The following is a 57,671-nucleotide window of genomic DNA, read 5'->3' on the forward strand; positions in this document are numbered from 1 at the left end:
GTCTTGCCGTGGTCAACGTGGCCAATCGTGCCGATGTTGACGTGCGGCTTATTACGCTCAAACTTTTCCTTTGCCATGATGGCCTCCTTTTTCGGTAATGAAGGGAGCCCCTGAACAGAGCTCCCTCAAATCTTCGCTTATGCGTATTTCGCCTGGATCTCGTCCGAGATGTTCTGCGGAACCGGATCGTAGTGATCGAACTGCATGGTGAACTGGGCACGGCCCGACGACATCGAACGCAGTGTGTTGATGTAGCCGAACATGTTGGCCAGCGGAACGAACGCGTCGATCGCGATGGCGTTGCCACGGTTTTCCTGACCGGAAACCTGTCCCCGACGTGATGTCAGGTCGCCGATGATGCCGCCGGTGTATTCTTCCGGGGTGATCACTTCGACCTTCATGATCGGCTCAAGCAGTTTTGCACCGGCTTTGCGCATGCCTTCACGCATACCCATACGAGCCGCGATTTCAAACGCCAGAACCGAGGAGTCCACGTCGTGGTATTTACCTTCGATCAGGGCAACTTTGAAGTCGATCACGGGGAAGCCAGCCAATGGGCCGCTATCCATGACGGATCTGATGCCTTTTTCGACACCAGGGATGTACTCCTTGGGTACCGAACCACCAACAACGCGGGATTCGAACGAATAGCCTTCGCCCGGCTCTGTCGGCGAGATGATCATCTTCACCTCAGCGAACTGACCCGAACCACCCGACTGTTTCTTGTGGGTGTAAACGATCTCGGCTTCGTGACCGATGGTTTCGCGATAGGCTACCTGCGGCGCACCAATGTTCGCTTCAACCTTGAATTCACGCTTGAGACGGTCAATCAGGATGTCCAGGTGAAGTTCGCCCATGCCCTTCATGATGGTCTGACCAGATTCCAGGTCAGTTTCCACGCGGAAGGACGGGTCTTCTGCAGCCAAACGGCCCAGACCCTGGCTCATCTTTTCCTGGTCAGCCTTGGTTTTCGGCTCAACCGCGATTTCGATCACCGGATCGGGGAAGGTCATCGTTTCCAGAACCACCGGATCGCCGGTCGAACACAGAGTATCGCCCGTGGTGGTGTCTTTCAGACCTGCCAGTGCGATAATGTCACCTGCGAATGCTTCCGTGATTTCCTCACGATCATTCGAGTGCATCATCATCATCCGGCCGATACGCTCTTTCTTACCCTTGGTCGAGTTCAGAAGCGTGTCGCCTTTGGCCAGTGTACCCGAGTAGATGCGGGTAAAGGTCAGCGAGCCAACAAAGGGGTCGTTCATGATTTTGAACGCCAGGCCCGAGAACGCCATGTCATCATCCGCACGGCGGGCAATGTTACGGGTTTCTTCTTCGTCACCGGGTTTGAAGCCCATGTAATCGACAACGTCCAGCGGGCTGGGCAGATAGTCGATCACAGCATTCAACAGCGGCTGAACGCCTTTGTTCTTGAACGCCGAACCACCCAGAACCGGAACAAACGCGATTTCCAGGGTACCTTTGCGCAGCAGGGCGCGCAGGGTCGGAACGTCGGGCTCATTGCCTTCCAGGTATTCCATCATCGCGTCGTCGTCCATTTCGACGGCCGCTTCGACCATTTTACCGCGCCATTCGTCAGCCATGTCTTTCAGGCTGTCACGGATCGGTGCTTTGACCCAGCTTGCGCCCAGGTCTTCGCCCTGCCACAGCCATTCTTCCATGGTGACCAGGTCGATCAGGCCTTCCAGCTCGGTTTCTGCGCCGATCGGAATACCAACCGGAACAGCACGTGCGCCGGTACGGTCTTCGATCATTGCAACGCAGTTGAAGAAGTCCGCGCCGATCTTGTCCATCTTGTTGACGAACACCATACGCGGAACCTTGTAGCGGTCAGCCTGACGCCACACGGTTTCGGTCTGGGGCTCAACACCGGCGTTTGCGTCCAGAACGCAAACGGCACCGTCGAGTACCGCCAGCGAACGCTCAACTTCAATGGTGAAGTCAACGTGGCCGGGGGTGTCGATGATGTTCAGGCGGTGCTTGGGCGAGTCAGCAGTTTCACCGTCTTCGGTGCGTTCCCAAAACGTGGTGGTCGCAGCCGAAGTGATGGTGATACCGCGTTCCTGCTCCTGCTCCATCCAGTCCATGGTGGCTGCACCATCGTGCACCTCACCGATGTTGTGGGATTTGCCGGTGTAATACAGGATGCGTTCCGAACAGGTCGTTTTACCTGCATCGATATGCGCCATAATACCGAAGTTACGGTAATGGTTGAGTGTATATTCGCGTGCCATTTTGATAAGCCTCTGGAATTACCAACGGTAGTGGCTGAAGGCTTTGTTCGCCTCGGCCATCTTGTGGGTGTCTTCGCGCTTTTTCACGGCAGTACCGCGGGACTGTACGGCGTCCAGCAGTTCGCCCGCAAGGCGCTCTTCCATGGTGTTTTCGTTACGGCCACGCGCAGCAGTGATCAGCCAGCGGATGGCCAGTGCTTCGCGGCGCTCGGGGCGCACTTCGACCGGAACCTGATAGGTTGCACCACCAACCCGGCGCGAGCGAACCTCGACCGACGGTTTGATGTTGTCGAGCGCTTCGTGGAACACTTCGACAGGAGCGCGCTTGATCTTGCCTTCAACGCGGTCAAAAGCGTTGTAAACGATGCGCTCTGCGACCGACTTCTTGCCGTCGATCATCAGGTTGTTCATGAATTTGGTCAGTACCTTGTCGCCAAATTTGGCGTCAGGCAGGACTTCGCGTTTTTCGGCGGCGTGACGACGTGACATATCAGCCTCTCCTTCTTACTTGGGACGCTTCGCGCCGTATTTCGAACGACGTTGCTTACGGTCTTTGACGCCCTGGGTATCCAGAACACCACGCAGGATGTGGTAACGGACACCGGGAAGGTCTTTTACACGGCCGCCACGGATCAGAACAACCGAGTGTTCCTGCAGGTTGTGGCTTTCACCGGGGATGTACGAGATGACCTCGAACCCGTTGGTCAGGCGCACTTTGGCAACCTTACGCATAGCCGAGTTCGGCTTTTTCGGTGTGGTCGTATACACACGAGTGCAGACGCCGCGTTTCTGCGGGCACTGCTCCAGGTGCATGGACTTCGAGCGTTTTACTTTGGGCTGACGCGGCTTGCGGATCAGCTGTTGAATAGTTGGCATTCCGGTTTCTTCCCCGTTTTGCAACACACATGACATGCACGCGCATTGCGTGCGGCTAAACTTGCTGCGTTCGTGCGTCCACAAGCGCAAAACCCGCGAGCGTTCCCATTCCGAGGTGAACGTCGCGGTTTGTTATCAGAGGGCGCGAACGATAAAAGTGTCCGGGCCTTGACCAGTTCATTACTGGAATCGGTTGTGGGGCGGCCCCCGGCACCGAGATGACGCGCGTATATGGGGAGTCGGCCCGAGTGTCAACAGCACATACCCGACAAGCCGATTGACGGCGTTTTACCAAGACTTAGCTGCAGCTTCCAGTGCTACTCGCCCGTTGCCGGCAATTGCGGATTTCTGCATAGTGGCCGCGAAACTTTTCGATGGACGAAACATGCAAGTCATTGGCCTGTGCCGCTTTTCCTACCCCGCGATCGGCGGTTTTCAGGTAGAACACGAAACTGTCGAAAAGCGTCGTCAATACCTGTATAACCCAGAGCGGCTGGAAGAACGGTTTCGACTGTTCGAAACCACCACCCTGCCCGGTTTTCGGGAACAGACAGACGAGGACTTTGAGCTGGCGGTGCTAGTCGGTGAATGCCTTCCCAAAAAGTCCATGGACCGGCTGTATGATCTCACCTCGGGCATCAGGCAGATCCGCATCGTCAAGCGCACACCAGCTCGGCATCGCCCTGTCGTCAAAGAGGTTCTGCACAGCGCCCGCACCGCCCCGGATCAGCCATGTCTCCAGTTCCGGCATGATGACGATGATGCCGTCTCGGTCGACTTTGTCGAACGCCTGCGCCTTGCGGCGATTGACGCCAAAGGACTGACCCGGAAAAGCCGGACGGTCGGGCTGGATTTCAACAGCGGGTTTCTGGCGCGGTTTGGACCGGATGGCACGCAAGCCCTCCCAGTGTTCCGATCCCTTTTGGGCGTTGGGTTGGGGATGTATATTGCCGGCGGCTGCAAACACACGATCATGAGTTTCACGCACCATAAGATCGGTCGTTTCATGCCCGTGATCAGCTATCCCGACGCGCCCATGTGGGTGCGTACGCTGAACAACTTCAACGACTCCCCCCATGCCCGCGCCAGCAAGACCGAGCTGTCCCCACTGACACCGGAACAAGAAGGCGAGTTCATTGCGCGATTTGCCATTGAACAGGACAGGGTGCGGCGGGCTCACTCGGCAGGTTGAGACTGACGTTCCCGGAACAGCGTGAAAAGCCCCGCACCCACGACCAGAACAGCGCCCAACATCGTGATCGTATCGGGCCAATCGCCAAAAATGATCCAACCCAGCCCCAAAGCCCAGATCAGGCTGGAATAACGGAACGGCGCGATAAAACCGACGTCGCCTTCGCGCATGACCATGACGCTGCAAAGATATCCGGTCAGAACAAAGACTGCAGCTGAGGCCACCATTATCCCTGCACCCAGTGTAACCGGCTCCCACCCTGTGACTGCAGTTGCGATCCCTGCGGCCACTGTAATGGAAACCGACGTCGCCAATGTGACCGTCAAGGACGGAACATGGGTGGACATACGCCTTGTAATCAGGTCGCGCGCGGTGACGGATGCCACGGCAATCAGAGCGTAGATCGCGTAAATACTGAACCCATCAGGCCCCGGCCGTACGATCAGCAACATTCCAGCAAATCCCATCCCGATCGCTAGAATGCGGCGCCAGCCGATATGTTCACCAAAGAACAAAACAGCCCCCAATGTCACCGTAAGTGGCAACGCCTGAAGAACGGCCGTTACATTTGCAAGCGGCATATGCAAAAGCGCTGTCAGAAAGAAGAATGTGGCCGACAACTCGGCCAGGCAGCGTGCAGCAACAAGCCATTTGTCGTGGCGCGGAAAGTTCAGGTGCAGTGCCCCAAGGTGACGCGCCATCAGAAACACCAATAACGTCGCCAAGAGTCCACGCATCGCAACCATCTGAAACAGCGGCAAGTCTGCCCCCGCAACTTTGATCAAAGCATCATTCACGGTAAAGGCGGCCATGCTGCCCATCATCAGCACCGCGCCCTTCACATTCGGGGTCATAGTGGCGGATTCCAATACTTTAAAGAAACTTGGCCCATTGGCCGTAAGCCCGTGAACGATGTCAATATGCAACGTCAGGCCTGCTGATCAGCCAGGCAATATCACCAACGTGTGGTCCATACCCGCAAGAGCTACGTCAATGAGCGGCGCGATCTCTGCCCAATTGCCACCGGCCAGACCTGCACCTATCATCGGATAGCCGATCCGCGATGCGGGGAATGCGCGTGCAATCTTCGAAAAACAACCCGAGATCGCCTCATATTCCACAAGCGGCCCCGGCCCCTCCCAATGAAACTGGGTATAGGCATTAACCACTACAAATTCGGTCGTGCCCCGCGTGATCTGGACCGAAGAAATCGTTCCGAGTTTTGATCGGGACCCAAGGTCCGTCTGCTTGTCGGCCTCAAGCGCATCAGGGAATTCCGCCACAATCGCCCGTGCTATCCCGGCCCCCATCGCATGGAAGCAATTGCAACCGTGAACGATGACATCAAACTCACCGTTCAGTGCAAGCTGTATCAAATCACCCTTGATTGTAGGCATCATGCATCCCTTGGTCAGTGGGTCGCTGTCTTCGAGACTATTCAGTTGTATCACGATTGGGCGAAAGCGCACCAAGGGCAAAGGAAAAGGCCCCGCGAAATCGCAGGGCCTTTCCTTATTTCTATGATGAGAAAGTTACTCGCGGCTTTCCGGTGTTTCCACCAGAACGTCCAGCTCGTCACCGACCATGTCGTCATCCATGACCGGCGCAGCCAAGGCAGCGGCCGCTTCGGCCTCTTCCCGGCGGGCTTCGATCACGACGTTGTCGCGGCCTTGCGCAACCTGGCGCACGGCCTGAGTGGCCCCACCGGTACCGGCTGGGATCAGACGGCCGACGATGACGTTCTCTTTCAGGCCAACCAGTTTGTCCTTCTTGCCCTGAACCGAAGCTTCGGTCAGCACGCGGGTGGTTTCCTGGAACGACGCCGCCGAGATGAACGAACGTGTCTGCAGCGAGGCTTTGGTGATCCCCAGAAGGATCGGTTCGCCCTGAGCTGGACGCCCGCCGCGGGCCAACGTCTTCTCGTTGGCTGCGTCGAACTCCTGCTTGTCGACATGTTCGCCTTTCAGCAGAGTGGTGTCGCCTGAGTCCAGGATCTCCCACTTCTGCAGCATCTGACGCACGATGACTTCGATGTGCTTGTCGTTGATTTTCACACCTTGCAGGCGATAGACGTCTTGCACCTCGTCGATCATGTAATCCGCCAGCGCTTCGACACCCATGATGGACAGGATGTCATGCGGAGCCGGGTTACCGTCCATCAGGTATTCACCCTTCTGGATGAAGTCCCCTTCGGCGACCGGGATGTGCTTGCCCTTGGGTACCATGTACTCGATGGTCTCCATGGACTCGTCAGCCGGTTCGATGCTGATACGGCGCTTGTTCTTGTAGTCGCGGCCAAAGCGCACGTAACCATCGGCTTCTGCGATGATCGCGTGATCTTTCGGACGACGGGCTTCGAACAGTTCGGCCACACGTGGCAGACCACCGGTGATGTCCTTGGTCTTGGCGCCTTCACGCGGGATACGCGCAACGACTTCACCAGCCTCGATTTTATCACCGTCTTCGATCGACAGGATCGCATCCACCGACATCGGATAGTGAACCGGGTTGCCCGCATCATTGCGGACCGGCTCGCCATCGTCACCAACCAGAATGATCTCGGGCTTCAGGTCGCTACCTTTGGGGGCGGCGCGCCAGTCGATCACGATCTTCTGGGTCATGCCGGTTGCATCGTCGGTCTCATCGCGGACAGCAATGCCCGAAACAAGGTCGACATACTTCGCGGTACCGGCTTTCTCGGCGATGATCGGCAGGGTGTAGGGATCCCACTCGTACAGCTTGTCGCCACGAGCCACCTTGGCGCCATCCTTGACGAACAGCTTAGAGCCATAGCCCAGCTTGTGGCTGGCACGTTCTTCACCGTGTTCGTCCTTGATCACCAGCTTCATGTTCCGGCCCATGACCAGGATTTCGCCTGCGGAATTGGCCAGAACCTGCGGGTTCTCGAACGAAACCACACCGTCTTGGCTGGCTTCTTGGAATGACTGCTGACCACCTTGGGCAACACCGCCGATGTGGAAGGTCCGCATCGTCAGCTGTGTACCAGGTTCACCGATGGACTGGGCGGCGATGATGCCGACAGCCTCACCCGTGTTGACCCGCGTACCACGTGCAAGGTCACGACCATAGCAGGTGGCACATACACCTTCCTCGGACTCACAAGTCAGAGGCGAGCGGATGCGCATCGAAGCAACACCGGCCTCGTCAATGGTGTCGGCCATGCGTTCGTCAATCAGCTGACCCGCAGCGACCAGAACCTCTTCCGTACCCGGACGCAGAACGTCATCGGCAGAAACACGACCCAGCACACGTTCGGCCAGCGATGCAACAACCTCACCATCGTTGACCGCAGCTTCGGCGGTGATCGCACGTTCAGTACCACAGTCGATCTCACGAACGATGCAGTCCTGCGCCACGTCCACCAGACGACGGGTCAGGTAACCCGAGTTCGCCGTCTTCAGAGCGGTATCCGACAGACCCTTACGGGCACCGTGGGTCGAGTTGAAGTACTCGAGAACGGTCAGACCTTCTTTAAAGTTCGAGATAATCGGCGTCTCGATGATGTCACCGTTCGGCTTGGCCATCAGACCACGCATACCGCCCAGCTGTTTCATCTGAGTAACCGAGCCACGCGCACCCGAGTGGGCCATCATGTAGACCGAGTTTGGTTCTTGTTCGGAACCATCCTCTGCCCGATCCGAAGACGAGATCGTGCCCATCATCGCATCGGTGACGCGGTCGTTACACTTCGACCAGGCATCGACAACTTTGTTGTACTTTTCGCCCTGCGTGATCAGACCGTCCATGTACTGTTGTTCAAAGTCTTTTACCTGACTGCGGGTCTCATCAACGATGCCCCATTTGTCATCAGGGATGACCATGTCGTCCTTACCGAACGAGATGCCCGCCTTGAACGCTTCTTTGAAGCCCATCGACATGATCTGGTCACAGAAGATAACCGACTCTTTCTGACCGCAGTAGCGGTAGACGGTGTCGATCACCTGCTGCACTTCTTTCTTCCGCAGCAGACGGTTAACCAGCTCGAACGGGGCCTTGTTGTTCATCGGCAGCAAGGCACCCAGACGCAGACGGCCCGGAGTAGTCTCGAAACGCTTCTGAACTTCGTTGCCTTCGTCGTCGATCTGCGTGATCCGCGCGGTGATCTTGGTGTGCAGGTGCACTTCGCCGGAATCCAGCGCGTGCTGAACTTCGTCGATCGAACCAAACACCTTACCTTCGCCCGGCATGCCTTCGCGTTCCAGGGTCACATAGTACAGACCCAGGATCATATCCTGCGACGGAACGATGATCGGCGCACCGTTTGCAGGCGACAGAACGTTGTTCGTCGACATCATCAGAACACGGGCTTCCAGCTGGGCCTCAAGGCTCAGCGGGACGTGCACAGCCATCTGGTCACCGTCGAAGTCGGCGTTAAACGCCGAACAGACCAGCGGGTGCAGCTGGATGGCTTTACCTTCGATCAGAACCGGCTCAAACGCCTGAATGCCCAAACGGTGCAGCGTCGGCGCACGGTTCAGCATGACAGGGTGTTCGCGGATCACCTCGTCTAGGATATCCCACACTTCGGGACGCTCTTTCTCGACCAGTTTCTTCGCCTGCTTCACGGTCGAAGACAGACCCTTGGCTTCAAGGCGCGAGTAGATGAACGGCTTGAACAGCTCCAGCGCCATCTTCTTGGGCAGACCACACTGGTGCAGCTTGAGTTCCGGACCGGTCACGATGACCGAACGGCCCGAGAAGTCGACGCGCTTACCCAAAAGGTTCTGACGGAAGCGACCCTGCTTACCTTTCAGCATGTCCGACAGCGATTTCAGCGGACGCTTGTTGGCACCGGTAATCACGCGCCCACGACGGCCATTGTCGAACAGAGCGTCCACGGATTCCTGCAACATCCGCTTTTCGTTGCGGACGATGATGTCAGGTGCGCGCAGTTCGATCAGACGCTTCAGACGGTTGTTCCGGTTGATGACGCGGCGATACAGATCGTTCAGATCCGAAGTCGCGAAACGGCCACCATCCAGCGGAACCAGCGGACGCAGTTCCGGCGGAATGACCGGGATCACGGTCATCACCATCCACTCAGGCCGGTTGCCCGACTCGAGGAAAGATTCAACAACCTTCAGACGTTTGATGATCTTCTTGGGCTTCAGTTCACCAGTTGCTTCGGCCAGATCAGCGCGCAGCTGCTCGGCTTCGGCTTCCAGATCGATCTGAGCCAGCATTTCACGGATAGCTTCCGCACCGATGTTCGCCGTGAACGCGTCCATGCCATAGGCATCCTGCGCGTCCATGTACTCTTCTTCGGTCAGCATCTGGCCATAAGACAGGTCGGTCAGACCGGGCTCGATGACGACATAGTTTTCAAAGTACAGAACACGTTCCAGATCGCGCAGCGTCATGTCCAACATCAGACCGATGCGGGACGGCAGCGATTTCAGGAACCAGATGTGCGCAACGGGTGCTGCCAGTTCGATGTGGCCCATACGCTCGCGGCGGACTTTCTGCAGGGTGACTTCCACACCGCATTTCTCGCAGACAACGCCGCGATACTTCATCCGCTTATATTTGCCGCACAGACATTCGTAATCTTTGATCGGGCCAAAGATACGCGCGCAGAACAGACCGTCACGCTCGGGCTTGAACGTCCGGTAGTTGATGGTTTCGGGTTTCTTGATCTCGCCATAGGACCAAGACAGAATCCGCTCGGGCGACGCCAGGGAGACTTTGATCTCGTCAAAGACTTTCGGCGGCGTCAGCGGGTTGAACGGGTTATTGGTGATTTCCTGGTTCATTTTGCGTCCTTACAAATTGGGATGGGATGAGTGTGGGGCGTTGCCGCCCCTACTCTTCCTCCGCATCCAGGAGTTCCATATTCAGGCCGAGGCCACGGACTTCTTTAACCAGAACGTTGAACGATTCCGGTACGCCCGCTTCAAAGTTATCCTCGCCCTTGACGATCGACTCATAGACCTTGGTCCGACCGGCGACGTCATCCGATTTCACGGTGAGCATCTCCTGCAGGGTGTAGGCGGCGCCGTAAGCTTCCAGAGCCCAGACTTCCATCTCACCAAAGCGCTGACCACCGAACTGCGCCTTACCACCCAGCGGCTGCTGGGTTACCAGGCTGTACGGCCCGGTCGAACGCGCGTGGATTTTGTCATCCACAAGGTGGTGCAGTTTCAGCAGGTACTTGATGCCAACGGTGACCGGACGCGCGAATTGCTCACCGGTACGACCGTCGAACAGAACCGACTGACCGCTTTCCGAGAAGCCCGCACGCACCAGCGCGTCGTTGACGTCAGCCTCTTTGGCACCGTCAAAGACCGGGGTCGCGATCGGAACACCACGGGTCACGTTGCCCGCCGCCTCGATCAGGTGACCTTCGTCCATGCCGGCAATGCCTTCTTCATAGACATTCTCGCCATAGGCCAGCTTCATCGCTTCGCGAACCGGGGTCAGGTCGCCGGAACGGCGGTATTCACCCAGTGCCTCGTCGATGTTCAAACCCAAACCGCGTGCGGCCCAACCCATGTGGGTTTCAAGGATCTGACCAACGTTCATACGCGAAGGCACACCCAGTGGGTTCAGACAGAAATCAACCGGCGTACCATCGGCCAAGAACGGCATGTCTTCCATCGGAACAACTTTGGAGATCACACCTTTGTTCCCGTGACGGCCGGCCATCTTGTCGCCCGGCTGCAGCTTACGCTTCACGGCGATGAAGACTTTGACCATCTTCATCACACCCGGCGGCAGATCGTCACCACGACGGACTTTTTCGACCTTGTCTTCGAAACGGGCATCCAGAGCGCGCTTGAGCACTTCGTACTGCTCGTTCAGAGCCTCTACGATCTGCGCGTCCTTCTCGTCTTCCAACGCCAGCTGCCACCACTGACCACGGGTCAGCATGTCCAGCAGTTCCTCGGTGATCACCGATCCTGCCTTGACGCCTTTCGGGCCTTTGACAGCGGTTTTACCCAGGATCAGACCCTGCAGACGCGCATAGATGTTGCGGTCAAGGATCGCCAGCTCGTCATCCCGGTCACGGGCCAGACGTTCGACTTCCTCACGCTCGATCTGCAGCGCACGTTCGTCTTTTTCCACACCGTGACGGTTGAAGACGCGGACTTCCACGACCGTACCGTAATCACCCGGCTTCACGCGCAACGAGGTATCGCGCACGTCAGATGCTTTTTCACCAAAGATGGCGCGCAGCAGCTTTTCTTCCGGGGTCATCGGGCTTTCGCCCTTCGGAGTGATCTTGCCAACCAGAATATCGCCCGGCTCAACATCCGCACCGATGTAAACGATGCCAGCCTCGTCGAGGTTACGCAGCGCTTCTTCACCGACGTTCGGGATGTCGCGGGTGATCTCTTCCGGGCCCAGCTTCGTGTCACGGGCAGCGACTTCGAATTCCTCGATATGGACCGAGGTAAAGACGTCATCACGCGCAATACGTTCGCTGATCAGGATCGAGTCTTCGTAGTTGTAGCCATTCCACGGCATGAACGCGACGACCACGTTCTTACCCAGTGCCAGTTCACCGATATCGGTGGACGGACCATCGGCGACAACCTCGCCTTTCGTGACAGTGTCACCCACTTTCACCAGCGGACGCTGGTTGATGCAGGTGTTCTGGTTCGAACGCTGGAATTTGCGCAGACGGTAGATGTCCACACCCGCGTCGCCCAGTTCCAGATCTTCGGTAGCACGAATAACGATACGCTGGGCATCGACCTGGTCGATGATACCGGCACGTTTCGCCTGAATCGCAGCGCCCGAGTCGATGGCAACCTTTTCCTCGATACCGGTGCCGACCAGCGGCGCCTCGGCCCGCAGCAGCGGAACCGCCTGACGTTGCATGTTCGAGCCCATCAGAGCGCGGTTGGCGTCGTCATTTTCAAGGAACGGGATCAGCGATGCAGCAACCGATACCAACTGTTTCGGGCTGACGTCGATCAGGTCCACATTCTCGCGCGGGGCAAGGGTGTAGTCGCCGGACTGACGGGTCGAAACCAGATCGTTGATGAACTTGCCATCTGCATCCAGTGTCGCGTTCGCCTGCGCCACAGTGTGACGCATTTCTTCGGTCGCGGACATGTAGTGAACCTCATCGGTCACCTCGGCGTCTTTGACGACGCGGTACGGTGTTTCGATGAAGCCATACTTGTTAACGCGGGCAAAGGTGGCCAGCGAGTTGATCAGACCAATGTTCGGACCTTCAGGCGTTTCAATCGGGCACATCCGACCATAGTGGGTCGGGTGCACGTCACGCACCTCAAAGCCCGCACGCTCGCGCGTCAGACCACCGGGGCCAAGCGCCGAAAGGCGGCGTTTGTGGGTCACTTCCGACAGCGGGTTGGTCTGGTCCATGAACTGCGACAGCTGCGACGAGCCGAAGAATTCGCGAACAGCAGCAGCAGCCGGTTTCGCGTTGATCAGGTCCTGCGGCATGACAGTGTCGATCTCGACCGACGACATACGCTCTTTGATCGCGCGCTCCATGCGCAACAGGCCGACGCGGTACTGGTTTTCCATCAGTTCGCCGACCGAACGGACACGACGGTTACCAAGGTGGTCGATATCGTCGATGTCACCTTTGCCGTCGCGCAGTTCGACCAGCGCCTTGATGCAGGCCACGATGTCTTCGCGGCGCAGGGTGCGCAGGGTATCCGGCGCATCTAGAGCTAGACGCATGTTCATCTTCACGCGGCCAACGGCGGACAGGTCATAGCGCTCGCTGTCGAAGAACAACGTGTCGAACAGGGCCGAGGCCGCTTCGACGGTGGGCGGTTCACCCGGACGCATAACACGGTAGATATCCATCAGCGCGGTGTCCCGGCCCATGTTCTTATCTGCCGCCATGGTGTTGCGCATGTACGGACCGACGTTGATGTTGTCGATGTCCAGAACCGGAATCTCGGTGACGCCGGCATCGACCAGCTCTTTGACTGTGCCGCCGATCAGTTCGCCGTCCTTGTCATATTCCAGCGTCAGCTCATCACCGGCTTCGACATAGATCGCACCGGTTTCTTCGTTGATGACGTCTTTGGCGACGAATTTTCCAACGATGTGGTCGAATGGAACCAGCAGGTTGGTGACAGTGCCTTCGTCGATCAGTTTCTTGACAGCGCGCGGTGTGACCTTCTTGCCTGCTTCAGCAATCACTTCACCCGATTTCGCATCAATCAAATCATAAGTCGGACGGGTACCGCGCACACGTTCCGGGAAGAACGGAGCGATCCAACCCTTCTTCTTGTCCAGCTTATAGGACACGGTGTCGTAGTACGCATCCATGATCGCTTCCTGATCCAGACCCAACGCATACAGCAGGGTGGTCACAGGCAATTTGCGGCGACGGTCGATACGGGCGAACACGATGTCCTTGGCGTCGAACTCAAAGTCCAGCCAGCTGCCGCGATACGGGATGATGCGGCAAGCAAAGAGCAGTTTACCCGAAGAGTGGGTCTTGCCCTTGTCGTGGTCAAAGAACACGCCGGGCGAACGGTGCATCTGGGACACGATCACACGCTCGGTGCCGTTCACGATGAACGTACCGTTGGGCGTCATCAGGGGCATGTCGCCCATGAATACGTCCTGTTCTTTGATGTCTTTGACGGATTTGGCGCCGGTGTCCTCGTCGACATCGAACACGATCAGACGCAAAGTGACCTTCAGCGGAGCGCTGTAGGTCATGTCGCGCTGCATGCACTCTTCGACGTCATATTTGGGTTTTTCCAGATCGTATTTCACGAACTCCAGAACGGAGGTTTCGTTGAAATCCTTGATCGGGAAGACCGATTGGAACACGCCTTTGATGCCTTCGCCGTCTGTGGGCACATCTGCATCGCCGGAGCGCAGGAATAGATCATAAGAGGATTTCTGGACCTCAATGAGGTTCGGCATCTCCAGCACTTCGCGGATTTTGCCGTAATATTTACGAAGACGTTTCTGGCCAAGGAACGTTTGAGCCATGTCAGATGTCACCTTTCGATGTTCTCAGCGGACAAAGACACCGTCGGGCCCCGGTGCCTTGCACATTAGAGACGACACGCCCGGATCAATTCGTGGCCACCGTCCCGAATGGCAGCCTCCCGATCCGCGAACCGCGTCTTAGAAAACACCCCAATATTCAGAGGCCCTTTCTAAGACAGGTTCGGCTGGACCCGGATTTCTCCGGATCCAGCCAAATTCTGCGGCACATCAGCGATGCACCTGTCGAATGGCTTAGGCCAGCTCGACTTCGGCGCCAGCTGCTTCCAGCTTGCCTTTGACTTCTTCGGCTTCGTCTTTCGACACGCCTTCTTTGATCTTGCCGCCAGCTTCGACCAGTTCTTTGGCTTCTTTCAGGCCCAGACCGGTGATGCCGCGAACTTCTTTGATCACGTTGATTTTCGAAGCGCCGGCGTTCTTCAGAACGACGTCGAATTCGGTTTTTTCTTCCTCAGCTGCGCCACCGGCGTCGCCACCGGCTGCCATGACAACTGCGCCGCCTGCTGCGGGCTCGATGCCATATTCGTCTTTGAGGATGGTTTTCAGTTCTTGTGCTTCCAGCAGGGTCAGACCCACGATGCTTTCTGCGAGTGCTTTCAGATCAGCCATTTTATCAGCTCTTTCCGTTTACAGTGTGTGTTCCAACGTCAGGGTGGTTACCCTACGCAGATCATTCAGTGCCAACCGCTTACGCAGCTTCCGCCTTCTCTTCGATGGTGGAAAGGATGCTTGCGATGTTGCTTGCAGGTGCGCCAATTGCGCCAGCGATGTTCGAAGCAGGTGCGCCAAGCATGCCCGCGATAGTAGCAATAAGCTCCTCGCGCGAAGGCATTTTCGACACGGCTTCGACGCCGGCACGATCCAGAGCGTTCTCACCCATTGCACCGCCAAGAATTTCGAACTTTTGGTTCTCTTTGGCGTAGTCCTGGGCCACTTTGGCTGCTGCCACAGGGTCCTCGGAATAGGTCAGAACGGTCATACCCGTCAGCAGGTCGGCAATGCTTTCACATGGCTTTCCGTCGAGGGCGATTTTGGCGAGCCTGTTCTTGGCAACACGCACGGAGCCACCCGCGTCACGAGCACGTGCGCGAAGGTCCTGCATCTCGGCAACTGTCAGACCGGCGTAGTGCGAAACCACTACGACGCCAGAGCTTTCGAAGATTTGGCCGAGTTCCTCGACCACTTTCTCTTTCTGGGCTCTATCCACAGTTCTCTCCAAGTTTGGGGCGATATCTCACCCCGGCTCATATTAGCCGCAGCTTTCGCTCCGGCGTTCAGGTCCGTTGTTACGGGATTGGCCAAAATGCGCCCGAGGGTTGGACCCCCCAGAATTCTTTGGTCTTACCCGTCTCAGGCAGGGAATTAAGGGGCCGTATGGCACCACCCACCGTCTTGGACGAAACAAAATAAAGCGCACGACGAATCGCACGCTTTACTTCGTAGCCTTACTTAGGGCAGATGGGGCCGGTTTCCAAGGGGTAAATTGCGGTTTCCGCAGGTTCGCTACAGCATCTGTCGAAAACGATTTCCACCCCGTTTGGGGCTTGGCGTGCACATAGGCGCGGATTTGCGCAGCACAACGCGCAAACGCCAAATCAAGCAGCTCCAAGCATCGACTTTCCGTTGACACGGACATCGCACTGTTATCCTGTCCGGAGACTGGACAATAGCACTCAGGACTTGGCCCGTTGGCTGGAACGCTGCCCCTTTCAGACGAAGAAAATGCCCGCGTCGCCTTGTATATCGACGAGTTTTCAAACCAGTTCCTGAAAGTGCCCATCCGCCGCTATGAATGCATCTACCGATCGCATGCGTTCGACGACACGCGATCCGTCGTGATCCTGCATACCGCAGCGCAGGCCTTCGCCCTTAAGATCGACACGCAATCGCCAGACACCGGGCGATTGCGGAACGAATATGACCTGCTCGTCGAACTGTACCGATTTTTTGAGGGCAATGAGACTTCGCGCGTTGTCCGGCCCGTTTACCTCTCGCCAGGTGGCGCTTTTCTGGTGACCGAATACATCAATCGGCCAACCGCCGTTGATCTGATCTACAACAGCAAAGACGATGATCAGGTCGCCCAGGTGTACCGTCGCGCGGGGTCGTGGCTGAACGATCTCCACAGTCGCAACCCGCCTGTTCGATACGCCTTTCGCCCCAGGTGGATGACAGACAGCTTGAAAGAGCTGATGACGGCCGTACCTAATAAAATCGCGAACCAAAACCGGACGATGGTGAACCTGATGCTGTCCGAAGGGACCCGCCTGAAGGGCACCGAGGACCTGCGCGTGTTTTCACATGGCGACTATCACGGGCAGAACCTGATTGTGGGACAGGGGAAAACGATCGGCCTGGATTTCACCGAAGCCCGAGACAAGCTGGCAGTCTACGATATTGTCGATTTTCTGAAGGCGGATATTTTTCGGAATGGCGGCGCATCCGGTGTCGACCGAAGCGGTATCCTTAAAAGAAACAAAGATATGTTCTTTCGCCTTTACCGACATCCTGTCAATGTTGAAATCTTGGATTATTGTCTCCGCGGACGGCTTTTGAAAGACTGGTTGGCCTTGTGGCGAAACGACCACGAATGCAGCGAATTCGAAAGAGACAAGCGGCAAAGACTGGGCGATCGCCTGCAAGTCGCGTTCCAGCACCGTTGAGCTGGATGGATGGCCAGCGTAAATGACGAGATTGTGAGCGACATCGCGCAAATCTTAGTTGACCGAACCATCCCAAGAAACGTTATCCCAAACCATAACCCACGCGGCGATTGTCAGTTTAGGCCGACAATAACCGCAACACAGAAGGTAAGTCGCTTACATGGTTCTCCGCAGTTTTTTTGCTCAGGACAGCTCCAGCCTGGTCGCTACATTCGTCCCGGATACAGCTGACGCGAACGATATCGTGGTCGGAGGCTCGATCATCAACAATTCGGACACACCGGATGGCACCATCTTTACCTACTCGGGCGGCACCGGTACCACCATCACACTGGAGGACACTGCTGGCAGCCCTGACGTTTTCGACGATGACCTGCCAGCTGGCCACGTCATCACCGGTGGTGGCGGCATAGTGACAAACGGCATGCAGGTAGAATCTGAGTCAATTATCACGGTGCGAGCCCTGGATGACGATCTCAACCCGACCGGGCCAGAAATCACCATCTATGTGTTTTCCCAAGGTGGCGTGACGCAGGACGTTTGGGGCTATGCTACATCTGCCCCGCTAGATACCGGAACGTCGTATGTCAAAACCGGTGGTTCGAATGCCGGGTCGTCGGCTTATGCTGACTATGTTACCTGCTTTGGGCCGGGAACCCTTATCGAGACTGCCGACGGTATCGTTGAGGTTCAAGACCTCGCAAAAGGTCAACGCGTCTGGACACGGGACAGCGGATTTCAACCGATCCTCTGGATCGGAACGACCGTGGTTCATGGCCATGGGTCATTTGCTCCGGTGGTAATCGAGGCCGGCGCTATCGGGAACACCAAAGAGCTGGTAGTTTCGCAACAGCATCGAATTCTGATCGGCTCACCCGCCACTTACATGCTTTTTGGATCATCCGAAGTGTTCGTGGCCGCCAAGCACCTGTGTGGCCTTCCGGGGGTTTCGATCCGCCCGACGGATCGCATCACCTACACCCACTTCATGTTCGACCGACACCACATTGTCCGGTCCAACGGCGCGCTGACAGAAAGCTACTATTTCGGCGAAAATGCAAAATACGCGCTGTCGTCCCCGCAACGGTCGGAAATCCTGGCGCTATTCCCGTCGATCGAAGATGTCAGCGATGCGTTTCGACGCACCGCTGCCCCAACAATAAGCGCGCGTGAGGCCGATGTATTGCGCGCATATATCTAAGCCGTAGAGATCAGACGCGCGCAGTCTTAAACCACCGCTTCCGCCTGGCACAGGCCACTTGAATGCGGCCTTCACGCGGACAGTCTGATCATCTTTAAGTAAAAAAATCCCGGGCGGTTCGCACCACCCGGGATTTCATCTTCGCGGTATTGCAATTGTGCTTATTCGCCCGATGCCGCAGCAACATCCAGAGTCACGCCAGGGCCCATGGTCGAGCTCAGCGCGATTTTCTTCATGTAGGTGCCCTTGGCGCCTGTCGGCTTGGCCTTGGCCACGGCCGAGATAAAGGCGCGGACGTTTTCGACCAGCTTGGCTTCGTCGAAGGACGCTTTGCCAACACCAGCGTGCACAACGCCGCCTTTTTCTGCCTTAAACTGAACTTCACCGCCCTTGGCTGCTTCCACGGCCGCTTTCACGTCCATGGTCACGGTGCCAACCTTGGGGTTCGGCATCAGGTTACGGGGGCCCAGAACTTTACCCAGACGACCGACGATCGGCATCATGTCCGGGGTGGCAATGCAGCGATCGAATTCGATGGTGCCGCCCTGGATGGTTTCCATCAGGTCTTCTGCGCCAATGATATCCGCGCCTGCTTCTTTTGCTTCGTCAGCCTTGGGGCCACGGGCGAATACAGCAACGCGCATGGTTTTGCCGGTGCCATTGGGCAGGCCGACAACGCCACGAACCATCTGGTCTGCGTGACGGGTGTCAACACCCAGGTTCAGAGCGATCTCGACGGTTTCGTCAAACTTCGAAGTTGCGTGGGCTTTAACCAGTGCAACCGCTTCTTCCACCGACAGATCTGTCTTGCCAGCGAAAGCTTCGCGCGCGGTGCGCGTACGTTTACCGAGTTTTGCCATCTTACTTCACCTCGATGCCCATAGAGCGGGCCGAGCCCAGGATGATCTGCATTGCGCCTTCGACGTCGTTGGCGTTCAGATCTTTCATTTTGGCTTCGGCGATTTCGCGAACCTGCTTCGAGGTCACGGTTGCCACGGTCTCACGACCTGGGTTTTCCGCGCCACGGGGACGGTTACGCTTGCCAACCGGCTTCAGACCAGCCGCTTTTTTCAGGTAGTAAGACGCGGGCGGCGTCTTGATGTCCATGGTGAAGGACTTGTCCTGATAATAGGTAATCACGGTCGGGCAAGGAGCGCCTTGCTCCATGTCTGCGGTCTTGGCGTTGAACGCCTTGCAGAATTCCATGATGTTGATGCCGCGCTGACCCAGCGCCGGACCAACTGGCGGCGACGGGTTCGCCTGACCTGCAGGAACCTGCAGTTTCATTGTACCAGCAAGCTTCTTGGCCATTTGGTTTTCCTTTCAACGTAGGCAAGACGCGTCCCACCCGGTTTATGTTGCGTGGTCCGATCCGGGATCGCGATCCCAGCAACCTCCCACGAGAGAATCTCGCCCGAAGACGATAGAGGCGGCATTTATAGGGGAATGGTGGGGTTGGCAAGTAGCTCGCGCCTTATTTCCAAAAGGCGCGTTTGTGTCCTGGACGAGCCCCTATGACAGTTGAAAACAGCAAAACAAAATAAATAAATTGAATACATAAGTTGCTTAAGAAACGCAGGCGGGTATCTTGGTACGGCTTGGACACAGAAGAGGTGGTCAGGGATGGCATCATCTCGACTGAACAAGGGGCTATTGGTCTGCATTCTTTCTGCTATGCTGCCGGGCTGCGGTAGCAAAGCGCAGGATCAGGGTACAGAGCCGAAGGCGGTCACCCAAACCGACGGGTCCAACAGTTCTTCTTCATACTCTTCGGCGGGAATTGATCCCGCCACCTATGCCGGTCAGTTTCAGATCAAATTGACTAAAGAAGTCCCGCTGCGTGAAATTCCGGTTCCGTTCACTGTCTATGGTGGCCTCGAAGAAGCCAGCCCAACCCGTTTGCAACTGCGCGCATTCATGGATTTGCGCGGATTGCAGGAAAAAGCGCCTCAAATACTGACCGGTCCTTTGGAAGAAAGCTGCAAACGCCAGATCTATCTTGAGGTTCGCGACGTCACCGCCATAGACGACACCATAAAGATCGAGGGTTCAGCCCGTGCACAGTTTACGAGATGTAACCGCCATGAAGAACCGGGCTTTCGGTATTTTGGGGCCACGGTAGACGCGGTCGCGGTCGCCAAGGCCGAGGTGAAGGGCCAATGCCTGGCTTTCAGTATCGAAGGCGTCGATCTAAACCCGCGCGGTTTTCTTGGCGCTGTCTCCAATCTTTTCGGACTGACCAACCGCATCAACGAAGCCGTCCTCGAAAAAGGCGGGGAATTTTTGGCTGCGCACCCGGTCTGCCCGCCATTGCCCCCTGAGTTCACACTACTCGACCCGATTTACGAGTCCGGAGGCACTCGGGAAATTGCGCCTGGCGGGATGGGTGCTGCCATTGTCGGATCTGCCGATGTCAGCGCTGAGACAATTGTCGAAGTCCTTGGAGGACTTAAGGAGCTTGGCGTATTGGAGTTTGCTGAATGAGACTTTGGTTAATTTTTCCAGTCTTAATGGCAGTTGTTCTGGGAGCCCGAGCACCCAACGCGCAACAGGTAGATTTTGTCATCGACGCAACGCTGCCAGTTCGTGATACGGAATTGCCATATACGCTTGACCTGAACCTCTCCGCTGTTGCCCCTACCCGGATCGGGGTGGGTGCTCTTCTTGATCTGCGCGAAGTACAGAAAACTGTACCTGATCGACTGGCTGAAAACGCGATAGTCGACAATTGCGGCCTGCAAGTCCGACTGGATGAATTCAGCTTTAAAGCCCAAGACGACGCGATAGATCTGGATGGGCAAGTGACCATCACGATCTTTGAATGCAGCCGAACCAGTGAGCGCGACTTTCAGCGGGGTGAACAAAAAAATGCTGTCCACGCAAACATGTCCACTGAAGCGACCGTAAAATTGCGGGACAACTGTGCCTATTTTGAACTTATCGACCTCGTACTCACGGCTCCCGAAGCGCAGCGCGAAAAACTCCTTGAGGACGATACTCTCGAGTCCGTCAAGAAGCTGATGCTGGCCGCCGTAGACCTTGTTTTGAACGAAACCCCTTTGTGTCCGGTCCTGCCGGCAGAGCTCGCGTCTCTTGATCCGGTTTATGACACTGGCGGCCCGCGAGAGATCGGAGAGGGGGGACTTGGTGTATTCTTGGACGGCTCGGTGGATGTCAGCCCGTCGACAATTCTGGACATCCTAACAGTTCTACAACAACAAGAACTAATTCCCGGTCCGCCCTAGCTGCAAAGCTCTTTCATTCCGGTCGGTATCTTCTGCCTTTCGTCCGCGAACCTAAATAGCTGATGCCACAAAAGCAAAAACGCCGCGTTGCTCCAAGCATCGCGGCGCTCCAAAATTCGCTGACGTGGATTTTAGCCCTGCTTCGTAACCTGCGTAAAGTCCAGCTCGACCGGGGTTTCGCGACCAAAGATCGAAACCGAGACTTTCAGCTTCTGGGCTTCGTCGTCCACACCTTCGACCATACCGTCGAAATCTTCGAACGGACCGTCGTTAACCTTGACCTTCTCGCCCACTTCGAACGAGATCATCAGTTTCGGTGCGTCTTCACCTTCCTGAACACGGTTGAGGATCTGGTTCACCTCGGCGTCGCGCATCGGCATCGGGCGCCCCTGCGGGCCCAGGAAGCCGGTGACCCGGTTGATCGAGTTGACCAAGTGATAGCCCTGATCCGACATTTCCATATGCACCAACACGTAGCCGGGCATAAAGCGGCGTTCGGTTGTGACCTTCTTTCCCCGGCGCACTTCGATCACCTCTTCGGTGGGCACCAGTACTTCGTCGATATCGTCCTCAAGGCCTTGCTCAGCCACGGACGTGCGGATCTGCTCTGCGATCTTCTTTTCGAAGTTCGAAAGAACGCTGACCGAGTACCACCGTTTCGCCATGAACCTGTCGTCCTTGTTTGCCTTCGGTGCGTTCGGAATGCCGCAAGCACCGTCATTGAAATTCTGTCACGTCACCCGGAATAAAAAGCGGCGCACAGCCCGAATCGCCGCACGCCCATTCCGAATAGTACTGTGTCAACTACTCTGACATCCCGCGCTGTGCAAGGGGGCTGTGGCGTTTCCGCCCGGCCCAATCCGGTTTAACCGAATGCGCCCAGGATCAGTTGAAGACCGCCGCGAATACCCAGATCGACCAGCGCAAAGAACACGGCGGTCAGTGCCGCCATGATGAACACCATGACCGTGGTCAGCAGAACCTCACGACGCGTGGGCCAGACGACCTTTGCGACTTCGGCGCGGACTTGCTGAATGAACTGGATCGGATTCATTGTTGCCATTTGGCTTGGTTCTCTCTGCTAGCGGATGGGCCGGACATAACCGGGCATTGCGGCAATTTCAAGAGTGGTCAGGACTTGGGTTTGTCATCCCATTCATCGCTGAGGATACGCCGCGCGTCACCTTCGGGATCATCATACTGGTTCGACCGCACCGTGTAGATAAACGCCACAAGGCCAACCCCGCCCAAAAACAGGGAAATCGGTATGAGATAGGCCAGAACTTCCATATCAACTACCTCAGGCGCAGGGCATTCAGGGACACGGTAATGGACGAGGTCGACATCGCCAATGCCGCGATCAGCGGCGTGGCGAACCCGGCCACGGCCAAGGGTACCGCTATAATATTGTAAACCGTAGCGATGCGAAAGTTCTCACGAATCCTTTTGGTCGCCTTGACCGCCGTGTCACAGGCGTCTGCAATCGGCGACAGATCGTTGCCCAGCAATACGATATCCGACGCCACCCGCGCCGCGTCCAGCGCAGAAGCGGGCGAGATTGACACATGCGCCGCTGCAAGCGCCGCCGTATCGTTCAACCCGTCACCAACCATCAGCACATGGTGACCCCGATCGCTGAGGTCTTGCACATGGGCGGCCTTGTCCTGAGGCAGCGCCTCGGCAATCCATGTTTCAATCCCAAGCTTGTCTGCCAGCGTTTGAACCGCGCCTCGTGTATCACCCGAGATGAGAACGACGCTCTTTCCGCCGTCACGGAACGCCTGCACAGCCTCAGCCGCGCCTGGACGCAGCGAATCCGAGAACAGAAACGGAACCGGTGACTGTCCCGTGACCGCCAACCTGGCTGCCGTCTGATCACCCTCGGTCGCGCCGGTCCAACCGGCGCGACCAAGGCGCACGGGCTGACCACGGTAGGTTCCTTCGGTGCCATACCCCGGAACCTCGACCACATCCTCAAGGCTGGCAGGCTTGATCCCGGCATTTCTTGCGGACTTGGCAAGCGACACCGACAACGGATGCGAAGACGCCTCGGCCAGCGCCAGTGCAATCTCAAGATCCGCGCGGGAATGATCCTCAAGATTGGTCAATTCCGGAGTGCCGGATGTAAGTGTGCCGGTTTTATCAAAAACGACCGTATCGACCTCAGCCAGACGTTCCAATGCTGTAGAATGTTTGATTAGCATCCCCTTGCGGAACAGTCGCCCCGAGGCCGCCGTCGTCACCGCAGGCACGGCAAGCCCCAGCGCACAGGGGCAGGTGATGATCAGAACCGCCGCAGCGATGTTCAGCGCGGTTCGGATATCGCCGGAATAGATGTACCACCCAAGGAAACTGAGCGCGGACAGAATATGCACCCCCGGCGCGTATAACTTGGCCGCCTTGTCAGCCAACGACGTATAGCGCGATCGACCGGATTCAGCGATGGCCACCAGATCCGCCATACGGTGCAGCGAGGTATCCTCACCGACCGCTGTGGTCCGGATCGTCAGCGGGCCGGTCAGATTAACCTCACCCGCGCTGACGGCGAGACCGGCTTCGGCAAAGACCGGGAGGGTCTCGCCCGTCAACAATGACCGGTCGAGCTCCGACTTGCCCGATACAATCTCACCATCCACAGGCATACGCCCGCCGGGCCGAACTAGAATCAGATCACCAACCGCGAGGCTTGCGACGGACACCTCTTCTTCGGCCCCATAAACTAAGCGAATGGCACGCGGCACTTCCAGGGCCGTCAGTTCTTCGGCTGCTGATCGCGCTGCGGCGCGGGTGCGGTAGTCCAGATATCGGCCCGCGAGCAGGAAGAAAGTCAGCGTCAGTGCGGCGTCGAAATACGCATGCTCTCCGCTGAGCGCGGTTTCCCACAGCGACGTCATGAGCGCCAACAGAATGGCCAGCACAATCGGCACATCCATGTTCAATCGTTTGACGCGCAGCGCACTCCAGGCGTTGGCAAAGAAGGGCTGCGCGGAAAAGGCAATCGCTGGCAGAGCAATGGCCGCTGAAATCCAGTGAAACAGGTCCCGCGTCGCATCCGTAGCCCCTGACCAGACCGACACAGACAACAGCATCACGTTCATCGACGCGAAACCAGCCACCGCCAATCGCATCAGCAGATCACGCCCGGCCTTGTCGGATTGGGTTGCCGACAAAGCGCCCGGGTCCAGCTCATGCGCCTCGTACCCGGCGCGCTCCAAAACGGGGATCAGGTCAGCAGCGTGTGTCTCAGCGGCTGCTTTGACCATTGCACGCTTGAGCGTCAGATTGACCCGCGCGTCCTCGACACCCGGATGGGCGTTCAGCGCGCGTTCAACGTTCGCAATACAGGCCGAGCAGTGAATGCCGGGCAGGGATAGGGCAATCTGCACATCTTCAGGAACGGGGCGCGCTGGTTCCGCCGGTGCTGCGATGCAACCGGGGCATGCCGCCGTACCTGAGCTGAGCTGAGCGGTCATCCCCTACCCTTTCACATACAACGGAACCCGCTGCGCAAATTCGGCACCGCTGTTGTCTTTGGCCACCAGACGGATGTTCCAGTTTCCCTTGCCCAGCGCTGCGGGCGTGGAATAGGCGGTCCCGTCAAAAGTGAAATCCGGGGTGAAATCCTCTTTCACATGTGTCGCCCGGCCAACAACTGCCTGCAACTCGGCCACCTGGACCGGCGCGCCGGTTTGGTCGGTGATGTGCAGGATCAAAAGACCGCCATTGGTCTCAGCCCGGATTTCCCAACCCAAGGCCTGTTGCACCTTCAGGCGCTCGTTGAACTCCTGACTGGCGACGTAAGAGTTTTTGACCTCGAGCCCGGGAAAGGTTTTGACAGCTTTGTAGGCCAGCACGAGATTCACGGAAATGATCACCCCGAAAGCAGCGACAAAGATCGCTAGAAAGTGCTTTCCGGTAAATTGACGCTCGGCCATCTCAATTTCCTCGTCCATTGAACGTCGTGTCCTTGTAGGCGCGCTCACCGCTTTCAATATCCTCGATCCAGATCCGAACCGGTGTCGCGTCCGCCGCTGCCGGATCCGTGTCTTTGGAGGCGATAATATAGACCCGCTGCAATTGCGCAGTATCCGCCGTGACATTCACTGTATCAAGTGGCGTGCCTTCAATCACGATCCGCATCGCCGGATCACCGGACAGAGACAGCTTGAACAGCCGTTCTTCGCCATGTTTGTTCCGCACGCGCACGTCATAGGTATTGCGGATCGTGCCGTCCGACAGGGTGACAAAGGTCGGGTTGCGAACCGGGGCCACGGTAACTTCGATGTCGGACCGGATGAACAGGGCAAACAGCAGACCCAAGCCGACAAGTGACCAAAGGGCCGTGTACAGGATGGTCCGGGGCCGCAGGATATGTTTCCAGACATTCTTTGGCGGCTTACCTGCCCGCTCGTTGGCTTCGTCGCTCAGAGCCATATAGTCGATCAGACCACGCGGTTTGCCGATCTTGGCCATCATGTCGTCACAGGCGTCGATACACAGCGCACAGGTGATGCACTCCAATTGCTGTCCGTCGCGAATGTCGATCCCAACCGGGCAGACATTGACGCAGGCCATACAGTCGATGCAGTCCCCCAGTTCGGAATCCGCAGTTCGTTTGCCCTTGCCGCGCGGCTCACCACGCCATTCGCGGTACCCGACGACGAGCGTATCCTCGTCCATCATCGCCGCCTGGATCCGCGGCCATGGGCAGGCATAGATGCAAATCTGTTCGCGCGCGAAGCCACCGAACAGGAATGTCGTGCCCGTCAAAATCAGTATTGTCGTATAGGCAACCGGATGGGCGTTCCCGGTCACAAGGTCCCGCAGAAGTGTCGGCGCATCGGCGAAATAGAACACCCAGGCACCACCGGTCGCCAGACCGATCAAAAGCCAGGCACCCCATTTCGTCAGCCGCAACCGCGCTTTGCGAAAGTCTAGCTTTTCCTGCCGATGCAGACGCAACCGCGCGTTCCGATCCCCTTCAATCCAGCGTTCGACAAGGATGAACAAGTCAGTCCAAACCGTCTGCGGGCAGGCATATCCGCACCACACGCGCCCCAGCGCCGAGGTGAAAAGGAACAACCCCAACCCGGCCATGATCAACAGACCGGCAACAAAGTAGAATTCATGCGGCCAGATCTCGATCCAGAAGAAATAGAACCTGCGGTTGGCCAAATCCAGCAACACCGCCTGATCCGGTAGGCTGGGCCCCCGGTCCCATCTGATCCACGGGGTGATGTAATAGATCCCCAATGTGACCGCGAGAATGATCCACTTCAGATTGCGAAACGGCCCGGACACGCGACGCGGAAATATGGGTTCTCGTGCGGCGTATAGGCTGGGTGCGGGGTCGGAATCGCTCACGGGCTGGCTCCAGATGTGGCTATATCACGGTGTCTTGTTCCAGAACACAAAGGTAGCCACTTTGACATGGGTCAAAAGCGCATCGTGCAGACACCTTTTGTCACATCTTACCAGCTTGCCGCCTGAGCCATGCAATAAAAGTTTTTGCAGCCGGACGCAGAGGGAAATCGCCAGTAACAAGGTGATATCCGCTGTTTTCGGGCTCGCGAAACAGTTCGATGATTTGGCCCGACGTGATTTCTGCTTCGACAAAATGCCGCGCCGTAACGGTTACGCCCTGCCCCGCGCGCAACCCTTCCAAAAGCAGATTTCCGGGCAATGAGATTCGCCCTGCATTTGGCCCGTGCCCGACACCACGTCGGGCCAGCCAGTTGGTTGCCTCGGTGGTGCCAAACTCTTCAAGCCAGGGCAGTTCGCTGAGCTCGTCTGGCGTCCACGACGTTTTTTCCCCCACCAGATTGCGGGCCGCGACGATCACCATAGGGCTTTGCAGCAACATTTCCGTACGGACACCAGGCCATGTGCCCGCACCATAGCGGATGGCCACATCGACACCGCCGGGATCCAGGCTGACCAGTACAGGCGACGGATCAAGCGCCAATTGGATATCCGGGTGTTCGGCCTGAAATGCAGGCAGGCGGGGCATCAGCCATGACGCCGCAAAGGACGATGTCAATGATACGTGAACCGGACGATCCTGTTTGGATTGGGTCAGTTCGACCAAGGCATCGCCAATCGCACCGAACCCAAGATGCAGTGCGCGCGCCAACCTTTCACCTTCTGGCGTCAAGGTCATGGATTTGCCGGTGCGGTCCAACAGCGCAATTTCGAGGTGCTTCTCAAGCGCGCGCAATTGCTGGCTGATGGCAGCGTGGCTGACATTCAGTGAGTTGCCCGCTTCCACCACATTCCGTGTCGCCGCAAAAGCGGAAAAAGCTCTGAGCGATGCGAGCGGCGGCATTTCCATCCAGTTCATATGTAAGCCCTGATTACATATAGAAATGCTAATTGAGTCGCATTTGCCGGCCTGGAAATCAATCCTGATGACAGAAGAAACAAAACTCAGGAGATGTCAGATGCTCTCAATTCTTGCAAAGTCATTCATGATCGCCACCCAGACACATGAGTTGGATGAACCAAAATCATCGGATCGATCTGACAGACAAAAGCAACGCTGGTTGCCGGAAAGTCATTGGTGGAGGCAGCACAAACGCGCCAGTTTTTCGCAATGCGACTAGCAAACCGAAGCCCGCGTCTGGACCGCCTCGCTGGTGATTTGTAAGGTAGAGAGGCAGCACCGGCTGTTCAGGAAACGCGCGAACAGATGGAACAGCCGGTGCCTAAACCTTCGGACGGCGAACCGTCCGAAGGTATTCTTTTGCGGTTACTGACCGCCACCCAACTGGTGAACATAGGCGGTGACAGCGCGGATTTGCGCTTCGGTCAGGCGGTTTTCCCACGGGGGCATCACACCAAAGCGGCTATACTGTACCGTTTCGGTCAAAGCCTCTTCGCTGCCACCATAAAGCCAGATCGCATCCGTAAGGTTCGGTGCACCTTGAGTGACGTCACCCTTGCCGTCTTCGCCATGGCAAACCGAGCAGTTGTCCTCAAAAACAACTTTGCCCGCCTGCGCGGCCGCATCATCGCTTTGCGCATTGGTCAGAGACATGACGTATTGCACGACTTGAGTGACTTCTTCTTTTTCGAGGATTTCACCAAAGGCTGGCATCTCGGAATAGCGCGCGTCGTCGCTTTCTTCATTCCGAATACCATAGGCAATGGTGGTCTCGATATCTTCCAGCGAACCACCCCAGAGCCATGCGTCATCCAGCAGGTTTGGGAAACCCGGAGCACCCTGCGCGCCCGAACCGTGGCACTGTGCGCACCATGTCCGGAATACCGCGCCGCCCGCGTTGACCGCATATTGCTGCAGCTCGGGATCTTTCGAGACATCCTCAAGCGAGGTTTCAACCAGTTTGGCGTTCCACGGCGCGTTGGCTTCTTCGAAAGAAACGATCTCTTCCTGCACCAATTCTCGCGATGACCAGCCAAGAACACCGGCGGTTGCGGACTGAACCAGCGGCCAGGCAGGATACATGATCGTATAGATCACGCCCCAGATAATGGTGACGTAAAAGGTCCACAGCCACCAGCGCGGCATCGGGTTGTCGAACTCTTCGATGCCATCCCAGGAGTGTCCGGTTGTGTTTGGATCGCCCGGCTGTTTTTCAGGTGTCTTGCTCATTGCCGCGCCTCCTTGGATGTGGCGGGTTTGTCGCCCCCATGGGGCGCAGCTGTTTCGTCACCCTTGAGGGGCGCAGGGGCATCTTCGTGCCGGAACGGGATGTTGGCGGTGTCCTTGTATTCTTTGCTGGCTCCGGGACGGAAAACCCAGATCACGATGCCAACAAAGAAGACAAACAGTACCAGCAGCATCCAGCTATCCGCGAATTGCCTCAGGATTGTGTATTCTTCCATCACACCCTCCTTCAGCGGCTCGGGTCTGGGGTGAAGGTCGAGAAATCGACCAGTGTTCCCAGCATCTGCAGATAAGCAACCAACGCATCGGCTTCGGTCAGTTCCGGCTGACCGTCGAAGTTTCGAATGCTGACCTTGTCGCCGTACCGTTCCAGAAGACCATCATAGTCGCTGTCCGGGTTGGCCTGCGCACGGAAGTCCGCCTGCGCGTTTGCCAGCATCTCTTCGGTATAGGGCGTGCCCACAACAGCATTCGCCGCCATGACGTCACCGATATACTTGCCGTCGATCTTGCGATGCTCGAGGAAGCCATATTTTGGCATCACCGATTCCGGCACCACAGACTGCGGATCACGCAAGTGATCCACGTGCCACTGGTCAGAATAGCGGCCACCAACGCGGGCCAGATCAGGTCCAGTACGCTTGGACCCCCATTGGAACGGGTGGTCGTACATCGACTCGGCCGCCAGCGAGTAGTGGCCATAGCGTTCGACCTCGTCCCGCATCGGGCGGATCATCTGGCTGTGGCAGGTATAGCAGCCTTCGCGGATGTAGATGTCACGCCCCGCCATTTCGAGAGGGGTGTAAGGGCGCATGCCCTCCACCTTCTCGATGGTGTTCTCAAGATAGAACAGCGGGGTGATCTGCACGATGCCACCGATGGTCACGACCAAAAAGCTGAAGATCAGCAGGAGGGTCGCGTTGGTCTCGAGGATCTTATGTTTGTCGAGAATTGCCATTGCTCCGGCCCTCCTATTCAGCCGGGACCGCGACGGTCAGGCTGGCCTCTTTGGCCGGCGCTTTCCGCACAGTCATCCACAGGTTGTAGCACATGATCACTGCACCGGCGACGAACATCACGCCACCCAGAGCACGCACCACATACATCGGGAACTTGGCAGCCACGGTGTCGGCAAACGAATTCACCAGGAACCCATTGGCATCCACTTCACGCCACATCAGGCCTTCCATGATACCGGTCACCCACATCGACGCGGCGTAAAGCACGATGCCGATAGTGGCGAGCCAGAAGTGCCAACTGACCATCTGCAGCGAATACAGACGCTCGCGCTTCCACAGGACCGGCACCAGGAAGTACAGCGCACCAAAGGTGATCATGCCGTTCCACCCCAGCGCGCCCGAGTGCACGTGACCAATGGTCCAGTCGGTATAGTGCGACAGCGAGTTCACGGCACGGATCGACATCATCGGCCCTTCGAACGTGGACATGCCGTAGAAGCCGACCGAGATCACCATCATGCGGATCACCGGGTCGGTACGCAGCTTGTCCCATGCGCCCGACAGGGTCATCAGGCCGTTGATCATGCCACCCCAGGACGGCATCCACAGGATGATCGAGAACACCATGCCCAGCGTCGACGCCCAATCCGGCAGCGCGGTATAATGCAGGTGGTGCGGACCGGCCCAAATATACAGGAAAATCAGAGCCCAGAAGTGGATGATCGACAGCTTGTATGAGAATACCGGACGCTCGGCCTGTTTTGGGATGAAGTAATACATCATGCCCAGGAAACCAGCGGTCAGGAAGAAGCCCACTGCGTTGTGGCCATACCACCACTGGATCATGGCGTCCTGTACGCCCGACCAGACGATGACCGATTTAGAACCCCAGATACTGACGGGGACGGTCATGTTATTTACCAGGTGCAGCATGGCGACTGTGACGATGAAAGCCAGATAGAACCAGTTTGCCACGTAGATGTGAGGTTCTTTCCGTTTGACGATCGTCCCCAGATAGACGGCCAGATAGGCCACCCAGACGATAGTCAGCCACAGGTCGACGTACCATTCGGGTTCAGCGTATTCCTTAGATTGGGTCCCACCCAGCACATAGCCGGTGGCGGCGAGCACGATGAACAGCTGATAGCCCCAAAATACAAACCATGCCAGATTTCCGCCCCACAGGCGCGCGGCGCTTGTGCGCTGTACGACATAGAACGATGTCGCGATTAGCGCGTTGCCGCCAAAGGCAAAAATCACCGCCGAGGTGTGCAGCGGGCGCAAACGGCCAAAGTTCAGATAACCTTGCGCCCACTCGAAGTTCAGCACCGGAAAGGCGAGCTGAAAGGCGATAAAGGTCCCCGCAAGGAACCCGACCACCCCCCAAAAGGCAGTTGCGATCACGCCATAGCGGATCACGTCATCCATGTACTCGGCCGAACGGTCGACGAGGATATCTGGCTCATCCGTATTTCTCAGCGTCCAGATGAACAAACCACCGGCGATCAGCATCACCAGAATTGCATGCACCTGATACGCCAAATCGCGTGCGTAATTGGTTCCGATCGCCGCGAATATCGCGATCAGACCAAGCACGATCAGCTTGATGTAATTTGACATATTGCGTCCCTTTGCCATGCTCCGCGCGATTCTTATTTGTCGCGGAACCCTTTTGACTGGCCGTTGTTTTGTCGGACAGCGGCCAATCTCGCTTTGATCTGTATCAAGACAATAGCCCGAAATCTGTGACAATCCTAAGCCTTAGACTGAGTTGCATGGCCGCATGCCACTTAGCCCTGAAGACAAGAGGTCAAAATGGCGTACAAATCTCTTCTCACAGTCGTAACGGACTCGGGACAATCACAATCAGCCTTGGCGCAAATGGTTGCACTGGCAAATGCACAGGATGCGCATGCTGAAGCGCTATGCCTTGGCGTCGATCGCAGCCAAGCGGGCTATTATTACGCAGGTGCAAATGCTCTGGTCCTGCAAGAAACGCTGAGCCGGGCCAACGCAGACGCCGACGAACTGCTGACGCAAACTCAGGATTACATGGGTAAGTCCGGTATTCGCTGGTCTGCTGAAAGCGGGGTCGCTCAGATCGCTGATATTGGTCGCCACGTGGCGCATCGTGCCCGGTTCTCGGATCTGGTTGTCCTGCCTAAACCTTATGGCAAAGACCGCAGCGCCGAAGCCGAACCAATTGTCGAAGCCGCCATGTTCGAGGGTCACGCGCCAATTCTGGTCACACCCGACAATGCAGCGCCCTTTGAGCGCCCCGGTACTGTGCTGATCGGGTGGAATGAAAGTGTCGAAGCCATGCGCGCCATCCGATGCGCCCTGCCTTTCCTGACGCAAGCCGATCTGGTTCGGATTGTCGTCATCGACCCGCCGCGCCACGGCCCCGACCGTTCTGACCCAGGTGGACTGCTGTCTCAGATGCTGGCCCGTCACGGGGTCAAATGTGAGATTGATGTGCTCAGCAAAACCATGACCCGTGTGTCAGACATCCTGAACAGGCACGCCGAAGATAGTGAGGCGGACATGATCGTTATGGGTGCATATGGCCATTCTAGGTTCCGCGAAGCCATTCTGGGTGGTGCAACCCGCAACATGCTGGAACAAGCCTCGGTCCCAGTGTTTCTGGCACACTGATCGGGCGTTTTTCCTATTCAAGGCCTTCCGTTCGGACGGATGGCCTAGACGCGTTTTATGAGACCAATCACAAACAACAGTATGACCGCGCCGATGGTTGCGAAGAGTATTGACGAAAACACGCCGCCGCCAACCGAAAAGCCCAGCGCCGGGAAAATCAGACCTGCAAGAAAGGCGCCCACGATCCCTACTATTATGTTTCCGATCAGGCCGAACCCGCGGCCTTCCATAATTTTCCCCGAAAGCCACCCGGCGATCGCACCGATGACCAGCATTGCCAAAATGCTACTGAATTCCATGCCTTACTCCTGCGCGGTTCATTCACGTATTCAGTAAATCACGGCTGCAGGCAGCAGAACAGGCTTAAACCAGAAAACCGCCATCGGAGTCGTCGCCGGCCTCATCCATCAGGCGCCGCATGTCGGGGATTGTCACGTGGCGTTTGCCTTCCAACTCGATAACCCCTTCTTTCTTCAGGGCCGAAATCTGGCGACTTACGGTTTCAAGGGTTAATCCCAGATAATCTGCCATAGCCTCACGCGTCAGCGGCAGGTCAAAGACAATCGGGCCAGGTTTTTGCTTGGGCGCAATTGAAGCATCCCGCCGGGCAATGATTGACAGCAGGCTTGCAATCTTCTCGCGCGCGGTTTTGCGCCCGAGAACCAACATCCATTCACGCGCCGCGTCCAGCTCATCCAGCGTCATCTGCAGCAGTCGATGGGCGATGTGCGGCGTGCTGCCCATCAGGGTTTCGAACGGTTTCTTGCGAAAACAGCACATGACCAAATCGGTTGTGGCCAACACGTCGTAGGGCGCTGTTTCCCGACCGGGTCGTCCAACAAAATCGCTGGGCAATAGCAGGCCGACCATTTGCGTCCGACCATCTTCCATCGTCTGGGTCAACGAGGCGATGCCCGACACGACAGAGCCCACAAAATTCATCTGATCTCCCGACCAGATAACCGTTTGGCCCGCCTCAAAGGTCCGGTAATACTTGATGCCTTCAAGCTCTTCCAATTCATCGACATCACAGTGTGCACAGACGGCTCGGTGCCGAATGGGGCAGTCCGAACAGTTGGTATGGTCAAATTGCGCTTTTAACATCGTTCGCGGTTCCACTTGATCTCAGTCAAGGTTTCATAGACGGCCGTGGCTTAACGGTATCGGTATGATAGTGAAACCGCAATTGGCACAGCTTGGACTATTTGACGCGAAAGTCCCGCGTTACACAAGCTATCCCACCGCCCCACATTTCAGCAACGATGTCGGGCCAAGTCTTTTTGGCGACTGGATTTCCGGGATTAAGCCCGGCAGTTCCGTGTCACTGTACGTCCACGTCCCGTTCTGCCGCAGGCTGTGTTGGTTCTGCGCTTGCCGGACGCAAGGCACCCAGACCGACAACCCGGTGATCGCCTATGTGGATGTCCTCAAGGCCGAGCTGGACCTACTGGCCGCCCACCTTCCTGCGGGGGTAACCCTTTCGCGCTTGCATTGGGGCGGTGGTACACCCACCCTGCTGAACCCCGATCTGATGCGCGATCTGGCCGCCCGGATTCTTGAGATTGTCCCGCTGGGGCCGGATGCAGAGTTCTCGGTCGAAATCGACCCGAACGAGATTGACGAGGGTCGGCTCGATGCATTGGCCGAGGCTGGCATGAACCGTGCGTCTATCGGAGTGCAGGATTTCGACGACGAAATCCAGAAAACCATCGGGCGCATCCAAAGTTACGACACCACCCGCAAGGCCATAGAAATGATCCGCGCGCGCGGCATCGCCAGCCTGAATGCCGATATTCTGTATGGTCTGCCGCACCAGACCAAAGCGCGGATGACTGAAAGCGTGCAGAAATTGCTGTCGCTCAGCCCGGACCGGGTGGCGTTGTACGGGTATGCGCATGTGCCGTGGATGGCCAAGCGGCAACAGCTGATCCCAACGGATGCCCTGCCAACGCCCGAAGACCGCCTGGATCTGTTCGATACGGCCCGGCGCCTGTTCCTGTGGGACAAGTATGCCGAAATCGGCATCGACCACTTTGCCACGCAGGATGACGGGCTGACGCACGCACTGAACACGGGAAGGCTAAAGCGCAACTTTCAGGGCTACACCGACGATCAGTCCGACGTTTTGATCGGGATTGGTGCGAGCTCGATCTCACGATTCCCGCAAGGATACGCCCAGAACGCACCCGCGACGTCGGCGCATACCAAAGCGATCCGCGAGGGCGGGTTCTCAATATCCCGTGGGCACTTGTTCAAAGGCCAAGACATCTTGCGCGCCCGATTGATTGAAGCGTTGATGTGCGATTTCCGGATAGATACCGCCGAGATTCTGCGCGACCACAACATCACCGCCGCGGAATTGCAGGAGATGTATCAGACTGCAAACGCAACCTTCGACGGGTTGCTAAGCGTTTCAGAAGACGGCCTGTTCATCCCGCCCGAGGCGCGCGCGCTGACCCGAATGGTCGCCCGCACCTTTGATGCCTATGATCTGAGCAAGGCGGGACACAGCTCGGCGATCTGATACCAACGCAGGACAGGACTTGACGCGGAGGGTGGGTTTTCCCCACACTTGTAGGGCGGGTGGAAATCCGCCCCGTGCCTGAGGCAGGCAGAGTACCAGACAGTATGTGCCGACGCGTTCGCGCTCGACCGCCTTTTTCGTGCAGCCGTTCTGCAACTTGAAAGAGGGACTGCATTCATGCGCGTTTTTTCTGTCCTCGGCCCCAGCCACTCGGGCAAAACAACACTGGTCGAGGCCATCAGCCGCCTTGATGGCCGGCCAACCACATTCGACGTTTCCGGAACCGTGCATTTGCACGGTTTTTCTTACTTGGACGAACCCTGGTGTGCCATCGACGTGAATGGTGGCAGCGACACCATGGCTTATGTAGGCCCTGCCATGGCGATCTCGGATGCTGCTGTCGTTGTCGTACCGCCCGACCCGGACGCCGCCGTGCTTTGCGCCCCTTATCTGCGGCTGGTCGAAGAGGCGGGTATTCCCTGCTTTCTGTTCATCAATCGCATGGACACCCCAAACGGACGTATCCGCGATATCATCGCCGCTCTGCAAACCTATTGCACACACCACATCGCATTGCGGCAGGTTCCAATCCGCGATGGCGAGGCGATCATCGGCGCGGTCGACCTGATCTCGGAACGGGCATGGAAGTATCAGGAAGGGCAACCCTCGGCCCTGATCGAACTTCCGCAGTCCGTTGAAGACCGGGAACAGGAAGCCCGAACCGAATTGTTGGAGACGCTTTCAGATTTCGATGATCATCTGCTGGAACAACTGATCGAGGACAAACAGCCGCCCAGCGCAGAAATCTATGATCTGGCCGCGCAGGTTCTGCAAAGCCATCAGTTGATCCCGGCCTGCCTGGGGTCTGCCAGCCACGGCAACGGGCTGACCCGTTTGATGAAAGCGCTGCGTCACGAAGCTCCAGAATTCAATATCGCCGCCGGGCGGGACGAAGCTGCCGAGGACGCGCGCGCAATTGCCGGGTTCGCGGATGTCAAAAAGCACATCGGAAAAATCATCGTGCTGCGCGGTCTGGGCAAGGGCGTCAAAGCGCATGAAGCCCTAGGCGGGGAAACGGTTGGCAACCTGACGACACTGGATGCCAAAACCCAAATTTCGGAATTGGAAGCTGGTCAGATCGGGCTGGCCGTGAAATCCGACCACCTCAACCCCGGCAACCTGTACGACAACACCGGAACTACACCGTTACCGGAATGGGCCGAGGCCCATCCGGCCGCCCACCGGCAAATTGTGTCGCCTGCACATGAGCGCGACGATGTACGCCTGTCAAACGCGTTATCCCGACTGGTCGAGATCGACCCCGGACTGCACCTGCAACACGATGAACTGAGCGGTCATGCGGTTCTGGGATCGCAGGGGCCTCAGCATATGCGCCGGGTCAGCGCCAAACTGGCCGAAGACTTCGGTATCGAGATTGAGACCCAGACGGTTGAGACGGCCTATCGCGAGACCATCCGCGCACCGATCGAACATCGTCATCGCCACCGCAAACAATCCGGCGGCGCAGGGCAATTTGCCGATGTGGTGATCTCGATCGCACCGACCCCACGTGGGGCCGGGTTCGAATTCGAAGAGATCGTCAAAGGGGGCGCTGTGCCCAGAAACTATATCCCATCGGTCGAACACGGGGCCAAGGATGCGCTGGTTCAAGGGCCTGAAGGGTTCCCGGTTGTGGATGTCAAAGTCACGCTCAGCGACGGCAAGCATCACAACGTCGACAGTTCTGACTATGCGTTCCGCACTGCGGGCAAGAACGCGGTGCGAGAGGCTTTGCCGCAGGCGAAACCGGTGGTCCTGCAACCCATCCTGAACGCCGAAATCCACTTGCCCTCGAATTTCGTGGGCGACCTGGTGCCTACGATCAGTTCGCTGCAGGGTCAGGTTCTGGGCTTTGAAGGCAATCCCAACGCGTCTGGATGGGAGATTTTCAATGCCCAACTGCCTGCTGTGGCCGAGGACGAGCTGCATCGAACCCTCGCCAGCGCGACACGCGGCACCGGGTGGGTAAAACTGCAATTCGATCATTACGAAGAGCTTCGCGGCCCGGTTCCAAAATCCGCGGCGCGCGAAACAGCGAATGCCTGAAAGCCCCGGGCGGGCTGGTTTCAGCCCGCCGCCGCTATCAGTTCGCGGGTATAGTCTGTCTGGGCGTTTTCAAAAAGGTCTTCGGCCGCGCCCATTTCGATGACGTCACCGTTTCGCATGACAATCACATTGTGGGACATCGCACGCACGACTTTTAGATCGTGGCTGATAAACAGGTAGGCCAGTCCGTATTTGCGCTGCAAATCGCGCAACAGGTCGACGATCTGAACCTGCACAGTCATATCCAAGGCGCTGGTCGGTTCATCCAGAACCAGCAACTTTGGCCTGAGGACCATGGCTCGTGCAATGGCAATACGTTGACGCTGCCCGCCCGAGAATTCGTGCGGATAGCGGTCCATCGCAGCCGGGTCCAAGCCCACTTCGGTCATCACTTCGGTCACCAGCTCCCGTGGCGAGCGGTGCGGGTCGACCTTGTGGATCGCCAGCCCCTCGGCAATGATCTGCTGGCAAGTCATCCGGGGACTGAGGCTTCCGAATGGGTCCTGAAACACAATCTGCATATCCTTGCGCAAGCGCCGCAACTCTCGCGTCGACCAGCGGCGTACATCCTGATCGCGGAAGGTTATCGCCCCTTCGGACGCAATCAACCGCATGATCGCTAGCGCCAGCGTTGTCTTACCCGAGCCGCTTTCGCCCACAATCCCTAAGGTTTCACCGGCGCGTACGCTGAGCGTTGCATCGTTCACCGCCTTCACATGGCCAACTGTGCGTTTCAGGAACCCGCGCTGGATCGGGAACCAGACCTTAAGGTGATCGGTGCGCGCTACTTCTTCGGCGTCGGGTGCCACAGGATCGGGGTGACCAGATGGTTCGGCCGCCAGCAGCTTGCGGGTGTAGGGGTGTTGGGGGTTGTTAAAGATCTCCTGGGTCGCGCCAGTTTCGACAACCTCGCCATCCTTCATCACACAGACCCGGTCGGCGATACGGCGCACGATCCCAAGGTCGTGGGTGATGAAAAGCATCCCCATATTCTCAGATTTCTGAAGCTCGGCCAGCAATTCGAGGATCTGCGCCTGAATGGTCACATCCAGGGCCGTTGTCGGCTCATCCGCGATCAGGATATCAGGCTTGTTGGCAAGTGCCAGGGCGATCATGACGCGCTGGCGTTGGCCACCTGACAATTGATGCGGATAGCTGTCCAGGCGCTCCTCGGGATCGCGGATGCCAACCTTGGTCAGCAGTTCGACGATCCGGGCCCGTGCAGCATCACCTGTCAGACCCTGGTGCAGGGCCAGTGACTCGGCCATTTGTTTCTGGATCGTGTGCAGCGGGTTGAGCGAGGTCATCGGCTCCTGAAAAATGAAGCTGATATCGTTACCGCGCACATCCATCAGGTGCTGGTCAGACGCGCCGATCATCTCCTGCCCTTCATAGGTGACCGAACCTTCGACAATCGCATTGTCACCCAGCAAAGACACTGTCGACAGCGCAGTGACTGATTTGCCGGATCCGGATTCACCCACCAGCGCAACCGTTTCACCCCGATCAACAGTAAAGGACACGCCCTTGACTGCTGCGCTCACCTGCCCGTCCTGACGGAACGAGACCTTGAGGTTGTTCACATCCAGCAGGCTCATGAAAAGGTCTTTCTGGGATCAAATGCATCGCGCACGCCTTCGAAGATGAAGACCAGTAGCGACAGCATGATGGCAAAGGTGAAAAAGGCGGTGAAGGCCAACCAGGGTGCCTGGAGGTTCTGCTTGGCCTGCAGGGTCAACTCACCCAAAGATGGGGCCGAAGATGGCAGGCCGAAGCCCAGAAAATCCAGCGAGGCCAGGCCGCCGATGGTACCCGTAACGATGAAGGGCATGAAGGTCAGCGTAGCGACCATCGCGTTGGGCAGCATGTGGCGGAACATGATTGTCATATTGCCCACACCCAGTGCCCGCGCAGCGCGCACATATTCCAGATTTCTCGCCCGCAGGAACTCGGCGCGCACAACGCCCACAAGCCCGGTCCAGCTGAACAAGATCATCAGCGCCACAAGCAGCCAGAAGCTTCGACCCAGAATGGCAAACATGATGATGATGACGTAAAGCGAAGGCGTCGCTGACCAGATCTCGATGATCCGTTGGAAGATCAGGTCCAGCCAGCCGCCAAAAAAGCCCTGAATGGCCCCGGCGAATATCCCAACCAGACTGGCCACACCCGTGACCATAAGCGTGAACAAAATCGACAGTCGGAAGCCATAAATTACACGGGCCAACACGTCGCGCTTGGTGTCATCCGTGCCCAGCAGGTTTTGCCCGTTGGGTGGCAGCGGCGCTGCACCGGGGCGATCAACGCTGGTGTTGAAGGAATACGGGATCAACGGCCAGACGGCCCAGCCACGCTCGTACCCTTCTGCCTGGAATGTACCGGCCTTGATTTCGTCGATAATCCCCTCGGGATCGTCAAAACAGTCTTCGATGCCACCGCTGTCGATCAAACACTGAACCTCGGGGTCGCGATAGATCGCCTCGGTCTGGAAATCACCGCCGAATTCGGTTTCCGCGTAGAAATTGAAGATCGGTGTGTAAAATTCACCCCGGTATTTTACGAGGATTGGTTTGTCATTGGCGATGAACTCGGCGAATAGCGATAGGCCGAAAAGGACGGAAAAGACCATCAGCGACCAGAATGCACGCCCATTACGGCGAAAATTGCGCCAGCGACGCTGGTTGAGAGGGGAAAGTGCCATTTACCCCTCCCGCTTTTCAAAATCGATGCGCGGGTCGACCAGCACATACATCAGGTCACTGATGATGCCGACAACCAACCCCATCAAGCCAAAGATGAACAAGGTTCCAAAGATCACCGGATAGTCGCGCGCCACTGCGGCCTCGAAACCCAGACGGCCCAGACCGTCGAGCGAGAAGATCGTCTCGATGATGATCGACCCCCCGAAGAACACACCGATGAAAACCGCAGGGAATCCGGCGATTACGATCAGCATCGCGTTGCGGAAAACATGGCCGTATAGAACCTGGCTTTCGCTCAGACCCTTGGCGCGGGCGGTCATGACATATTGTTTTTTGATCTCGTCCAGGAACGAGTTCTTGGTCAGCAGAGTCAGCGTCGCAAAGGCAGAAATCGTCAGCGCGATAATCGGCAGGGCAATGTGCCAGAAGTAGTCGACGATCTTGCCAAACAGGCTGAGGCTGTCCCAGTTATCCGAGGTCAGCCCCCGAAGCGGGAATATCTGCCAATAAGATCCCCCGGCAAACAGAACCAACAGCAGGATCGCAAACAGGAACCCAGGAATGGCATAGGCTACGATGATCGCGCCGCTGGTCCAGGTGTCGAATTGTGACCCGTCCTTAATCGCCTTGCGAATGCCCAGCGGGATCGACACCAGATACGCGATCAGCGTGGACCACAGACCCAGCGAGATTGACACCGGCATCTTCTCTAACACCAGATCGGTTACGCTGATCGACCGAAAATAGCTCTCACCAAAGTCCAGCGTCAGGTAATTGCCCATCATGTTGAGGAACCGCTCAACCGGAGGTTTGTCGAACCCGAATTCCTTTTCCAGCTCTTCGATAAACTCGGGCGGAAGGCCACGCGCACCAATGTAGCGGTCATTCGTGCCGCCGGTCTGTTGCTCGATGTCACTGCCGCCGCCGGCGATCCCTTCGAACACATCACCGCCACCTTCCAACTGGGCGATGATCTGTTCAATCGGACCGCCAGGAACGAACTGAACCAGCGTGAAGTTGACGATCATGATCCCAAGCAGGGTTGGGATGACCAGCAACAGTCGTCTAAGAATATATGCTCCCATGGGGGCGGATTACCTCAAGGCGCCGGAGGATTTCAACTCGGCTTCTTTCTCTTCGTTGATCCACCAGAGGTCTTCAACACCCAATGCGTAAGGCGGCAGATTTTCCGGGTATTCGTACATGTCCCAGTAGGCAACCCAGTGCTTGCCCAGATACCACGTGGGAACCATGATCCGCTTGGCGCGCAGGACGCGGTCCAATGCGCGGACATTTGCAAACAGCTCTTCGCTGTCTTCGGCAGAGGCAATGTTATCGATCAGCGGTTCGATATCCGGGCCATGCACACCCGACGGGTTGAAGACCGAGTAAGAGGCCGCTTCGGTTCCGAACTGCTGATACAACCCTGTCGACGGCTGCAACGACCTCGGGTACCCGCCAACAATCATGTCGAAATCACGGTCCCGGCGGCGCAAGGTGAACTGGGCGTTGTCCACGCGGTTGTAGCTCGCATCAATCCCCATTGCCCGCAAATTGGCGACGAAGGGTTGAATAAGCCTGTCCAGCGTTGGCTGGTCGGACAGAAATGCAACAGACAGCACTTCGCCCTTGTCGTTGCGACGAATGCCGTCATCCCCAACAAGCCAACCAGCTTCGTCCAGCAGTTTCATCGCCTTGCGCAAGTTGCCACGGTCATTTTGACGGGCGGCCCGGGATTCATGCGCCGAGACCGGTTCCTCGGTCAGGATGGCAGGGTCCAGCGCGTCGCCCAATTCTTGCAACACCTCAAGCTCGCGCCCTTCGGGCAGACCGGTCGCCTCAAGATGCGTTCCTTCCCAGAACGAACTACGCTGCTGGAATAATCCATATTGCAGGCTCTCATTCGTCCATTCGAAATTATACGCCAGCTGGATAGCTTCGCGAACGCGGGGGTCCTGAAACTTTGGCCGGTCAAGGTTCATGATGAAGCCCGACGCTGACGGCACATTTCCGTCTGCCAGTTCAGCCCGCACGACAGAACCATTCGCAATTGCCGGGAAATCATAGGCCGTTGCCCAGCTTTTCGAGTTGTTTTCCTGCCGAAGGGTAAATGTGCCCGCCTTGAACCCCTCCATCGCAGCAATGGAATCGGCGAAATACTCAACGCGGATGGTGTCAAAGTTGTTGCGGCCCACATTGACGTTAACGTCGTTGCCCCAATAATCGGGGTTGCGCTTGTAGACGATGCGCCGGTTGATGTCATAATCATCCAGAACATATGGCCCCGAACCGATACCCGGATCCAGCCGCGACTTGTCCAATCGGCGGTTTTCAGGGTCTTCCTCGAACCATTTCTTAGAGAAAATCGACGTGGCCCCAACTTGAGAAATCCGGCCCCGGCGGGGGAAATCTGGCGAAAAGTAGAACTTTACACGATGGGTATCCAGCGCCTCGGCCTTGGGGATCCGTTGGCGAATTGCGTCGGCATAAGATTTCAGCCCTTGGTCCAGCAGCAGATTATGGGAAAACACCACATCCTCAGCTGTCACCGGTGTGCCGTCGGAAAACCGCGCCTCGGGGCGAATGTTGAAGATCACCCAATCATAGCTTTCGGGATACTCCAGGCTTTCGGCTAGCAGGCCGTAATAGGCCGCAGGTTCATCATAGGACGGAACCAGCAGACTTTCGTAGTGATCTGCCGACCTCGCACCAGCCCGGCCCTGCCTGGTATAGGGATTAAAGCTGTCGAACGTGCCTTGCGCCGCATAGGAGAGTTCTCCACCACGTGGCGCATCCGGGTTCACATAGTCGAAATGCGCAAAACCGTCCGGATACTTCAAATCACCGAATTCCGAGAACCCGTGTGATTTGATGATCTTTTCCTCAGCAAAAAGCTGAGTTGCAGCGGCTGCACAGAGCAATGCCCCCAAAGCTAGAATGTGAACTAAGCGTCCGAAATCCCTTGTTCGCGCTAAAGCGGTAACTCGATTGGATTTCATGTGGTTCATCCCCTGCTCGTTGACGTCTTTAATATTGTTTGCGCCAGCTAAAAGACCAGCACTGCCAGTTTCAAGTTTAGAGTGCGTGAACACTTTGTGAAGATTTACTTAGACAAAAAATAAAGCCGCTGCACGGGGCAGCGGCTTTTGAATGCGTCAAAACTGAGCGAAAGATCAGTTGATGGTCTGCAGATAGGCAATCAGGTCGGCCCGTTCCTGCGGTTTTTTCAGACCCGCAAAGCTCATGGATGTACCTGAGATATAGGCACTGGGGCGGGTCAGGAACGCATCCAGCGCTTCGGGTGTCCAATTGCCGCCATGGGCTTGCATCGAAGCTGAGTAGCCAGTGAAACCTTTGGCTGAAGCAACCGGGCGATCCACGATTGCAAACAGGTAGGGGCCAGTGCCGTTGGCGCCGTCTTCCAGCTTGTGGCAGGCAGTACACTTGCGGAAAACCCGCGCGCCCTTGTCGGGGTCTGCGGCGGCCAGCATGTCTTCGAACACCACTTCTTCGCCGTCAGCGCTTTCACCGGAGCTTTCGGTTTCGATAATATACGAGGCCGTCTCACCATGCCCATCCGCATGGTAAAGCACTTCGGCACCCCATTTGGCCAAAAGCAGCACCAGGAAGGTGCCAAACAGGCCTGCTGCGGCCTTGGTAACTGTCATCGTGTCGAACATTGATCGCGAGTCCATTTCAGCTGTCTGCGGGGTGTCTAAGGCTTCCCCTTACAAGAGGCAAGGTATAGACACCGCGACTAAACGCCCAATTATCGAACTTGTTGCACGGAATCGACCAAATGACCAAACGTATTGCATTTCAGGGAGAACCCGGCGCCTACAGCCACGAGGCCTGCCGTAATGCCCGCCCCGATATGGAGGCCCTGCCCTGCCGGACTTTCGAAGATGTGATCGAATCGGTGCGCGCAGGTGAGGCTGAATTGGCAATGCTGCCGGTCGAAAACACCACGTATGGCCGGGTCGCCGATATCCACCGTTTGCTTCCCCACAGCGGGTTGCACATCATCGAAGAAGCGTTCGTGCGCGTTCACATCAACCTTCTTGCCGTTCCCGGGGCCAAAATCGAGGATGTCACCGAGGCACACTCGCACCTGGTTCTGCTACCGCAATGCGCCGGGTTTTTGAAAGAACACAACATCAAGGGACGTGTCAGCCCCGACAACGCGCGTGCGGCCCGCGAGGTCTCGGAACAAGGCGAGGTGCATTCAGCAGCATTGGCCAGCGAGTTGGCCGGCGAAATCTACGGCTTGAACGTTCTTGCCCGGCACATTGAAGACCGCGACAACAACACCACGCGCTTTCTGGTGATGTCACAACAGGCCGACATGTCACGCCGCGGAGAACATGGCATGATCACCAGTTTTGTTTTTCAGGTGCGCAACATTCCGGCTGCGCTTTACAAGGCGATGGGTGGGTTTGCGACCAACGGCATCAACATGACCAAGTTGGAAAGCTACATGGTCGATGGGTCGTTCACTGCGACCCAGTTTTATGCCGATATCGTGGGCCACCCGGACGACCGGAACGTACAGCTGGCAATGGAAGAACTGGAACACTTCACCACGAATGTCGAGATTTTGGGCGTCTACCCAGCGGCTCAACCGCGCGGTTGAAGCGACCTCGGCTCAAATCACGGAAAAGCTTTTGCACTGGGCACCCTCGTGCTCCCGATAATCCACAAAGCCCATCGCCGAATAATAGGCCAATCCTTCGGCGTTTGTGGCCGAAATGGTCGCATCAATGGCCGGTAGGCCACTTTCCCGTGCCGCCAAGAGTGTTGCATGAAACAGGGCGCGACCGACACCGCGCCGGGCGGCCGACGGGCGAATATGCGTTCCAATGACGCCCCACCCGACCGGAGCACCATATGGGTTGTTTTCAACCGCCCATTTCAGTGATTGAAACCCCAGGACCTCTTCTCCCTGAACAGCGACGGAACATCTGATCCGGTCGGGGTCGGCCACGTAATGCTCGCGGGCAAAATCAACGTCGCAGCGCTTGTTACGCTTTCCGGCCGCTGCGATGTCCCGCAGCACCTCTGAGATACCTTGGGCATCCGTCAAAACCGCCTCACGAACAATAAAACTATCCATCTCGTTCTCACCAAAGCTTTGGATAATCAGCCGCCATGAATGTGACGTTGTTCCATTTCCCGAGCGAACTCGGTCAGGCGCAACTGAAACTGTCGGCGAAACCGGGATTGCCCAAGCCGGAGCGATTGTAACAGCAGCCGCGCAGGCAGGGATTTGGCCGACAGGGACATATCAACGCTTAGACGCGTGCGGCGCTGCGACAGGGCCAAAAGCTCCACCGTCGTGACCCCGTTCATCCCCTTGCTTGCCGCTTCGAACCGCATCAGCAAAGGCGGGTCGCATTCGGCCATCTGCACGGAAATCTGACGTGGCTTTCCGCGTAACCTGAATTCTGTCTCCCAACTGGTGCCCGGAACAACGCCCAATTCGCCCGAAATCCGCCGGACGTCGATCCCGCGCCGCATCGCGATCCGTTCGAATCGGTCAAAGTCGGCCACCATTTCGAACACCGAGTTGATGGGAGCTTCGATATCTTCGCGCACTGTAAACTGCATTGTGGTTCGGGGTTCTCTCGCTTTTCAGAACAGTATTTTGTCAGTCCAATGTATCCGCAAGCCAGTTTTGCAAAAGAAAATGCGCAATCGCTCCCTTGCGGGCTGGCAGCAAAACGGGGTGTTCGCCGGCAAAGGCCTGCATCATCTCGGATTTGGTAACCCACATCGCATCTTCGATTTCGACCGGGTCGATGGTGATGCCGCGCGACAACGCCTCACCCGCGCAGCCGAACATCAACGAGGCCGGAAACGGCCAGGGTTGGCTGGACAGGTAACGGACCTCACCTACGGGCACCCCGGCCTCTTCCATCACTTCCCGCCGGACCGCTGCCTCAAGCGTTTCACCCGGTTCAACAAACCCTGCCAACAGCGAATACATCCCTTCTGGCCAGCCGGGTGAACGTCCCATCAACACTGAATCACCTTGCGTAATCAACATGATGACGACCGGATCAGTACGCGGAAAGTGCTGCCCACCGCAGGACGGGCAACTGCGCTGCCACCCCGCCTGCGCAAGTTCGCTGGCTGCGCCACACCGGGCGCAAAATCGATGCGTTTCGTGCCATGCGGTCACCGCCTTGGCCGAAGCCGCCAGTTCGGCGTCACGCGTCGACAAACGGGTCATGATCCGGCGCAGTTCGGCAAAGACATGGCCGTGGGGCAAGTCCGGGTGCTGTTGCTCTGACTTGTCGATAAAGCCTCCGACACCGGACACGTCCAACCCATCAGCCGTCCAGTCCGAAATATCAAAGGCAAACACCGGCGCATCGTCCGACAGCCCCAAGAACACAGGCTGCTCGACAGAACCGCCCGGCCCGTTTTCGACCAGCTTATGCGACATCGCGATCAGCCCCAATCGATCCAGCGCCTCACCCTGAACTAAAACTTTACCGCGCCACAACAGCAGGCATTTTGCATCGGGATGCGATCGCGCCCGCGCGACCGCATCAGCATCCCCACGAATATGCGCCGCACGATCCAGCCCCGAGCTACCAAACGTCACATATTCCGCATTTTTCATAAGTTATCCTTAGGCTTGTCCGCACAGGGCTGCCATGTCGACCAATCAGTTGCAACGGTATTTCACCCCTAAAACCACAGGTCGCCATCGAATGAACACAGCTAAGCCTTGCAATTCACTGTGATTAATCTTTTTGTTGAAAATGACTAAGACAAAACTGCCAAAAGTAGAAATTTGAAACCTTCCCCTTCTCTGCCTTCGCAGACCGTGCAGATCCGAATACTGGCCACCACGGATCTTCATATGAACTTGAGGAGTTTTGATTACTATTCTGACACCCCTGAACCCACAATTGGCCTGACCCGAACCGCCAGCCTGATCCGTGAAGCCCGAACTGAGGCGCAGGGGGAAGACTCGGTCGTGTTACTTTTTGACAATGGCGATTCGCTGCAGGGAACTCCGGTTGGGGATCTGGCCGCCGAGCAAGCTGACAAGCCGCATGCGCTGATGCAGGCCTTTGGCGCGTTAGAGTATGATGCGATCGGGTTAGGCAATCATGATTTCGGGTTCGGTCAAGATATACTGGACCGCATCCTTTCGCAGGCCCCCTGTCCAGTGGTTTGCAGCAATGTTCATCGCCCGGGCGCCAACGAGGTCTGGCAGGATCAGGTAGTTCTAACCCGCCGGGTTGAGGTCGCGGGGCACCAAGCCTCACTAACCGTCGGCGTCTTCTCGGTCGTTCCGCCACAGACCCGGAATTGGGAATCTCATCGGCTGGGTGATGACGTCCGGATAGACGACATCCTGACCTGCGCGCGCACTAAAGTGTCTGAGCTTCGATCCCACGGCTGCGACGTAATCATCGCGCTTGCCCATACGGGGCTGGGCTCCGCTGACCCCGCGCCCAATCTTGAAAACGCGATTATCCCCCTTGCCGCGATTGAGGGTATAGACGCCATCATCGCCGGGCACACACATCTTACCCTGCCGGGGAAATCGCACGCTGGGCTGGAACACGTCGATGCCACTGGCGGTATGGTGCATGGCACACCTGTTGTCATGCCGGGATCTGCCGGATCTCATCTTGGCGTGATTGATCTAACGCTGACTGCCACGACAGAAAAGGGTTGGTCGGTTGCGGCGCATCGCGTTGAACTGCGCCCAGTATCAGGTGCTGACCCGGCACCCGAGGACCCGTCATTGGTGGCGCTATTTTCGGATGTGCATTCCGCAACACGAAAACAGGCCGAGGAACCAATTGGGCATACGGATCAGCACCTGCACAGCTATTTCAGCTTTTGCGCCAAGGATCGCGGGCTTGCGATAGTGGCCGCGGCGCAGGCTTCGGCTGTGCGCCAGAACCTGAAGGGTACAGCCCGTGAAACGACACCTTTACTGTCCGCCGTGGCACCTTCGAAATTCGGTGGTCGTGCCGGGCCTCGTTTTTACTCGGACATTCCTGCGGGCGTGATGCGCATGCGACACGTGGCTGATCTGAACATCTTTCCAAACGAACTTCGTGCGGTCGCGGTGGCAGGAAAGCACGTCAGAGATTGGCTTGAAATGTCTGCGGGCGTTTTCAATCAGGTGAAACCCGGCGCGCAAACTGAATTGGTCAATCCTGATCGAGCCGGACACAATTTCGATGTTTTGTTCGGGCTAAGCTACGTGATCGATCTGAGCGTACCGCCCCGGTTCGATGCGGAAGGGCGACTGGTAAATCCGGCATACCGGCGCATCTCAGATCTTCGTTTCCAAGGCCACGCGGTGACGGCCGAACAACGCTTTGTCGTTGCACTGAACAATTACCGCGCCAGCGGCGGTGGGCATTTTCCGTTCATACGGGACGCCGAAATCATCAACGTTCCGGCTTTGCCGATCCAACACGCGCTGAAGGATTACCTGACCGGTGCATTGCCCACGGAATCGCTGGAACAGGGCCTCTGCCCATTCCGTTTTGCGCCCATGCCGGGGTCCTCTGTCCTGTTGAAGACCGGTCAACAGGCACAACGTCACCTCGCGGACATCACAGAGTTCAGCCCAACGCTGGCTGGCACGAATGCCGAAGGGTTCTTGCGCATTCAACTCTCACTGTGACGGGTTGTCATTTCTGCGTGTCTTCCCTATATCGAATTTCGAGAGGTTGGCGCGGGCGAGCGCCTCGCCAACCTGGTCAGGTCCGGAAGGAAGCAGCCACAACGAGCCCCGCTTGGGTCGATGTCCAACCTCTCACTTACTTGAACCGTTAGCCGCAGGAGGGCTTTTATGATTGTAGCAAAAACCCTTTGGGCAGAGCGTTTCTGAGGCCGACTCTCACACCTGCCTGAACACGTTACCGCTGGATGCGCGACCGCCATCCAGACGGCTTGCTGTACCTGAACACAGGCAGAACAATGTCTTTTACACTTTCGGACCTGGGATGGTCCTCACACTTTGCCGCACAACATGCGGCCAATCCTACATGCGCTCCCTTTCGCATCACAGCCGTTCACCGTGATCGCCTGATCGGCGCAAGCATCAACGGTGAAACACCTCTGCTCACCCTGATCCAACCGACGGGCGACTTTGCCGTCGGAGATTGGGTATTGGCGGATGATCAAAACCGGGTTCAACACCTGCTGGAACGCCGCAGCCTGTTGAAACGCCGCGCTGCCGGAACCGCGGCCGAGGTCCAGTTGATCGCCGCCAATGTGGATGTGCTGTTCATCGTCAGTTCCTGCAATGCCGACTTCAATCTGGCCCGGCTGGAACGGTATTTGGCTTTGGCACATCAGGCCGGGTGCTATCCGGTCGTCATACTAACCAAGGCCGATACCTGTACCGATCCTAGTAATTTCTCCAAAGCAGCCGAGTCGCTGGCTCCGTTTTTGACCGTACTGGCAATCAATGCTTTGGATACCCTGGACGTGCAGCAAGTACTGTCCTGGTGCCCTCCTGGACAGACCGCTGCATTGGTTGGCTCATCCGGTGTCGGCAAGACAACATTGGTCAACGCCATGACTGGTCTGGATGAGGCAACGTCCGGTATTCGCGAGAACGACGCGCGCGGGCGGCACACGACAACTGCCCGCGCGTTGCATCCGATGCGGAACGGAGGCTGGCTGGTCGATACACCCGGCATGCGGGCTTTGCGGTTGCTGGATGCACAAGATGGCGTCGATGAGGTCTTTTCCGACATTCTGGAATTGGCCCAAACCTGCCGCTTTTCCGATTGTCAGCATCAGGCCGAGCCGGGATGCGCTGTGCAGGATGCGATTTCCATCGGATCCCTTGACACAGAGCGGCTAGAGCGTTGGCGAAAACTGCGGCGCGAAGATGAAAGGAACTCGGAAACCGTGGCGCAGTCTCGCGCGCGCGACAAGGCCTTTGGTAAAATGGTACGATCGGTGAAGCAGGACAAGAAATCCCGCAAAAAGCTGTAAGTACCGGCTCAGGCGATCAACCGGGGCCATATGGCCGCATTTCGGCGCGCAAATGCGCCGATGTGGCCAACCTCGGCCAATCCAAAGTCCTTCGGCGACAACTGATGCCGGCGGGCTTTGGGACCGTAAAGATCGGCCAAGCGCCAAACCGCGTTCGGCGGCACCACCTGATCATCGTCCATTGTGAACAGATCAACGGGTGTTTCCGACGCAGCCCAACGGGCGTCTGGAAGGCTTTTGCCGATATCCGGCACGTAGCTCAGCGCAGCGGTGCACCATTTGCGCCACTGCCAGTAGACACGTGCCGGAAGGTCCGAGCCGAACCCAAGTGCCTTGCCCGGCAGGTATCCCAATGCCTTAACCAGCAATGGCGGGTGGGCATACCAGAACATTGTCGCCAGTGCGCGATACGGCCAGGGGTGGTCGGATAACGTCACCAAACCTGAACAGACACAGATCATCCGGTCGATCTGCTCAATATCGGGCTGAATTGGCCCCAGCATTCCACCCACCGAATGGCCAATGCTCCACTGCTGGGCGGCGGGAAATCTGCGTCGCATTTCAGCGCGAGCAGCGGGCATGTCGATCAACGCCCAGTCAGCCATCGTGGCCTGCGAATCGCGCAGGCGCCCGTGTAGAGAGTGGCCAAAATCGCGATAGTCATAGGTCAGACAGGCCATACCCTGTTCTTCCACCAACCACCGCGCAAAATGCTGGTAATAGTCGCGCGGTACGCCTGTGGCTGCATGGACTACAACCGCCACATCAGGTGCCGAGGCAGGCATATACAGCCGTGCCGACAGTTCGGCCTCTCCGGCAGAAAACGTGAAGTCTTCGGTCAAAACGACCGGAGTGTTGTCCAACATGGTGCCCTCGCAAGCATCTGAACTATTCGGTTCACATATGGCATATCGGCGCTTTTGCGCGACTAGAGTCAACAGATTTTCAAAGTGACCAAGCGTCCACTTGAACGATGGAAAACAGCCCGCTTGACTCAAGCCACCTACAACCGCTAGCGATGAGGTGATGGTTCTCGTCCTTATATTGGGGCGGGATGAAAAGGGAACTCGGTGCGGTCCAGCCCGGCAAAGCCGGAACGGACCAAGGCCGCGACTGCCCCCGCAACTGTAAGCGGTAAGCAATGCCGAAATACCACTGGCCGAAAGGCTGGGAAGGTCGGCAAAGCAATGACCCGCAAGTCAGGAGACCTGCCATCAAAGTAAAAACCGAAACTCGGGCGGGGTGTCCGGGCAGGCCTTCAGTACGCTGAGTTCCCTGTTCCACGTCCCCCGCTCACCGCGCGGAGGGCGCATTATGATCTGGAAGACAACGACCCACGAATTCACCGCCACCCTGTGCCAGAAAACGGGGAAAACCTGCCCCGCATTGGCCCAAATGGCTCGGTCATTGGCCGAGGCGATGGCAACAGCACAACCAATGACGACCAGCGAATTTGAGGTGGACGGCTCCAGCGAACTGACCCATTGCGATGAGGGTTGCACCGCACGGTTTCGCGCCAGCCCGGCCCGGATCAGGGTCTATTGCGGGGCAAACACGGGCGACTCGGCCGACACGTTGGACGAATACGCCGATATGATGTTCAACCCTGACTTTTCCACTCTGCCTGCTGGTGTTTTGGCGGCCTTGCCTTGCGCCATGCTTCAGGCATCGTCCCTTGCACCGCGTCCATCGCATCAGGTTGTTCAACAAGCCACGGCCTGATCCTAGTTCACCGATCGCTCTGGGCCGGTTTCATGGCCCAAGCCATCTGCTCATCCGTTTCCACCGCACATGGTCGGGCCAAGCGCAGCCGGTTTAGCGCGTGGTTTGGATCTTCACCGCTTTCCACCATGAGCCTCAGCGCGACCATCCCCGACCGCCCACAACCGCCCCGGCAATGCACCAGCACGCGTCCACCGTCGGACAGAACCTGCCGGGCGGCTGCGCTGGCTTGGGGCCAAAGAGTTTCGATTGGCAGGGGCGGCGTGCCAAAATCCTCGACCGGAAGATGCACCCAGGTAGCGGACCTGCTTTGAACGTCTCGACCAAAACCGCCTGCGCCGATCTGCTGCATCTCGGCCTCGGTGGTCATTGAAATCACCAGATCGGGGTTCCAGTCCTGTATCACCCTCAAATCGTCCACATACCCACCGCCGCCGCCAGGCAAAGGGGACAGCGCCATGGTGCCTGAGCCAACAGGCAGCGCGTAGATTGCAAATTTTGCCAAAGCTTATGCTCCTACTGCCACCGGCCCACCAAATTTTGACAGCCGGTTTATCCCGCTTACAGACGCGGTCCAAACCGAAATTCCACAAAGCCTGCTGTGGACGCGGGCGGCCCGGGTCTCTACGCTGCATTTCTGACACGAATCTGACAGAGCAGACATGACCGAAACGCCCAGCCCCGCCTATCAGGTTCTTGCCCGCAAGTACCGCCCTGAAACCTTTGCAGATCTGGTTGGACAGGACGCAATGGTGCGCACGCTGAAAAACGCGTTCGAAGCGGATCGGATCGCGCAGGCCTTTATCATGACCGGTATTCGCGGCACCGGCAAAACCACCACCGCCCGGATTATCGCCAAAGGTATGAACTGCATCGGTCCCGATGGTGAAGGCAAACCAACGACCGAACCTTGTGGTCAGTGCGAGCATTGCGTTGCCATCATGGAAGGACGCCATGTCGACGTGATGGAGATGGACGCCGCCAGCCGGACCGGTGTGAACGACATTCGCGAGATTATCGACAGTGTCCGATATCGTGCCGCCAGTGCGCGTTATAAGATTTACATCATCGACGAAGTTCACATGCTGTCGACCAGCGCCTTCAATGCGCTGCTCAAAACGCTCGAGGAACCGCCCGAGCATGTGAAGTTCATCTTTGCGACGACCGAAATTCGCAAGGTGCCGGTGACCGTACTGTCCCGCTGTCAGCGGTTCGACCTGCGCCGGATCGAACCTGAGGACATGATCGGTCTGCTCAACAAAATCGCCGCAGCGGAAAACGCACAGATCGCAGAAGACGCGCTGGCTTTGATCACACGCGCGGCCGAAGGATCTGCGCGCGATGCGACCTCGCTGTTGGATCAGGCGATCTCACATGGTGCAGGGGAAACAAGCGCCGATCAGGTTCGGGCAATGTTGGGCCTTGCAGATCGCGGGCGCGTTCTGGATCTGATGGACATGATTCTGCGTGGCGATGCGGCTGGGGCATTGACTGAGTTGAGCGGCCAGTATGCCGAAGGGGCCGATCCGCTGGCTGTTCTGCGCGATCTGGCCGAGATCACCCATTGGGTTTCCGTGGTCAAAATCACGCCCGATGCCGCCGATGACCCCACCGTTTCACCGGATGAACGCGCACGGGGTCAACAGATGGCCGAGGCGCTGCAGATGCGGGTGTTGACACGCATGTGGCAGATGTTGCTGAAAGCGCTGGAGGAGGTCTCTGCAGCACCCAACGCGATGATGGCCGCCGAAATGGCAATCATTCGTCTGACCCATGTGGCCGATTTGCCAAGCCCCGAAGAGCTTATCAAACGACTACAGGATGCACCTCCCCCCCCACCAAGCGGGGGACCTGGCGGAGGTGTGGCTGTGCCAACTCATGCACCTGCACAGGCGACGTCCTCTGCGCATCTCTCGGCGCAACGCGGGCCTGCAGGGGCGCCCACTGCAGCGCTTGCCCAGGACGTCCAGACCGCGCTGGCACACTATCCAACCTTCGAATACGTGGTCGAACTGATCCGCACGAACCGGGATGTAAAACTGTTGGTTGAGGTCGAAAACGGCGTGCGTCTCGTCTCGTATTCCCCGGGACGAATCGAGTTCACGCCGACGGACAAAGCGCCGACCGATCTGGCGCAAAGGCTTGGTTCGGCCTTGCAACGCTGGACCGGAAACCGATGGGCCGTCTCAATTGTGGCCGACGGGGACGCAGCAACAATCGCCGAGGTACGAGACGCGGCTGATCTGGCGTTGAAAGCACAGGCCGAACAACACCCACTGGTTCAAGCCGTTCTGATGCAGTTTCCAAAAGCGCGCATCAAGCGGATCGAAACCCCGGAAGAACGCGCCGCCAAGGTCGAAACCGAAGCCCTGCCGGAGGTCGAAGACGAATGGGATCCGTTCGAGGAGGATTGATCCGAGCGACCAAAGCGGAAACACTCCCGCGCTGCCGGGCCCAACGGGAGGAAAGGTCTTGCCAAAGACCTTGACGACGGGCGGGAAAAGCTCTCCCCTTGTACCCTACCGGCAGCATCCGTATTTAGGCGGCAAACCGATTTGCAGGAGAAAAGAAATGCTCAAAGGACTCGGCGGTCTGGGCGATATGGCCAAGATGATGAAATCCGCACAGGATTTGCAGACCAAGATGACGGACATGCAGGAAGAGCTGAACAACCTGATGGTTGTAGGCGAATCCGGTGCAGGGCTAGTGAAGGCCACCGCCACAGCAAAAGGCGAGCTGAAGGGTCTGGACATCGATCCGTCGATTTTCAATGGCGACGATAAGGAAGTTGTCGAAGATCTGATTCTGGCCGCTATCAAGGACGCGCAAACCAAAGCGGCCGAGCGCTCTCAGGCAGAGATGGCAAGGCTGACCGAAAGCATGGGTCTGCCCGCAGACATCAAGCTGCCGTTCTGATAGACACTCCTGACGACCCAAAGGCCGGGCACAACTGCCCGGCCCTTTTGCAGGAGCGCACGCCGTGAGTTCGAACAGCGATATCGACAATCTGATCGACCTGATGGCCAAACTGCCGGGCCTCGGCCCCCGTTCGGCTCGCCGCGCGGTGCTGCACCTGATCCGAAAACGCACCCTGCTGCTGACGCCCCTGTCGGACGTAATGCAGCAGGTGGCCGCCACCGCCCGCGAATGCCTGAATTGCGGCAACGTGGGCACCACCGATATCTGCGACATCTGCGATAGCGAGGATCGCGCGACCGGAGAATTGTGCGTGGTCGAAGACGTCGCCGACCTCTGGGCGATGGAACGCGCTGCAGTTTTCAAGGGTCGCTATCACGTTCTGGGCGGCACGCTGTCCGCCTTGGACGGCGTCGGACCGGACGAGCTTCGCATCCCCCGTCTAAAGGATCGGGTGATGGCCGAAGGGATCACCGAAGTCATTCTGGCGCTGAACGCGACCGTCGACGGCCAGACCACAGCCCATTACATTGCCGATCAGTTGGAGGGACAGGTCCGTCTGACTTCACTGGCGCAGGGTGTGCCGATTGGGGGCGAGTTGGACTATCTGGATGATGGGACGATTACCGCTGCGCTGCGGGCAAGGAAAGAACTGTAGGTAACCAAGCTACGGTCAGAGCGCACAGAGGTTTAACCTGAGCAAAGCTACTTTTAGTGCAATTCCACCCGAGACAGATAGAAGTCTGCCCATTTGCGGTCTCTTCCGGACAAGTAACTAATACACCTTGAGCTGCTAATGCGTCGCAGCCTTTTGTTGCGCGACCCAATAATATACACGTATTCAAAGCTGTTTAGGATGTTTCGAAAAGCCTGTTCGTCATGAGACGGCTTGTCTATCCTCCATCCTTCAAAACAAGCCAGATCAACGCGCTGCCAGAAGCTTTCGGGCAATTCACTCATCAATGCCTCGTCCAGCCCCTGTGTGTCGGATTTCCAAATCAGGCGTCGGTCACTGGCCTCGTCCCCCATGCATTTATCTAACAGCCCCTCAGTTATTCTTCTGATTTTGGCGACGATGACCTGATGCTCACGGCCGGCCACGGCGTTTCGATTGAAGGAAAAATTCCCACCATTTACGCTGTCTTTGTAAAATGCCAGTTCACCGTCTGATTGCCCTAAGCCAAAGTCGAAAACCGACACCATGGGCATCGCTTTGAGGTTGCGCTTCAGATGCTCCGTATTATCCGGGCTAGGTTCAAAACATGATGCTGATATTACCTGAGGGTAGTTGATCAAGACCTGCCGGGAAAAAAGACCGACATTCGCACCGATATCGATTAGGTGATAGGGTCCAGTTGGACAGGCTTGCCCGATAAACCTGGTTTCGTTGAAGCTCCATTCTTCATGCTGGGCGACATGTGGAAATATCGAGCCATCGGTAAGAAGGGAAATCTCATTGCCTCCTTCGAACTCACCGCGCAGGGGGCTGTTTTCTGACAATAAAAATTGAATTGAAGCGCATCTCTTGCGCAACAGTTTGGTCATTTCACGATTCATGAAATCGGTCTCCCGCCAGACACAACTACAGCTTAGGTCGCCAAATTAAGCAAAAAACCTGCACCAACAAGTGCACACCGCTTGTCACACAAAACCTCTTGGTGTGATAAGATCTAGTAGGTATCTCAGACCTAATAACCTTCCTCACCGGGAATTGCCCTGTTTTGTCCGGAGCTTTCAATGACCCGTATTCTCGCCCTTGTCTTCGCCGCATTCACCGCATCATCCGCCCTGTCACAACAACTCATCGACAAAGGCTTTGTCGAAGGTTGGAACATCATGATGGACCCCGCGCTTGGCAACGGGTGCTTGATCCAGACGATCTATCAGGATCTCTCAGTCGTGCGGCTGGGCTATGACGCGCTGGACAATCGCGGGTATTTCGCCGTCTACAACAAGGCGTGGGGCGACATCAAACAGGGCGAGAGTTATCCGATCCGGTTCGATCTGGACGGCAAAAGCTATGACGCCACTGCCATCGGCTTCAATCAGCGCGATGTGCCAGGCGCAACCGTGTTTTTCACCGACCGCAGCTTCGTGAATGCGATTGCGCAGAACAAGACTATGACGGTTTACAACCCTGCGGGTGAGACGGTGATGGCGATTGATCTAAAAGGCACGGCCAAAGCGCTGGAATATGCCCGGGACTGCCAGAACAATAAGCTCTAACGAATCGGATCAAACAGGGCGTCTTTGGCGGTACAATCTCGGATCACGTCTCGCCCACAAGGCACGGGTTCAAGGTCGCGCGACAGGCACAGGCGGACCTCTTCTATATAGCCCTGCTTGCAGGTCACAGTGATCATGTCGCGCTCAAGGCCGGGGTTGGCTTTCAGAAAGGCTTCTTCCACGACCGATGCAGGTAATTTGACCGAGGCATCCAGCTTGCGGAATACCCGAGGACGCTCAACCGCCTCATACGCCTGCCGGGACAGCGCATAATAGTCGGACGCGCTGAGACCCGAGCAGGTGCCGTGCTTTTTCCACTGATGCCACGCCAGACCGGAACTACCCTGAATATCGGTCATTTTGCGGGAATTAGCGCGCGATGGCGGCGCCTCGGGCGTGCGGCAGAAGGCGGGCCAACCCTGATGGTACTGAGGCCACAGACCATGCAGGATCCAGCCATGGTCATGCCGGGTGTCGCATTGATCCGATCCGCGCGCGTCGCCTTCGCGGGCGCACCAGTTGGGCGACCAGCTAAGCGACAAGACATAGTAGTCAAACTCGCCCGCTTTTTCGCCATCGCCCAGCGCCGCCATTGCACCAAAAACCCACGAAACCAGCCCCAAAACAACCCAGCGCATTCGCCTCTTCCCTTCTTGCCTTGGCGCGACTATATACGGACCAAGTTCCCCGACAACGGAAACCTGCCCCAAAAAAGGGGCCGCCGAATTCCGGCGACGGGAAAGATGTATTTATAGGAGACGGGCTGATGGCAAAACCGCTTATGGCCAAGGCAACAGCCGTATGGCTGGTGGACAACACCACGATCAGCTTCAAGCA

General features: G+C 57.2%; 53 protein-coding genes, 1 other RNA gene and 1 riboswitch (1 of these 55 running past the window's edge). Of the genes, 18 read left to right on the top strand and 36 right to left on the bottom strand.

Features of this window, described 5'->3' with window-relative positions:
- Positions 1-137: 137 nt before the first annotated feature.
- Genes fusA through rpsL form a run of 3 tightly spaced genes read right to left on the bottom strand, consistent with a single transcriptional unit; the run spans position 138 to position 3,131 of the window.
- Positions 138-2,255 (bottom strand): elongation factor G, encoded by a 2,118-nt coding sequence (gene fusA / locus AC2FIO_RS17610; protein WP_282120247.1) that lies wholly within the window; start codon positions 2,253-2,255, stop codon positions 138-140.
- A gap of 18 nt (positions 2,256-2,273) precedes the next feature.
- Positions 2,274-2,744 (bottom strand): 30S ribosomal protein S7, encoded by a 471-nt coding sequence (gene rpsG, locus AC2FIO_RS17615; RefSeq protein ID WP_008756926.1) that lies wholly within the window; start codon positions 2,742-2,744, stop codon positions 2,274-2,276.
- A gap of 15 nt (positions 2,745-2,759) precedes the next feature.
- Positions 2,760-3,131: a 30S ribosomal protein S12 gene (gene rpsL / locus AC2FIO_RS17620; protein ID WP_005621086.1), complete on the bottom strand. Its 372-nt coding sequence runs from the start codon at positions 3,129-3,131 to the stop codon at positions 2,760-2,762.
- 385 nt (positions 3,132-3,516) lie between these two features.
- On the opposite strand from rpsL, the gene AC2FIO_RS17625 reads away from it, so the two are divergent.
- Positions 3,517-4,323 (top strand): putative rhamnosyl transferase, encoded by an 807-nt coding sequence (locus AC2FIO_RS17625; protein WP_496699525.1) that lies wholly within the window; start codon positions 3,517-3,519, stop codon positions 4,321-4,323.
- Here the strand turns inward: AC2FIO_RS17625 and AC2FIO_RS17630 are convergent.
- The 6 genes from AC2FIO_RS17630 to rplJ form a co-directional block, all read right to left on the bottom strand.
- Complete coding sequence (locus AC2FIO_RS17630; protein WP_496699284.1) at positions 4,308-5,177, bottom strand: DMT family transporter; 870 nt, start codon at positions 5,175-5,177, stop codon at positions 4,308-4,310. The two genes, AC2FIO_RS17625 and AC2FIO_RS17630, sit on opposite strands and share 16 nt — an antisense overlap.
- A gap of 87 nt (positions 5,178-5,264) precedes the next feature.
- Positions 5,265-5,774, bottom strand: coding sequence for a macro domain-containing protein (locus tag AC2FIO_RS17635; protein ID WP_496699285.1), 510 nt, complete (start codon positions 5,772-5,774; stop codon positions 5,265-5,267).
- Between the two features lie 81 nt (positions 5,775-5,855).
- Complete coding sequence (gene rpoC / locus AC2FIO_RS17640; protein ID WP_496699287.1) at positions 5,856-10,097, bottom strand: DNA-directed RNA polymerase subunit beta'; 4,242 nt, start codon at positions 10,095-10,097, stop codon at positions 5,856-5,858.
- A 49-nt stretch (positions 10,098-10,146) separates the two neighbouring features.
- On the bottom strand, positions 10,147-14,280 hold the full coding sequence (gene rpoB / locus AC2FIO_RS17645; protein WP_282120251.1) for a DNA-directed RNA polymerase subunit beta: 4,134 nt from the start codon (positions 14,278-14,280) through the stop codon (positions 10,147-10,149).
- Positions 14,281-14,532: 252 nt separating this feature from the next.
- Positions 14,533-14,907 carry a 50S ribosomal protein L7/L12 gene (rplL, locus tag AC2FIO_RS17650; protein ID WP_037314964.1) on the bottom strand — a complete coding sequence of 125 codons (375 nt, stop codon included), beginning with the start codon at positions 14,905-14,907 and terminating at the stop codon, positions 14,533-14,535.
- A 79-nt stretch (positions 14,908-14,986) separates the two neighbouring features.
- A complete protein-coding gene (gene rplJ, locus AC2FIO_RS17655) occupies positions 14,987-15,505 on the bottom strand; it encodes a 50S ribosomal protein L10 (RefSeq protein WP_058272482.1) in 519 nt (172 codons plus the stop codon).
- A gap of 481 nt (positions 15,506-15,986) precedes the next feature.
- On the opposite strand from rplJ, the gene AC2FIO_RS17660 reads away from it, so the two are divergent.
- Together AC2FIO_RS17660 and AC2FIO_RS17665 are read left to right on the top strand one after the other, a co-directional pair.
- Positions 15,987-16,961, top strand: a complete 975-nt coding sequence (locus AC2FIO_RS17660) for a phosphotransferase (protein ID WP_496699290.1) — start codon at positions 15,987-15,989, stop codon at positions 16,959-16,961.
- Positions 16,962-17,121: 160 nt separating this feature from the next.
- A complete protein-coding gene (locus tag AC2FIO_RS17665; RefSeq protein WP_496699292.1) occupies positions 17,122-18,162 on the top strand; it encodes a Hint domain-containing protein in 1,041 nt (346 codons plus the stop codon).
- Positions 18,163-18,323: 161 nt separating this feature from the next.
- On the opposite strand, the gene rplA is transcribed toward AC2FIO_RS17665, so the two are convergent.
- Both rplA and rplK read right to left on the bottom strand, forming a co-directional pair.
- The gene (rplA, locus tag AC2FIO_RS17670; RefSeq protein WP_113791693.1) at positions 18,324-19,022 is read right to left on the bottom strand and encodes a 50S ribosomal protein L1; all 699 of its coding nucleotides are present in this window, start codon (positions 19,020-19,022) and stop codon (positions 18,324-18,326) included.
- A gap of 1 nt (position 19,023) precedes the next feature.
- On the bottom strand, positions 19,024-19,473 hold the full coding sequence (rplK, locus tag AC2FIO_RS17675) for a 50S ribosomal protein L11 (RefSeq protein WP_037314971.1): 450 nt from the start codon (positions 19,471-19,473) through the stop codon (positions 19,024-19,026).
- Between the two features lie 312 nt (positions 19,474-19,785).
- On the opposite strand from rplK, the gene AC2FIO_RS17680 reads away from it, so the two are divergent.
- Together AC2FIO_RS17680 and AC2FIO_RS17685 are read left to right on the top strand one after the other, a co-directional pair.
- Positions 19,786-20,646, top strand: a complete 861-nt coding sequence (locus AC2FIO_RS17680) for a hypothetical protein (protein ID WP_496699294.1) — start codon at positions 19,786-19,788, stop codon at positions 20,644-20,646.
- 26 nt (positions 20,647-20,672) lie between these two features.
- Positions 20,673-21,407 carry a hypothetical protein gene (locus tag AC2FIO_RS17685; protein ID WP_496699296.1) on the top strand — a complete coding sequence of 245 codons (735 nt, stop codon included), beginning with the start codon at positions 20,673-20,675 and terminating at the stop codon, positions 21,405-21,407.
- Positions 21,408-21,538: 131 nt separating this feature from the next.
- Here the strand turns inward: AC2FIO_RS17685 and nusG are convergent, their stop codons facing one another.
- The 11 genes from nusG to ccoN all read right to left on the bottom strand — a co-directional run bounded on the left by nusG (position 21,539) and on the right by ccoN (position 31,613).
- Entirely contained in the window at positions 21,539-22,072 is a 534-nt protein-coding gene (gene nusG / locus AC2FIO_RS17690; protein ID WP_058272488.1) for a transcription termination/antitermination protein NusG, read from the bottom strand.
- Positions 22,073-22,272: 200 nt separating this feature from the next.
- Positions 22,273-22,470 (bottom strand): preprotein translocase subunit SecE, encoded by a 198-nt coding sequence (secE, locus tag AC2FIO_RS17695; RefSeq protein WP_058272489.1) that lies wholly within the window; start codon positions 22,468-22,470, stop codon positions 22,273-22,275.
- A 68-nt stretch (positions 22,471-22,538) separates the two neighbouring features.
- Complete coding sequence (gene ccoS, locus AC2FIO_RS17700; protein ID WP_058272490.1) at positions 22,539-22,697, bottom strand: cbb3-type cytochrome oxidase assembly protein CcoS; 159 nt, start codon at positions 22,695-22,697, stop codon at positions 22,539-22,541.
- Between the two features lie 5 nt (positions 22,698-22,702).
- Positions 22,703-24,880 (bottom strand): heavy metal translocating P-type ATPase, encoded by a 2,178-nt coding sequence (locus tag AC2FIO_RS17705; RefSeq protein ID WP_496699299.1) that lies wholly within the window; start codon positions 24,878-24,880, stop codon positions 22,703-22,705.
- A gap of 3 nt (positions 24,881-24,883) precedes the next feature.
- Complete coding sequence (locus AC2FIO_RS17710) at positions 24,884-25,342, bottom strand: FixH family protein (protein ID WP_109310753.1); 459 nt, start codon at positions 25,340-25,342, stop codon at positions 24,884-24,886.
- Between the two features lies 1 nt (position 25,343).
- Positions 25,344-26,771 carry a cytochrome c oxidase accessory protein CcoG gene (gene ccoG / locus AC2FIO_RS17715; RefSeq protein WP_282120257.1) on the bottom strand — a complete coding sequence of 476 codons (1,428 nt, stop codon included), beginning with the start codon at positions 26,769-26,771 and terminating at the stop codon, positions 25,344-25,346.
- 100 nt (positions 26,772-26,871) lie between these two features.
- Positions 26,872-27,747, bottom strand: a complete 876-nt coding sequence (locus AC2FIO_RS17720; RefSeq protein ID WP_496699301.1) for a LysR family transcriptional regulator — start codon at positions 27,745-27,747, stop codon at positions 26,872-26,874.
- 408 nt (positions 27,748-28,155) lie between these two features.
- Positions 28,156-29,019, bottom strand: coding sequence for a cytochrome-c oxidase, cbb3-type subunit III (gene ccoP, locus AC2FIO_RS17725; protein ID WP_282120259.1), 864 nt, complete (start codon positions 29,017-29,019; stop codon positions 28,156-28,158).
- Entirely contained in the window at positions 29,016-29,252 is a 237-nt protein-coding gene (locus tag AC2FIO_RS17730) for a cbb3-type cytochrome oxidase subunit 3 (RefSeq protein ID WP_282120260.1), read from the bottom strand. The genes ccoP and AC2FIO_RS17730 overlap by 4 nt, the downstream gene beginning before the upstream one ends.
- A gap of 11 nt (positions 29,253-29,263) precedes the next feature.
- Positions 29,264-29,992 carry a cytochrome-c oxidase, cbb3-type subunit II gene (gene ccoO / locus AC2FIO_RS17735; RefSeq protein WP_496699304.1) on the bottom strand — a complete coding sequence of 243 codons (729 nt, stop codon included), beginning with the start codon at positions 29,990-29,992 and terminating at the stop codon, positions 29,264-29,266.
- Between the two features lie 13 nt (positions 29,993-30,005).
- The gene (ccoN, locus tag AC2FIO_RS17740; protein ID WP_113791859.1) at positions 30,006-31,613 is read right to left on the bottom strand and encodes a cytochrome-c oxidase, cbb3-type subunit I; all 1,608 of its coding nucleotides are present in this window, start codon (positions 31,611-31,613) and stop codon (positions 30,006-30,008) included.
- A gap of 195 nt (positions 31,614-31,808) precedes the next feature.
- On the opposite strand from ccoN, the gene AC2FIO_RS17745 reads away from it, so the two are divergent.
- Complete coding sequence (locus AC2FIO_RS17745; protein WP_282120263.1) at positions 31,809-32,648, top strand: universal stress protein; 840 nt, start codon at positions 31,809-31,811, stop codon at positions 32,646-32,648.
- Between the two features lie 44 nt (positions 32,649-32,692).
- Here the strand turns inward: AC2FIO_RS17745 and AC2FIO_RS17750 are convergent, their stop codons facing one another.
- Together AC2FIO_RS17750 and fnrL are read right to left on the bottom strand one after the other, a co-directional pair.
- Positions 32,693-32,947: a GlsB/YeaQ/YmgE family stress response membrane protein gene (locus AC2FIO_RS17750; protein ID WP_170417060.1), complete on the bottom strand. Its 255-nt coding sequence runs from the start codon at positions 32,945-32,947 to the stop codon at positions 32,693-32,695.
- Between the two features lie 64 nt (positions 32,948-33,011).
- Entirely contained in the window at positions 33,012-33,752 is a 741-nt protein-coding gene (gene fnrL / locus AC2FIO_RS17755; protein ID WP_282120264.1) for a transcriptional regulator FnrL, read from the bottom strand.
- A gap of 64 nt (positions 33,753-33,816) precedes the next feature.
- On the opposite strand from fnrL, the gene hemN reads away from it, so the two are divergent.
- Positions 33,817-35,172 carry an oxygen-independent coproporphyrinogen III oxidase gene (gene hemN, locus AC2FIO_RS17760; RefSeq protein WP_282170447.1) on the top strand — a complete coding sequence of 452 codons (1,356 nt, stop codon included), beginning with the start codon at positions 33,817-33,819 and terminating at the stop codon, positions 35,170-35,172.
- A 177-nt stretch (positions 35,173-35,349) separates the two neighbouring features.
- Positions 35,350-37,278, top strand: a complete 1,929-nt coding sequence (locus AC2FIO_RS17765; protein ID WP_496699308.1) for an elongation factor G — start codon at positions 35,350-35,352, stop codon at positions 37,276-37,278.
- Between the two features lie 20 nt (positions 37,279-37,298).
- On the opposite strand, the gene AC2FIO_RS17770 is transcribed toward AC2FIO_RS17765, so the two are convergent.
- The 5 genes from AC2FIO_RS17770 to AC2FIO_RS17790 form a co-directional block, all read right to left on the bottom strand.
- Positions 37,299-38,876, bottom strand: a complete 1,578-nt coding sequence (locus AC2FIO_RS17770) for an ABC transporter ATP-binding protein (protein ID WP_496699310.1) — start codon at positions 38,874-38,876, stop codon at positions 37,299-37,301.
- A complete protein-coding gene (locus AC2FIO_RS17775; RefSeq protein ID WP_108861177.1) occupies positions 38,873-39,979 on the bottom strand; it encodes an ABC transporter permease in 1,107 nt (368 codons plus the stop codon). Before AC2FIO_RS17775 ends, AC2FIO_RS17770 begins: the two co-directional genes overlap by 4 nt.
- On the bottom strand, positions 39,980-41,065 hold the full coding sequence (locus AC2FIO_RS17780) for a microcin C ABC transporter permease YejB (RefSeq protein WP_058279808.1): 1,086 nt from the start codon (positions 41,063-41,065) through the stop codon (positions 39,980-39,982).
- A gap of 9 nt (positions 41,066-41,074) precedes the next feature.
- Positions 41,075-42,979: an extracellular solute-binding protein gene (locus tag AC2FIO_RS17785; protein WP_282153025.1), complete on the bottom strand. Its 1,905-nt coding sequence runs from the start codon at positions 42,977-42,979 to the stop codon at positions 41,075-41,077.
- Between the two features lie 174 nt (positions 42,980-43,153).
- Positions 43,154-43,660 carry a c-type cytochrome gene (locus AC2FIO_RS17790; RefSeq protein WP_058272647.1) on the bottom strand — a complete coding sequence of 169 codons (507 nt, stop codon included), beginning with the start codon at positions 43,658-43,660 and terminating at the stop codon, positions 43,154-43,156.
- Positions 43,661-43,779: 119 nt separating this feature from the next.
- Between AC2FIO_RS17790 and AC2FIO_RS17795 the strand changes: the two genes are divergently transcribed.
- Complete coding sequence (locus AC2FIO_RS17795) at positions 43,780-44,613, top strand: prephenate dehydratase (protein WP_058279807.1); 834 nt, start codon at positions 43,780-43,782, stop codon at positions 44,611-44,613.
- Positions 44,614-44,625: 12 nt separating this feature from the next.
- On the opposite strand, the gene AC2FIO_RS17800 is transcribed toward AC2FIO_RS17795, so the two are convergent.
- Genes AC2FIO_RS17800 through nudC form a run of 3 tightly spaced genes read right to left on the bottom strand, consistent with a single transcriptional unit; the run spans position 44,626 to position 46,608 of the window.
- Positions 44,626-45,093 (bottom strand): GNAT family N-acetyltransferase, encoded by a 468-nt coding sequence (locus AC2FIO_RS17800; protein WP_496699312.1) that lies wholly within the window; start codon positions 45,091-45,093, stop codon positions 44,626-44,628.
- Positions 45,094-45,119: 26 nt separating this feature from the next.
- Entirely contained in the window at positions 45,120-45,587 is a 468-nt protein-coding gene (locus AC2FIO_RS17805) for an SRPBCC family protein (RefSeq protein ID WP_058272507.1), read from the bottom strand.
- A gap of 40 nt (positions 45,588-45,627) precedes the next feature.
- The gene (nudC, locus tag AC2FIO_RS17810) at positions 45,628-46,608 is read right to left on the bottom strand and encodes an NAD(+) diphosphatase (protein WP_496699315.1); all 981 of its coding nucleotides are present in this window, start codon (positions 46,606-46,608) and stop codon (positions 45,628-45,630) included.
- Between the two features lie 207 nt (positions 46,609-46,815).
- Here nudC and AC2FIO_RS17815 point away from each other — a divergent pair, with 207 nt between their 5' ends.
- From AC2FIO_RS17815 to rsgA, 3 genes are all read left to right on the top strand, one after another.
- Positions 46,816-48,645, top strand: a complete 1,830-nt coding sequence (locus tag AC2FIO_RS17815) for a bifunctional 2',3'-cyclic-nucleotide 2'-phosphodiesterase/3'-nucleotidase (RefSeq protein ID WP_496699317.1) — start codon at positions 46,816-46,818, stop codon at positions 48,643-48,645.
- Between the two features lie 39 nt (positions 48,646-48,684).
- Positions 48,685-48,783, top strand: an RNA gene (gene ffs, locus AC2FIO_RS17820) — signal recognition particle sRNA small type.
- A gap of 158 nt (positions 48,784-48,941) precedes the next feature.
- Complete coding sequence (gene rsgA, locus AC2FIO_RS17825; protein ID WP_496699319.1) at positions 48,942-49,970, top strand: ribosome small subunit-dependent GTPase A; 1,029 nt, start codon at positions 48,942-48,944, stop codon at positions 49,968-49,970.
- An 8-nt stretch (positions 49,971-49,978) separates the two neighbouring features.
- On the opposite strand, the gene AC2FIO_RS17830 is transcribed toward rsgA, so the two are convergent.
- Positions 49,979-50,836 (bottom strand): alpha/beta hydrolase family protein, encoded by an 858-nt coding sequence (locus tag AC2FIO_RS17830; RefSeq protein WP_496699321.1) that lies wholly within the window; start codon positions 50,834-50,836, stop codon positions 49,979-49,981.
- A gap of 144 nt (positions 50,837-50,980) precedes the next feature.
- Positions 50,981-51,200: riboswitch (cobalamin riboswitch) on the top strand.
- 84 nt (positions 51,201-51,284) lie between these two features.
- On the opposite strand from AC2FIO_RS17830, the gene AC2FIO_RS17835 reads away from it, so the two are divergent.
- Complete coding sequence (locus AC2FIO_RS17835) at positions 51,285-51,692, top strand: hypothetical protein (protein WP_496699323.1); 408 nt, start codon at positions 51,285-51,287, stop codon at positions 51,690-51,692.
- Between the two features lie 7 nt (positions 51,693-51,699).
- Here AC2FIO_RS17835 and AC2FIO_RS17840 read toward each other — a convergent pair whose 3' ends face one another.
- The gene (locus AC2FIO_RS17840; protein ID WP_496699325.1) at positions 51,700-52,197 is read right to left on the bottom strand and encodes a protein-tyrosine phosphatase family protein; all 498 of its coding nucleotides are present in this window, start codon (positions 52,195-52,197) and stop codon (positions 51,700-51,702) included.
- Positions 52,198-52,354: 157 nt separating this feature from the next.
- Here AC2FIO_RS17840 and AC2FIO_RS17845 point away from each other — a divergent pair, with 157 nt between their 5' ends.
- The 3 genes from AC2FIO_RS17845 to recR all read left to right on the top strand — a co-directional run bounded on the left by AC2FIO_RS17845 (position 52,355) and on the right by recR (position 55,266).
- Positions 52,355-54,106, top strand: coding sequence for a DNA polymerase III subunit gamma/tau (locus tag AC2FIO_RS17845; RefSeq protein WP_282120276.1), 1,752 nt, complete (start codon positions 52,355-52,357; stop codon positions 54,104-54,106).
- A gap of 157 nt (positions 54,107-54,263) precedes the next feature.
- The gene (locus tag AC2FIO_RS17850) at positions 54,264-54,608 is read left to right on the top strand and encodes a YbaB/EbfC family nucleoid-associated protein (RefSeq protein ID WP_108861168.1); all 345 of its coding nucleotides are present in this window, start codon (positions 54,264-54,266) and stop codon (positions 54,606-54,608) included.
- Positions 54,609-54,672: 64 nt separating this feature from the next.
- Positions 54,673-55,266: a recombination mediator RecR gene (gene recR / locus AC2FIO_RS17855; protein WP_282120277.1), complete on the top strand. Its 594-nt coding sequence runs from the start codon at positions 54,673-54,675 to the stop codon at positions 55,264-55,266.
- A 53-nt stretch (positions 55,267-55,319) separates the two neighbouring features.
- On the opposite strand, the gene AC2FIO_RS17860 is transcribed toward recR, so the two are convergent.
- Positions 55,320-56,165: an FkbM family methyltransferase gene (locus AC2FIO_RS17860; protein WP_496699329.1), complete on the bottom strand. Its 846-nt coding sequence runs from the start codon at positions 56,163-56,165 to the stop codon at positions 55,320-55,322.
- Between the two features lie 180 nt (positions 56,166-56,345).
- Between AC2FIO_RS17860 and AC2FIO_RS17865 the strand changes: the two genes are divergently transcribed.
- The gene (locus AC2FIO_RS17865) at positions 56,346-56,834 is read left to right on the top strand and encodes a hypothetical protein (RefSeq protein ID WP_496699331.1); all 489 of its coding nucleotides are present in this window, start codon (positions 56,346-56,348) and stop codon (positions 56,832-56,834) included.
- On the opposite strand, the gene AC2FIO_RS17870 is transcribed toward AC2FIO_RS17865, so the two are convergent.
- A complete protein-coding gene (locus AC2FIO_RS17870) occupies positions 56,831-57,472 on the bottom strand; it encodes a ribonuclease T2 family protein (protein WP_496699333.1) in 642 nt (213 codons plus the stop codon). The two genes, AC2FIO_RS17865 and AC2FIO_RS17870, sit on opposite strands and share 4 nt — an antisense overlap.
- 128 nt (positions 57,473-57,600) lie before the next feature.
- On the opposite strand from AC2FIO_RS17870, the gene AC2FIO_RS17875 reads away from it, so the two are divergent.
- On the top strand, positions 57,601-57,671 hold the beginning of the coding sequence (locus tag AC2FIO_RS17875; protein ID WP_108861163.1) for a DUF1013 domain-containing protein. 691 nt of this gene lie beyond the right edge of the window; 71 of the gene's 762 nt are visible here — the first part of the coding sequence; it begins with the start codon at positions 57,601-57,603; the stop codon falls past the right edge of the window.

The organism is Ruegeria sp. CDSB086, assembly GCF_059611065.1.

Bases quoted from the DNA above. Each gene is read 5' to 3' on its own strand.
- AC2FIO_RS17625 (WP_496699525.1), top strand. From the start codon at position 3,517: ATGCAAGTCATTGGCCTGTGCCGCTTTTCCTACCCCGCGATCGGCGGT.
- fusA (WP_282120247.1), bottom strand. From the start codon at position 2,255: ATGGCACGCGAATATACACTCAACCATTACCGTAACTTCGGTATTATG.
- AC2FIO_RS17665 (WP_496699292.1), top strand. From the start codon at position 17,122: ATGGTTCTCCGCAGTTTTTTTGCTCAGGACAGCTCCAGCCTGGTCGCT.
- rplL (WP_037314964.1), bottom strand. From the start codon at position 14,907: ATGGCTGATCTGAAAGCACTCGCAGAAAGCATCGTGGGTCTGACCCTG.
- AC2FIO_RS17775 (WP_108861177.1), bottom strand. From the start codon at position 39,979: ATGGCACTTTCCCCTCTCAACCAGCGTCGCTGGCGCAATTTTCGCCGT.
- AC2FIO_RS17770 (WP_496699310.1), bottom strand. From the start codon at position 38,876: ATGAGCCTGCTGGATGTGAACAACCTCAAGGTCTCGTTCCGTCAGGAC.
- AC2FIO_RS17710 (WP_109310753.1), bottom strand. From the start codon at position 25,342: ATGGCCGAGCGTCAATTTACCGGAAAGCACTTTCTAGCGATCTTTGTC.
- rpsL (WP_005621086.1), bottom strand. From the start codon at position 3,131: ATGCCAACTATTCAACAGCTGATCCGCAAGCCGCGTCAGCCCAAAGTA.
- ccoO (WP_496699304.1), bottom strand. From the start codon at position 29,992: ATGGCAATTCTCGACAAACATAAGATCCTCGAGACCAACGCGACCCTC.
- rplA (WP_113791693.1), bottom strand. From the start codon at position 19,022: ATGGCAAAACTCGGTAAACGTACGCGCACCGCGCGCGAAGCTTTCGCT.
- AC2FIO_RS17785 (WP_282153025.1), bottom strand. From the start codon at position 42,979: ATGAAATCCAATCGAGTTACCGCTTTAGCGCGAACAAGGGATTTCGGA.
- rpsG (WP_008756926.1), bottom strand. From the start codon at position 2,744: ATGTCACGTCGTCACGCCGCCGAAAAACGCGAAGTCCTGCCTGACGCC.
- AC2FIO_RS17835 (WP_496699323.1), top strand. From the start codon at position 51,285: ATGATCTGGAAGACAACGACCCACGAATTCACCGCCACCCTGTGCCAG.
- AC2FIO_RS17870 (WP_496699333.1), bottom strand. From the start codon at position 57,472: ATGCGCTGGGTTGTTTTGGGGCTGGTTTCGTGGGTTTTTGGTGCAATG.
- AC2FIO_RS17860 (WP_496699329.1), bottom strand. From the start codon at position 56,165: ATGAATCGTGAAATGACCAAACTGTTGCGCAAGAGATGCGCTTCAATT.
- AC2FIO_RS17800 (WP_496699312.1), bottom strand. From the start codon at position 45,093: ATGGATAGTTTTATTGTTCGTGAGGCGGTTTTGACGGATGCCCAAGGT.
- AC2FIO_RS17790 (WP_058272647.1), bottom strand. From the start codon at position 43,660: ATGTTCGACACGATGACAGTTACCAAGGCCGCAGCAGGCCTGTTTGGC.
- rpoB (WP_282120251.1), bottom strand. From the start codon at position 14,280: ATGGCTCAAACGTTCCTTGGCCAGAAACGTCTTCGTAAATATTACGGC.
- nusG (WP_058272488.1), bottom strand. From the start codon at position 22,072: ATGGCGAAACGGTGGTACTCGGTCAGCGTTCTTTCGAACTTCGAAAAG.
- rplK (WP_037314971.1), bottom strand. From the start codon at position 19,473: ATGGCCAAGAAGCTTGCTGGTACAATGAAACTGCAGGTTCCTGCAGGT.
- AC2FIO_RS17765 (WP_496699308.1), top strand. From the start codon at position 35,350: ATGCGCGTTTTTTCTGTCCTCGGCCCCAGCCACTCGGGCAAAACAACA.
- nudC (WP_496699315.1), bottom strand. From the start codon at position 46,608: ATGAAAAATGCGGAATATGTGACGTTTGGTAGCTCGGGGCTGGATCGT.
- AC2FIO_RS17750 (WP_170417060.1), bottom strand. From the start codon at position 32,947: ATGGAATTCAGTAGCATTTTGGCAATGCTGGTCATCGGTGCGATCGCC.
- AC2FIO_RS17680 (WP_496699294.1), top strand. From the start codon at position 19,786: ATGGCATCATCTCGACTGAACAAGGGGCTATTGGTCTGCATTCTTTCT.
- AC2FIO_RS17705 (WP_496699299.1), bottom strand. From the start codon at position 24,880: ATGACCGCTCAGCTCAGCTCAGGTACGGCGGCATGCCCCGGTTGCATC.
- rsgA (WP_496699319.1), top strand. From the start codon at position 48,942: ATGTCTTTTACACTTTCGGACCTGGGATGGTCCTCACACTTTGCCGCA.
- AC2FIO_RS17850 (WP_108861168.1), top strand. From the start codon at position 54,264: ATGCTCAAAGGACTCGGCGGTCTGGGCGATATGGCCAAGATGATGAAA.
- AC2FIO_RS17730 (WP_282120260.1), bottom strand. From the start codon at position 29,252: ATGGAAGAATACACAATCCTGAGGCAATTCGCGGATAGCTGGATGCTG.
- fnrL (WP_282120264.1), bottom strand. From the start codon at position 33,752: ATGTTAAAAGCGCAATTTGACCATACCAACTGTTCGGACTGCCCCATT.
- ccoN (WP_113791859.1), bottom strand. From the start codon at position 31,613: ATGTCAAATTACATCAAGCTGATCGTGCTTGGTCTGATCGCGATATTC.
- AC2FIO_RS17830 (WP_496699321.1), bottom strand. From the start codon at position 50,836: ATGTTGGACAACACTCCGGTCGTTTTGACCGAAGACTTCACGTTTTCT.
- AC2FIO_RS17795 (WP_058279807.1), top strand. From the start codon at position 43,780: ATGACCAAACGTATTGCATTTCAGGGAGAACCCGGCGCCTACAGCCAC.
- AC2FIO_RS17685 (WP_496699296.1), top strand. From the start codon at position 20,673: ATGGCAGTTGTTCTGGGAGCCCGAGCACCCAACGCGCAACAGGTAGAT.
- AC2FIO_RS17780 (WP_058279808.1), bottom strand. From the start codon at position 41,065: ATGGGAGCATATATTCTTAGACGACTGTTGCTGGTCATCCCAACCCTG.
- AC2FIO_RS17805 (WP_058272507.1), bottom strand. From the start codon at position 45,587: ATGCAGTTTACAGTGCGCGAAGATATCGAAGCTCCCATCAACTCGGTG.
- rpoC (WP_496699287.1), bottom strand. From the start codon at position 10,097: ATGAACCAGGAAATCACCAATAACCCGTTCAACCCGCTGACGCCGCCG.
- AC2FIO_RS17720 (WP_496699301.1), bottom strand. From the start codon at position 27,747: ATGAACTGGATGGAAATGCCGCCGCTCGCATCGCTCAGAGCTTTTTCC.
- AC2FIO_RS17865 (WP_496699331.1), top strand. From the start codon at position 56,346: ATGACCCGTATTCTCGCCCTTGTCTTCGCCGCATTCACCGCATCATCC.
- ccoP (WP_282120259.1), bottom strand. From the start codon at position 29,019: ATGAGCAAGACACCTGAAAAACAGCCGGGCGATCCAAACACAACCGGA.
- AC2FIO_RS17630 (WP_496699284.1), bottom strand. From the start codon at position 5,177: ATGACCCCGAATGTGAAGGGCGCGGTGCTGATGATGGGCAGCATGGCC.
- hemN (WP_282170447.1), top strand. From the start codon at position 33,817: ATGATAGTGAAACCGCAATTGGCACAGCTTGGACTATTTGACGCGAAA.
- ccoS (WP_058272490.1), bottom strand. From the start codon at position 22,697: ATGGAAGTTCTGGCCTATCTCATACCGATTTCCCTGTTTTTGGGCGGG.
- AC2FIO_RS17745 (WP_282120263.1), top strand. From the start codon at position 31,809: ATGGCGTACAAATCTCTTCTCACAGTCGTAACGGACTCGGGACAATCA.
- secE (WP_058272489.1), bottom strand. From the start codon at position 22,470: ATGGCAACAATGAATCCGATCCAGTTCATTCAGCAAGTCCGCGCCGAA.
- AC2FIO_RS17845 (WP_282120276.1), top strand. From the start codon at position 52,355: ATGACCGAAACGCCCAGCCCCGCCTATCAGGTTCTTGCCCGCAAGTAC.